The following is a 57,671-nucleotide window of genomic DNA, read 5'->3' as shown; positions in this document are numbered from 1 at the left end:
GTCCTTTTTTATATAATTGGAAGACTAAGTAATAAATCGGTAATAAGCATAAATTGTTAAAGACTACGGCACTTTCTGAAATATCTGAGTTAGGCAACCATTGATATTTAAAAACAAAGTAGTGAATCACTAACCAAAGAAGATTGATCACCATTACTAACAGTGTCGAATGAGTCGATAATTGATGTTGCGGATGTAATTTTTTTAATGATTCGGACTTTAACCAACCTTTTTCAGCCATCGCTTGAGGTAAACGAATATTAGCTAGAAACATACCATTGGCCACTCCTAAAACTGAAATAATCACAATGATAATTAACACATTCCCCAAAGCTCTACCAAAGATCATATTAAACGCAAAATTAACTGAATGGTTGCCCGTCGATAAAATAAACGTTTCGCCTAAAATATTATTTAAACCGACAAAATAACTGATATATAAGACTAAAATAAAAATAGGTCCTAGTATATAGGCCAATGGTAAATTACGTTTGGCATTTTTTAATTCTGGTGCAATATTCGTGACCACATTCCACCCATCAAAGGTGAATGCTAAAGGAACTAATGCTGCTAACCAACCAAAGCCTACATCTCTTGGTTCAACGATTGGTAAATTAGAAGGAATTGCTGGTATCGGCTCTTGCCAAATTAACCCCATTATCATAATAATAATTAACGGAACGACTTTGATAAAGGTTGAAAGGCTTTGAAAGAATCCGGCTAATTGTTTCGAATAATAGTTCATGATTGCAATAATAAATAAGTAAACAATCGTTAATATAATTTCAGCTTCAAAACTCGCATTGGGCTTCAATAAACTTAATGTATAGGACGCAGCGACCCAAGTGACCACCGTTGTGATGACGGGAATATAGATAAAGGACTGGAACAAGCCTATGACAGTGGCAAAGGTCTGATTATAGTATATTTCAGCATACCCGGCCAGTCCGCCACTGGTAGTGGTTCTTAATGCTAGCTGTGCCAATGTTAAACTTCCAAAAACAATGTTAACAGCACCTAATAAAATAACTAGGACTCCTAAGGTAACATTGCCGCCGGTAAATGACAAAATATCATCTGCTTTAAAGTAAATTCCCGATCCCACTACGGTTCCGACAATCATCGCAATAGCCGTTAATAATCCAAAAGTTTTATTTTTCTCTTCCAATCCTTCACCTTCTACATCCATATTTAGCTGATAAAAATTCAATTGACCGCTTCTAAAAACACCTAAATAAAAAAGTGATTGCCTTTATTTTACAATCATTTTCAAATAATTCCTGTTAGTCTTTACCAAATAAAAACTCGATTAACAATCGAGTTTGAATAACCAGCCTGCTACTCATTAAGGAGTTTCCTTAACCGTTCAGCTCCTAAAATAAAACCATTTCAGTGTTATTCTACTTTCTTTTATTAATCGAGTTACCAATCTATTTTTGTTCTAACCAAATTTTTCTCATGGCAAAGTTGATACACATCACTACAACAGCGGCCATTATATTAGCATAATTGGCATTAATCCCTAATATTTCAACTGTAAACCATAATAAAGCTAAAGTAATCAACATGCCGATGACACTTAATAATACAAACAATTGAAATTCACGGCCTTTTTCTGCTTCTGAATATTTACTAACAAAAACATATTTCATACTTAAATAATAATTAAAGATGGTGGCAATGACAAAAGCGATAAATTTCGCTAAGATGTACCATACACCAAAAGCATTAAATAAAGTATAAAAAATGATCCAGTCAATAACCGTCGCAATGACGCCCACAATACCGAATTTAATAATTTGTTCGAATAAATTTCTCATCGATTGACCACAGGCTTTCTTTTATTTTTCTCTAGTAAACTATACACTATCAAGCCTAAAATTGAAAGACCTGTTATCATCCACCCAATACTCCAACCGTCTGGTGTAAACTTCATTTCAATTTCGTGAGTTCCTTTAGTAATTGGGAATGAAATAAAGGCACCCCAGGTCTCTTTGATTGGCACTTCTTGGCCATCAACGGTCACGGTCCAACCTTGATTATAGGGAATCGAAGTCATCATATAACGACTATCATCGGTAATGTTAACCGTCCCTTTCATAAAGGTATTCCCCCACTCGGTCACTTTCATCCCTTGTTGTTTACGATGAGCGATGATTTGTTCACTAATGCTTTGATCAGCTGTAATCACGTACATATCTGTTAAATCAAGTTCCTTCGTCGTTCCTAACGTTAAGACCATTTCTTGTGTTTGGCCTTTTTGTTTATTAGCAATATTCCATAATTGCTGACCATCAAATGAATGTTGATAATCATACCAACGACCATTCAACTTAATTTCAGTCTTTCCACCTTTTTGGCGTTTTAAAGCTAAAGGAGCATTAATATAATAAGTTGCATCTGTTTGTGGTGTAAAGGTAAATTTAATTTCACCCTTTTGGCTTTCATCTATTTTCTTATAGATAACTTTACCAGAAGCTGTTTCTTCTTTTTTAACATTAGTTAATTCAATGTTCTCAAATAGGTAGGATTTAAAGACTTGTAATTCCTGTCCACTGATGGCCGATAGAATTTGATTATGCGTATGGGCAACTTGGTTGGGATGAATTTCTAAATTCACGGTCTGTTCATTGACACCAAAAGCTATTGGCAATACATTCTGATTTTCATATATTTTAAAGCGTTCATCTTCCCAATATAATTGATAATAATCGAGTAAATCACTACGGGTAGAATTACGATGGAAGAATCGACGATTTGGATATTGTTGGACATCCTCATTCGTATAATCTTGATAATCCACAACATAACGAATACCATAAAAAGCATCCATAAAGGCGGTTCCGTTACCATAGAAGCTCGAAGCATTACTGCCTGAATCCCCTACTGCTGTCATGAAATTTAAGGTAGAACGTTCCATATTTGAACTAAAATGTGTCATCCCTGGATAATCAAACATGAAAGGATCATTTTTACTTCGTTCAAACATTTTATTAATACGGTAAAATTCTCCCTCTTTACTTGGTCGGATTAAATCGATTACCGGTAAAACGGATAATTGTGCATCTCTAAATTTTGAAGCATCGTCATAATTCATTCGACTTTGAACGATATAAGCATTAACTCCTAATTCAAAAATAGTGAGTAAACTAATCACTAAATAACTCGATTTTTTAAAGCCAAAAGCTAAAATGAATAAGAAAAAAATCCAAATCGCGAGAGATAAGGTTTGTAATTTAACTAAATAATCAAAATGATTTAATAATGAAACGGCAATAAAGATTAGGACCGAACCGCCTATCATGGCGATTAATCGTTGTCGTCCAATATGACGGTATTTGTACAATGAGAATATAAATAATACGATTAACACTCGTAAAATTAATGCTAAATAATTTTCCAATAATGGTACTACTTCACTCGTTGCATCAAAATTGAAAAATGAAAATTCATTTGAATAGGTCCATTCAGCGGCTAAATAGATAAAGGCCGAAGAAACCATAACTAATGGCCAACTGACACTGCGCCAATTATGAAGGCCACGATAAGTTAATAAGACCATGAAGAATGAAATAATCCATGAGAATCGATAAAAGAAACCAGCCGGTGTTTGGCCCATATGCCAAATTTTATTGAAAAATAAATTAACAATCGAAATGAAAAAGACCGCAAAGACAAACACAGCCGCTATTTTTTGTTTTTTAGAGATAGATCGATTCGCAAAGAATACGCCAGTACCAAACAATCCTAAACTGCCGACAAAGATATTGGGTAAATTAGGGCCTGCTGGCCACGATTGACTGTCAAAAGCACCAATCATTAATTTTGCCAGAGCATCTAGAGGATTGATTTGCATCTTCCATTCGAAGGTTAATTGGCTGCCGTAAGCACCTTTAGAAATTAATAAATCCATGAATACGGGATATAATAACCACATCACCATCCCTGCCCCTAAGATAGCGTAGATTGCTGCTCTTAAAATGCGTAATAAGGAGGTTTTACTAAATAATTGGCGACTTGACATATAAAATATCGTATATAAGATAACGAATAAACAAATCATGTAGCCCATATAATATTGTAAGAATAAGGTTAAAGCAATGATTAACGCAAATTTATACCCTTTGCCACCGTCTAATACTTCTTCTAGGGCTAAAATGACCAATGGTAACATGATCATCCCGTCGTAAAAAATGATATTCATTTGATAAGCTACTAAAAAACCTGCTAAGGCATAAACAGTTGACAACAATGGCACTAAGAAACGACGATCATTTAAATGACCATTGTAACGTTTTATGAGTAAATGGGCGAATGATAAGGCAATAAAGCCATAACGTAAACCAATAATGATAGTCGTTGCTAAGCGAAATTCACCCGCTGGCAATAACGCGTAGATTAAATAAAATGGACTCATTAAATAGTAAGCCCAGTTACTGATCATTGTGCCACCAATTGATTTAGAAAATGAATAAAATAAATTACTTAAATCCCCTGTCCAAAGTGTTCGTTTATACAAACGAAAGAAATCGATATATTGCTGTCCAAAATCGACTGACATTAGGGTTTCGTCTCCAAATGGGTAAACTCCCATAAAGGCCCATACGACCAACATAATCGCAATTGGTAAAATAAAACTTAGGATATAGAGTCCTTTTTTCGTTTGATATAATTGATTAAATTTTTTTGTTATTTGTTCCACTATCTCAGTTCCTTGTCTTTTACTTGAATATTAGTTTCTTCTACAATAAAGTGCGGGCGTCTTTTGACCTCATAGTAAATTTTTCCTATATATTCACCTAAAATTCCAATCGAGATTAATTGCACCCCACCAAATAATACAATCGCAAATAAAGTGGTGAAATAGCCGCTAATTAAACGACTCGGATCAATTAACCAAATAATAAAATGCCATAATAAATATAATACGCCTAAAGAGACACAAATTAATCCTAAATTGACACAAATTCGTAAAGGTCTATCATTGAATGATAAAAAAGCATCAATCGCATAATTCAATTTATTCTTCAAGCCAAATTTAGTTGAACCGCCCTCACGGACTTGATTTTCATACTCGATAATCTTTTCTTTATACCCTACCCAAGACACTAGGCCTTTGGTAAAACGATTATACTCAGGTAAGCTTAAAATAGAATCGACAACATTACGACTCAGGAGTCGAAAATCAGAGACCCCTTCAGAAATATGGACATCCATTAAACTATTGAATACTTTATAAAAGTGTTGTGAAAAGAAGGAATCAATCTTGCCTTCTCCTTCTCGTGATCGACGAGCAGATACGATATCATACCCTTCGAAATAGCCTGTCAGCATTTCTTCCACTACTTGAGGGGGATGTTGGAGATCGCCGTCCATTAAAACGACCGCATCGCCAGTTGCATATTGAAATCCGGCTAATATCCCTGACTCTTTACCGAAATTGCGACTAAAACTAATATATTTTACACGACTATCGGAATTAGCCAGCTCTTTTAATAGTGGTAATGTTTTATCTTTACTACCGTCATTGATATAGACAAACTCTAATTCAACTTCTTTATTTTGTTCTGCTTTAAATTTTTGACTTATTTCTGTTAACACTTTACTGACTGTTTCATGAGTCAATAAAATCATTTCTTCTTCATTATACATCGGTATAACTACAGATAATTTCATTGTAATTACCCCTTTCGAAAAAAATTCCCATAATTAAACTTTACCATATTTTACCCTAGAAAAAAAAGAATATAAAATTTAATGGATAAAAACCTTTCAAGTCCCCTGAGCTCCTCATCATTATTTGACTGAAACTAATTTTGGCTAACGTCAATGTATCACTTGTCCGGTTCTATTCTTGATTAACAGGTTGAGCGGCTTTTTCTAAAATTAAGATAAAATCACTTGATAACTCACTACTGACATATCCTTGTTCCATATATTGATTGACAATTTTAGCTTCCTTACTGCTATCATTTAATAAGTTATATTCAAATACAATATAATCCAGCTCATGATCAACCTCTCCATTTTTATGGTAAAAAAGATCATATACTTCATGGCGGTCAGCTAGAGCTGTTGTGTAATTAGAGAGGGAAGCGACTTTAGCTGTTGCTGGTATGTTAGCTAAAGTAGTTTTTATGCCCTCATAGTGAACTTGATTTTCTTGATAGGTTTGCCATTTATCCATTTTAGGCAAAATTAAGCGTATTTGTAAGCCTGAAGATACAATAAGAGCAAACACTAGCAATCTTTTAGCTGTTAAAGATAGTCGCTTCCGTGGATCTTTTAACATTTCATAAATAGCAATCATGAATAATAAAAACAAGAATGTGCTAGAACCATAATGATATTGCTTAAACAAATCAACCTGGTACGGCCAGTCACTCAATAAATTAATCACTAATAATGGCAATAATAATACATAATTAATCAAATGTTTTTGAAATAATGGTAATAAGCCCAATGAAAATAATAAAGTCGCTATATAAATTGTTTTTCGATAGGTAAACACACTGGCAATCGTATAGACCGGATTTTTCAATGCGTTCATCACAGCAAATTTTAATCCTTCTTGATCACCAATCATAAAATTAGCAAAACGTGACGTCATCGCCCCGGTACCAACCGTTTCTAAATAATGAATGACACTGACAAAATAAATGGAAGGCAATAATAAACAAACGATCGCAATCGTCCATTTCGTTGATTTTGTAAAGTTAAACGATTGTTGAAATAGAAAATAAATCCCTAAACTCAAAATATAAATCGTAGCATCTTCCTTAATAATTAAAGTTAAAATAGTAAATAAAACAATTAAAACTTTATTCTCAATTAAAACAGCGTAAAATAACCATAACAGCATCGGTGCTAGAAAACAGTTTTCGTGATAGTCATACAAATGTCCTGTCGTCAAACTAGGGAATAATAAATAGACTAATAGTAAAAGATAGGTAAAGGTCTGACTAAAAGACAAACGTTTAGCAATTAAATAAACCGGAACAACACCAGACGCAACCAATAATATTTGACTAACTTCTAACGTTTCTGCATAAGGTAATATTGAATAAATTGGCAATAATAAATAATGGATGGGTGAAAAATGCACTGAAAAATGAGATAAAAGACGATCACGTTCAAGTGTCGTGACTGGCCCCGCCCCATTTTTCATATTAGCAAACATTTGCGTAAAAATTCCCATATCAAAAGTCGGTGTCTCAAATATTTTTACTTTTGCGATCATGATGGTAGAAAGTAGTAGAATTTGCGACACGAATATCATTCCTACCACTATGGGCAGGTGTTTTTTGGATTTTTCTAACCATCGTAGTTTGTTTTTGAAAAATAATAACGCTCCTAATAAAACACTTGATGACAGGATGACCATCAAACTATTTTTTTCATTTTTAGTTAGCTTGACTAGAAACTTTTCTGCTATCGCAACCTCTGACGGATTAAACATAAAATAAATCGCCATTAGCATCAGCAAGATGATACCCAATAAATAGATATCGCTATATCTTTTTTGATTGAGGCGTCTATATAAATAAGCAACAAATAGCACTAACAGTGACCCTAAAGTAACCATCATACTTTTACTCAGCAAAGCAAAAATATTAAAAAAGAGCATGAACAACATGATAAACAAACGTTCACGCCATTCTTCTAATTTAAATAGTTTTTCAAATAAGAAAAGTCCTCCCGTGATCACTGAACAACTAATGATGACCATCAAAAAAGAAATATCATTATCTAAATTTCCATATAAACCATATTGTTGTTGTGTAAATATTGAGATTATCGCATAAATTAAATACCCATTTAAAAATGGTAAATAAACATCTGTTTGTTTTATCTTAATCATAAGTTATTTATTCATCCTTAGTATAATAATTTGATTAGCATTTCAATCTTATCTTTAACATCAAAGCTAGTCAAGATTTGAGCTATAAAATTAATATTAATGCAATCTTATTATTATTTCTTTAATAGTTAGTGATTGATGTATATCGCGTTGTGTCTTTAAGTGCTAGTAAGACAAACTTCACTGCTGACTTTTCCACTATTTTAAAGCTAGCTGTTTTTCAAAGGTGATTACTAGCAACCCTTTCATCATAAAAAAGGCATAAAACAAACGTCTTTCTTAACGTGTTTTATGCCTCTTATTATGATACTAATCTTCAGTTTTCCTAGCTCGTCAATGAAGCTGGCCATAATCTTGAAAAATTCAGTCAAGTGATTGCTCGATAATTAAAAGCCCAGTGGTTGAGTGGCCTCAAACAGCGTCTTAATGAGGTTAAAGATAAATTTGGTAAACTCAATCAAGTTATTGTTATTAAATTAAAAGCGCAGTGGTTGAGTGGCATCAAACTGCGTCTTAATGACTTGTTTGATACCTACCCAACTGTGCGGGGGTGGACAGACAAAGCGAAAATCATTTGATTTTCTACTTCTGGTCCACTCCCAACTGTGCGGGGGTGAACAGACGAAGCGAAAATTATTCAATTTTCTACTTCTGGTCCACTCCCAACTGTGCGGGGGGCAGACGAAGCGAAAATTATTTAATTTTCTACTTCTTGCCCACTCTCTATCTAGCGCATCAAATCACTCATGGTATATAGCCCCGCTGGTTGTTGTAATAAAAATTCAGAACAAGCTATTGCACCTTGGACAAATAACTCTTTATTGTTTGCCTGATGTTTTATTTCAATGACTTCATGATGATTGGCAAATAAGACAATATGTTCCCCTACAATATCACCACCACGAATCGCATGGATCGCTATTTCTGAATGTGGGCGACCTTCTCCAATTCCACTGCGACCATAAATAACTTCTGTTGTCTCTTCAATTGCAAGTTGTGCCGCTTCTAGTAACATTAGTGCAGTTCCACTAGGAGCGTCTTTTTTATAGCGGTGATGTTTTTCAATAATTTCAATATCATAACCTAATGGATATAATGTTTTGGTTAATTGATAAATCGTTTTTTGAACGACAGCCACACCAATACTTGTATTATTAGTGTCAAAAATAGGTACATATTGACTAGTATCTTTCACTAACGAAAGTTGCTCGTCTGAAAGACCGGTAGTTGCCAGTAAAAGTGGTAATTGTTGCTCCTTCACAAATTGTAACAACTCGTTAGTTAATGAGGGTGAAGAAAAATCAATGACTATATCAGGTTTAATGGATTGTCCTGCTACATATTCTTCTAACTCTTTAAAATTATAAAAAACTGGAAATAATTCATCTTTTTCCGGACTCTTTTGTAATCCGGCATAAATTTCAATATCTTGTGTACTTTCGGCATATCGGATGATTGCTTGTCCCATTGCACCACTCGATCCAATGATTATTATTTTCATCTTCATTCTCCCTTTTGATAATGCTTAACTACTGGTAACAAACTTTCGAGTTCTTTTTTAACTTGTTCACTCGGTTCCCATAATGGTAAACGATAGGCATTTTGATTATACCCCATTAAATGCATCAAATATTTAACTGGAATGGGATTCACTTCTACGAATAAACTATCAATTAATCTCGCATAATCATTTTGTAATTTATGTGAGGTCTCGGTATCACCTTCAAAATAACTTTGACATATTTGATGCGTTTCTTGTGGTAAAACATTCGCTAAAACCGAAATGACGCCTTTGCCTCCTAAAGCCAAGATATCATAAATCAGGTCATCATTGCCAGAATAGATGGCAAATTGATTTAAATCGACTTGTTCAGCTAAAGCTTTGGTATAGGCTAAATCGCCCGTTGCGTCCTTAATGGCTACAATATTTGGATGTTGCGCTAATTCAACAACTTGTTCAACCGATAAGACTGCTCCAGTTCTTCCAGGTACATGATATAAAATAGTTGGAATCGAAACAGCATCAGCAATTTTAGTAAAATGCAATAACATTCCCTGATGATTCGCTTTATTATAGTAAGGCGTCACTAATAATAAGGCATCGGCTCCCGCTACTTGTGCTTTAGTACTTAATTCAATGGTATGTCTTGTGTCATTAATCCCTGTTCCAGCAATAATCGGTATTTTTCCTTCTACCACTTCAACCGCACGTTTAATAAGATTTATTTGTTCTTCGTCTGTCAATGTAGAGACCTCACCAGTCGTTCCGGTAATAACTAATGCATCGGTTTGATTTTCTAAATGAAAGGTTAACAATGTATCAAAAGCTGGCCAGTCAATGGCACCTTTTTCATCAAACGGTGTAATCAATGCTACTGCGGATCCTGTAAATATTTCCATTATTATTTCCTCCTATATTTTTTGTCAGTAATGTTGCGTTTTTAGCGTTTTAATGTTTTAATTTTTTAGTGCTTTTGGAGTATTTAGCGTCTTTTTAGCGCTATTAGACTTTTCAACGTTTTAGCGTTATTTTCTTTTTCAACGCCTTATTCAAAAGGCAATGGTTTTCAACTTTTAATTAGATTGTCCAATTGCTTTGGCCATCACCTTTTATATTTTGCGCATATTTTTATTATTTTGGCTTTCTATCATGATGCTGTTCAAGCAACTTTTATGCCTGTTAACGTATCGACGTTGTCAATAAACACGTATTTTAATCCAATTCATTTTTCATCATATCTTCAAACGTTTCACGTTTTACGGTTAAACGATGATGCGCGCCATCAATATGAATCATGGCTGGGCGAGTGAGTCGATTGTAATTGCTAGCCATCGTATAATTATATGCTCCGGTTCCATTAACCAATAATAAATCACCTGTTGCTGCTTGTGGCAGTGTTATGTTTTCAATTAATTTATCGCCACTTTCACAAGCTTTACCTGCGACAGTGTAATCAATAGTTGCTGATTCGGTAATTTTATTGGTAATGGCTGCTTCATATTGCGCCTGATACAAAGCTGGTCGAATATTATCACTCATTCCGCCATCAACAAATAGGTAATGTTTGCCACTAACAGTATCTTTTAAATCACCAATTCGATATAAAGTACTACCAGAAGCATTCACTAAAGAGCGACCAGGTTCGATACAAATTTTATTTAATTGTAAACCTAGTCTGTCACTTTCTTTTTCAATATATTTTACAAATTCAGGTAAAAATTCAGCCATCTCGAAGGGCTGGTCTTCTTCCGTGTAATAAACTCCAAAACCTCCACCAAAATTAATTTCAGTAATCGGATAAGTCGTTTTTTCTTGTGATGTTTGAGCAAATTCCATCATAGCCAATGAAGCTTTAAAAAAAGACTCACGTTCAAAGACTTGACTGCCGATATGACTATGAAAACCAACAAAATTCAAAAATCGACTTTCATGTAATTGGGTAATGAGTTCAAAAATTTGGTCATCGAAAATACTTTCACCGAATTTGGAGTCTAAACTAGCTGTTTGTATATATTGATGCGTATGAGCTTCCACACCAGGATTTATTCTCAATAGTACTTTCGGTCGTTTATTCATTTTTTCAGCAATTTGCTCTAAACGACTGGCTTCCATGCGATTATCCAATACAATCGTCCCTACTTCATTTTGTAAGGCGTATACTAATTCTTCATCCGATTTGTTATTGCCATGAAAATACATTTTATTAGGATTCACTCCCGCCGCTAAACCAACAAAGATTTCACCCGCGCTGACAACGTCCTGTCCTAATGGCGATATTGCGATTATTTTGGCTATGGCTTTCGTCAATAAGGATTTAGAAGCAAATAGCACTTGTGTTTCAAATAAGTCTGAATGAAAATTTTCTGTATAAGACTCTATTCTTCTGCGAAAACTAGCTTCATCAAAAATATATAAAGGTGTTCCATATTGATTCGCTAACTCCTGATAAGAATGACCAGAGTGAACTAATTCGTTATTGGCAATGGTTTGGTAACTTTCAAGTTTCATGTTTTTCCTCCATATAAACAAAACGACCACAAACATCTAGGTTCGCGGTCGTCAAATAAAAATAGTCTGATTTTCCCTGTCCTAGTTAATGATTGCACTTTCTAATAAACTGGACGGTTCATTAGAACAGTGACAAACTTATTCAGCTTGCCCCCAACAACAATAGCGTTGTTTCGGCGAAATCCCCTTTCCCTTTTAGGTACTCTTGTCATCCGCGCCTCGCACAAAAACTTATTCAATTGAGTTTACTATAACAATCTTCACGATATAAGTCAAACAATATTAAAGAATAATGAAAAACACGAACGGTTATACTCGAATATAGATGTTTTTAATTATTTTCTAATATTTACTTGACTTATTTTCTATTTATAGTATTTTAAATATTATCGGTATGCTATAAAGCATAGAGGAGGAATCATCATGACAAAAAAATATAATGTTGCGATATGTGGCGCAACGGGTGTTGTTGGACGCAAAATGATTCAAGTCTTGGAAGAAAGAAATTTTCCAGTGAATCAACTCTATTTATTTGCTTCAAAACGTTCCGCAGGTAAAACACTAACTTATAATGGTGAGCCCGTCACCATTCAAGAATTAACAGAGGACTCTTTGAAGGCTCCTATTGACATCGCCTTATTTTCAGCTGGTGGCGAAACATCATTAAAATATGCGCCGATTGCGGCCAAAAATGGTGTCTTCGTCATTGACAATAGTTCAGCATGGCGCATGGATGACACGGTTCCTTTAGTAGTACCTGAAGTGAATCCGCAAGCATTAAAAGCTGATAGCAAAATTATTGCTAATCCTAATTGTTCAACAATCCAATCGGTAGTGCCTTTAATTGCTTTAAAACCTTATGGCATCAAACGGATTGTTTATACAACTTATCAAGCCGTTTCAGGTGCTGGTAAAGAAGGGATTAGTGATTTAGAAAATCATGAGACCAATAAGTTTCCTTATTCAATCAATGATAATGTCTTACCACATATCGATACCTTCTTAGAAAATGGTTATACTAAAGAAGAAATCAAAATGATCAAAGAAACGCAAAAAATTCTAGAACAACCAGACTTAAAAATAACAGCTACTTGTGTGCGTGTACCCATTCACACTTCACATGCAGTGTCAATTAATATTGAGTTAGAACAATCATTCAATTTAGATGATATTCGTCAAGCCTTCAATGATTTAGACGGTGTCATCGTGCAAGATGACCCACAACATAATCTTTATCCCCTACAATCAAAAGCAACGGATCATGATGGGGTGTTTGTTGGTCGTATTCGCCGAGATGAATCAGTTGCTAATGGACTTAATCTTTGGGTCGTCGCTGATAATTTAAGAAAAGGAGCTGCGACTAATACCATTCAAATTGCAGAATCTTTAATTGAACAAAAACTTATTTAAGCATTAAAATAGCTAGTGTGGAGATGCTAATCAAAGCATCTCCACACTAGCTATTATTTTATATCATTATTTTCTTCTTGAACTATATTTAACGGCCGCTAGTAATGGCGGTGTCACAATTCCTGAGAATAAAAATTCTGGCACCCCATTTGAGATAACAATCCCCCATAAGACTTTCCATAAATGGGCTGATGTGTCCGCACCTAAAGCTTGCATGCCCCCATTGACTCTAAATAAACCAATAAAGCCTAACACAATGGCTGTATTAAGTAATGAACCTAATGCACCTAATAAGATATGGACCATCTTCGAATTTTGTAGATTTTTGCTCAAATTATAGTATATAGCACCAATAATTAAAGGCATTAAAAATCGTGGCAAAACTGAAATAATCGGTGAATTAAATACCATTGCCGCCATTAAAGAATTCGGCATAATTAAGGCTCTTAACCAACTATTAATCCCCCAAAATGTTCCAACTAGAACGCCTTCTTTAATCCCTAACCAAAGCGTTGCGACAATCACGGTCACATGAACAATCGTGACTGATAATAAAGGTGTATTAATATTGCCTAAAAAAGGGACCCAAGTTTGAATAAAGACTAATGCAAAAAATAATCCTAATTTAACAATATTACTCGTTTTCGAATTTGAATATGTTTTTTCCATTTTACCTCATCCTACTATTTATATTTTTTTATAAACATATTTTGGCTCTTGCAATTTTTCATCAAAATCGACCATTAAATCATAGCCTTCAAAATACCATTGATCATTTTCTTCAATAAAGAAAAGCACTTCGTTGTCTGTTACTGTAGAAACAATCGGATTTAAAGGTTGATCGGGTTCAATTCCAATTGTAAAACCATCATTGATTGGACTTGTGCCATAGATTCTCGTTTTAAATCGGATACCAAATCCTTCATTTAATCCTACTTCCTCTTTAAACCATTGGGCAGCTTTTGGATTAACCATAATTTGCATTGATTATAACTCCCTTTAACATTTTATTTACTATTTTCCATTATACTCTTTTTAAAGCGCTTTTTGTAGCGAAAAACATTAATTTGCAAAAAATAATATATAAAATATTATTATAAAAATGAAATACCTGCTTATGGTTCGATTAAATTATGTTTAAAAGCATAAATGGTTGCTTGGGTCCGGTCTTCTACTTCTAATTTTGATAAGATATTGCTAACATGGGTTTTAACTGTTTTTAGGGTAATAAACAATTCATCGGCGATTTCTTGATTGGAATACCCTTCACCAATTAATAATAAGACTTCATATTCACGACTGGTAAGTTGATCATGCGGTTTAGGTAGACTATCATAATGTTGTTTATCTAATATTTTATCTGAAACTTCTTTTTCGATCACAGTATCCCCTTGGTATGTAGCACGAATCGCATCTGCTATTTCATTCGCAGAGGAGGTTTTGAGTAAATAACCACTGGCTCCACTTTCCATAGCTGGAAATACTTTTTCATCATCCAGAAAAGAGGTCACAATAATAATTTTCGCCTCCGGCCATTCAGCCACAATTTTTTTAGTAGCTTCAATGCCGTCCATGACATCCATCACTAAATCCATTAAAATAATATCGGGTTTCAATTCTAGCGCTTTTTGGTATCCTTGTAGACCATTTTCTGCTTCGGCTACTACTTCTATATCGGGTTGAACCATTAAATAAGATGTCACTCCTAAGCGCACCATTTCATGATCATCTACTACTAAAACTCGTATCATACATTTCCCTACTTTCTGTTAATTGGTATTTTAATATCAATGACAGTCCCCTGATTTGGTAGACTGTTAATTTGAATGATGCCCCCAAGACTTGCGATTCTCTCACGCATATTGGTCAAACCATAGCTGCCAACTTTTTGATTGGCTTTAGTATCAAATCCTTTACCGTCATCGATGATTTTTAATTGCACATTGTCATCTATTTCATGTAAATAAACCTCGAATTTGGTTGCTCGTGCATGTCTTAAGGTATTGGATATCGCTTCTTGAACAATTCGAAATAAATGATCTTCAATGCCACTTTCTAAGCGAATCTCATCTAATTCCCAGTAAACAACTTGAGGGATTTTAGGTTTTAACTCTTTTAATAACTGAGTAATTCCTTCTTTTAGTGATTTATCGGATAGTTCAATCGGTCTTAAATGAAGTAATAATGCTCGCATTTCAGTTTGGGCATTATTAATAATTTCCTCAACTTTGGCTAATTGTTTTTGCGTGGGTTGTGGCATTTCTTTAGCACTCGTTTCGTTAATGGCTGATAACATCATCATTGAGGCAAATAACTGTTGACTTACTGAATCATGTAATTCACGCGCTATTCGCTGACGTTCCTGTTCGATAATTTCTTCTTTAGTTTCGGTACCAACAAAGGTAGGCGCCGCTGAAAATTCTTGTAAATCTGTTGAAATTTGGACTATTTTATCTCTTAACGTTCGAATATCTTCATCAACTACTTTATAAGGTTCATACCAATTAGGTGTTTTTTTCTCAGTTGAAAATGCTGGGTGTTGATATTTGCCTAATATTAACCAATTGATTTTCGCGTGGATATTTTCATAGGGTTCACTCAAACCAATCGAATACACAAATGAGCAAAACATTGAAACAATAAATATAAAGCTAAAAATAACTCCCCATAAATTAAAGTTCCAAAAAATATTATAGGTTAATACCGACCACTCTATGACTTGCATACCTTCAATTAAAATTAACAATAACAAGATCACTGTTGTCATCAAAATCAAAAAATGAGAGATAAATAATTTAAACCATAAACGTAATGTCATAAGCGAATGACCTCCACGTCTCCAAAAACTGAAGAAATCATAATTTTAAGTTTACGATTATTTTTTTGGTAATCTGGACTTTCCCATAAAAAACTATCGTTTAACAAAGAAAATTCATCTTGTTCGTAAATAACTCGTCCGTTGATTAAACTGATATTCATTTTCAACGCTATTTCGTGAGGCACAATGACTCGTGTCCGTCCGAATAATTTACGAATAACCACCACATTTTCTCCTTCAGGTAAGATGGTTCGTCCCAAATCAATAATCGAATCTCCTCCAAGCGCCACAATATTAATATCATCCCACTCAAATATTTCTTTTTCTTCATATTGTTTAACAATTGATTTTTTATAGACTAAACTACGTTGTTCAATCTGAGGTCTGACAACTTTAACACCGACATAAGCTTTATTGTTTTTAAAAGGATAAATGTATGATTCACGAAACCAAATTATTTCATTTCCTTCTTTCGTTTGAAAAATGGCTAATAATAATAAAACGATTAGCATAAAGCCTAAAAAAGCATATGAATCAATTAAAACATTACTTAAAATAAATAATCCTAAAAAGAATAATATATTTCGTTTAATACCTACTGAAATAAAAAAAGAGCCAACCATTAACGCAATCGCACCTATAAAAAATAGAAAATTGCGAATATTACTAAATAAATCAAAAGCAACTAGCGCTAATGAGATGGCCACAAATATCCAAATATATTTTTTCAACCATTTACGCATAGTGCACCTCCATTATATTATACAAGTTTATTATCCATTAATTTGGTAAAAGACTCAATAGACTTTAGTCGGAAAATAAAAAAAGTGAAGCATACTATTCGATAAAAACAGTATTCTTCACTTCTTAAATAACTACTATTTTTTTGAAACTTTTACTACTTTTACGTCAAATGAGCCACCAGGTGTTTCCACTGTTACCGTATCATTCACTTTGGTTCCTAATAAAGCAACTGCAATAGGTGATTCATTGGAAATTTTAGCTTCTAATGGATCTGCTTCGGCACTCCCCACGATAGTATAAGTTTCTTCTTCTCCGTCTGGTAATTCAATAAATGTAACGGCACGTCCTAAAGTCACAACATCATCAGCTACATCTTTATCATCAATAATTTCTGCAAAACGAATCATATTTTCTAAAGTTGAAATACGTCCTTCGACGAATGCTTGTTCATCTTTAGCAGACTCATATTCTGAGTTTTCAGATAAATCACCAAAACTTCTAGCGATTTTAATACGTTCGATAATTTCTTTTCTTTTTACTACTTTTAACTCTTCCAGTTCAGCTTCTAATTTAGCTTTCCCTTCATGTGTCATTGGAAATACTTTTTCTTCCAATCTGTCTCCTCCTAATACAACTTAATGTCAAAATTTAGTGTTATCATAACACGTTCCTATATGTTTGTAAATTTAATTTTCTAAAATAGATCTAACCTTGGTGGCTAATAAATCGATGGCCACTTGGTTATAACCGCCTTCTGGAATAATGATATCGGCATAACGTTTAGTGGGCTCAACAAATTGATGGAACATGGGTTTAACCACTTCAACATATTGATTAATCACTGAATCAACGGTTCTGCCACGCTCATTAATATCGCGTAAAATTCGACGAGCTAAGCAAATATCACTATCAGTATCAACATAAATTTTAATATCTAATAAATCTCTTACTCTTTTATCATCCAAGATCAAGATGCCTTCAACAATAATTACATCTCTTGGCTCTTGATGAATTGTTTCCGTACTTCTGGTGTGGTTTGCAAAATCATAAACCGGTTTATCGATTGTTTCACCCTTCATTAGTTTTTCTAGATGTTCGATAAACAGATCGTTATCAAATGCTAATGGGTGATCGTAATTAGTCTTTAATCTTTCCTCGGATGGTAAATGTGTTTGATCTTTATAATAAAAATCTTGTTGCAAAACGAGTATCGACATTTCTGAAAATATTTCTAAAATGCGTTTACTAACACTGGACTTCCCACTACCTGACGCACCCGCTACACCAATGACAATTGGTCTCTTGGACATTATTGAATTACCCCCAATTAAAATATAAAGGAAGGTTGGCGAGATTTCTCGACCAACCTTCAAGTTAAAATATAACTAAATTTTAACCGTATTTGCTTATAACACTAACATTAAACCATTATTCTGATGATTCGTCAACTACTTCTGGCATAGTTTCTTCATTTTCAGGTGATAATGTAGTAGTTTCTGGTGATTCTGATTCATTTTCATTCTCACTTTGAGCCCGTTCTATCGATTCTTGACGCTTATTCACATATTCTTCAACCAAGGCATCATGCTCTTCAATAGTGGCAGAATAATAAATATCACCAGTATCTAAATCCGCCACAAAGTAATAATAATCATTCCATGTTGGATTGAGCACTGCTTGTATCGCTGACATACTTGGTGAATTAATAGGCCCTGGGGTCAATCCATTATACATGTAAAGATTATAAGGTGAATCTACCTGCGTATCCTCAATCGTTACAAATTCTTTATGCGTATCTAAGGCATAGAGTACGGTAATATCACTTTGAATCGGCATCCCTGCTTCCAAACGGTTAAAGAATACCCCGGCAATCATCGCCCGATCTTCATCCGTTACGCCTTCACGTTCAACAATCGAAGCTAGCGTTAAAATTTGATGATAGGTCATCCAATGAACGTCCACTTGTTCACGTACTTCTTGAAAACGTAAATTCGCCGTTTCAACCATTTTAGTAATTAATTCATCGGCACTCATACCGGCTATATAATCATACGTAGCTGGATATAAATACCCTTCTAAAATAAAGCGCACCCCTTCATGGTCCTTAATCCCTTCCATCAATGAAGGGAATTTGGTGATTAAACTATCGATAAAGGTTTCATCATTGACTGTTTTTAGAAAATCTTCTTCCGTGATGGAAGTATTTTCAGATACTAATTTTGCGATGTCTTTAACTTGCATACCTTCTATGATCGTAATCTTTTTGTCCGCATCCACAAAAATTGGTTTACCACCCGCTTTTATTTGCTCGATGATTTGATCAGCATCCATTGTTTGACTAAATTCATAAGTTCCAGCTTGTAAGTCAGATAGGTTTTTTGATCTCACATAAAATCTAAAAATCTCAGCATTTTTAATTAAGTTATTTTCTTTTAATATATTAGCAATATCTGAACTTGAACTGCCGATAGGGACTGTCACTTCTACCTTTTCACTATTATCAGGGTTTACTGGTTTTAATGATTGAGAATAATACCAATAAAAACCCCCCATCGTTAAGAGTAAGGCGATTGTAATCCCTAATATGATGAATTTTACAATTCGATTTGTCCATTTTTCTTCTTTTAAACTAAGAGTTTCACGTTTTTTAGCTTCTTCTCTCAATTTTTTCCAATCTATCTTACCCACTTAGTACCTCCTACAAGGCTTTTTTAAAATTATATCAAATTTTGAAAATGATAGCTATTAATAAATAGTTACAAATTGATGTTATATATTGATATAAATGCTAAAAAGAGCAGAGAACCCAATTTTAGTGATAAAAATTGGATTAGACTCTACTCCATCATAGTTGATTAAAAATAACTTTGATTAACTATTTATAAATTCAATGATTGCACTAAAGTTATTAAGAATTATTACTCATCTTCTTCGGCTAAGAATGTATTTAAGACTTCCTCAACCATATCCCATTCAGCATCCGTTTCAATTGGACCTAATGCACCAGAAGTGCCATCTTCTTGCTCAACATATGAAAATGCTTGTAATTCAATATCTTCATCGTCTGATGCCCCTGCAGGATAAACTAATACATAACTTTTACCGTAGTCATCAGAATCAAAAGTAAATAAAATCTCGTATAAAGATTCATTTCCCTCTTCATCAATGATCGTAATATACTCATTTTCATCGTGTTCATGATGATCGTGTGTATGTGGCATAAATAATTGCTCCTTTATAATTTACTCTTTTTATCTAAATAATTTTGCAAAATAATCACTGCCGCCAACTTATCAATGACTTGTTTACGTTTCTTTCTTGAAACATTCCCCTCATCGATTAACATTCTTTCAGCTTGGCTAGTAGTTAAACGTTCATCTTGAAACTCAATCTTGATTTCTGGCATTAAATCTTTCAATCTGTCGCCATAGGTACGACTCGCTTCCACCCGTGGTCCTTCAGTATTGTTCATATTTTTGGGTAATCCAATCACAACGGTGTCGACATCATATTCTCTAATCAGACTCATTATTCTTGAATAACCAAAATCGCCACTGGTTTCATCGATTCTAATAGTTTCTAAACCTTGAGCAGTCCATCCCAATAAATCACTAACCGCAATTCCTACAGTATGACTGCCAACATCTAGTCCCATAGTTCGTTTATATTTTGCCATTATAATTCTTTATCTTGATGGGTAATGTAATAAGTCAATACTTTCTCTAAAATCTCATCACGTTCATGACGTCGAATTAAATTTCGAGCATCATTATGACGCGGAATATAGGCTGGGTCTCCAGATAGTAAGAATCCAACGATTTGATTAATCGGGTCATACCCTTTTTCTTCTAAAGCAGCATATACTTGCTCAAGTGTCTCACGAACAGTCTTTTTATTTAAATCATCTAATTTAAACATAATTGTTTCGTCTAAAGTTTGCATAATTTCACCATCCCTTTCATTGTTAATATTATACACCATTTTTTTAATTTTTGACAATTATAATTAAATTGTACAAGAATTATCGTAAAAAGAGTGAAATTTTTGGGCTTTTTCTCTAAAAAACAGCAATTCTCTCCCACTCTGTGTGTTATTACAATGCTATCTTATCATAAATTCAATCTTAATTGCTAACTATTTGATTTTATGTTTCAATCAATTTAAAAGTCTGCACAAAAAATGATTAATTCATTCAAGTGATTGTGCATTAATACTCATTGCAGTGCTTGGATGATAGTACCCTATGTTTTAAAGACTAATTTTAATACAATAGAACTGTTCGGTGTGCTAGACAGACGTAACGAAAATCAAGCGATTATCTCATTTTGGCCATTGACTAAAAAAAGAGTAGCAAGCACAATCCTCGATTATCCTTCACTACTCTTTTAATCATGGTATTAATCCATTAAGTTTCTATTTACAGTCTCTTATGGAGCATAAACTATTTCATTGAGCTGGCATTTGCCTCTTACGATTCAATCACTTCGGCTAATAGTGTTGGGATTTGTTCCATTAAGTTTGGAATTTGGTCGGGTTGTTTACCTCCCGCTTGAGCCATTTGAGGACGTCCGCCACCGCCACCGCCAACAATTTTAGCTAATGGTTTAATTAAATTACCTGCTTTAAGACCACTTTGAACCGCTTCGTCAGACACAAAGACCATCATATTGACTTTATCTTCAGCCACTTTGGATACTAAGACTAAGACATCTGAAACTGCTTTTTGACGCCAAACATCCCCTAATTGTCTTAAAGCGTCCATGTCTTGGCCATCTAGATTAGCTTTAATTACTTGATATTCACCAATGGTCGACACATCGTTAAAGATGTCATCCGCGCCTTGCTGTAATAATTTGCTATTAAGTGACTCTATTTTACTGTGAGCATCTTTTAATTCTTGTTGAATTTGTTCGATGCGGTTAAGTAATTGACTCGCTTGCGATACTTTTAATACCTCTTGAACATCATTTAATAACTGTTCTTGATCTTGGTAATAACGAATCGCTGCACCTGCTGTGATCGCTTCGATACGACGAATACCAGCCCCAATCCCTGATTCAGATAATAATTTAAATGTCCCAATTTCTTGAGTATTTGATACATGAGTACCACCACATAATTCAATAGAAGAATTACCAATATTGACGACGCGTACAATATTACCATATTTTTCACCAAATAATGCCATAGCACCTAAAGCTTTAGCCTCATCGATTGGCATCTCACTAATGTCCACATCGATAGCCGCTTGAATGTTTTGGTTAACATGTTGCTCAATGAGAACCAATTCCTCTTCCGTCACTTTACCAAAATGAGAGAAGTCAAAACGTAGACGATCTGGTCCAACATAAGAACCAGCTTGATTAGCATGACTGCCTAACACATCTTTAATTGCTTTATGTAATAAATGCGTTGCGGTATGATTCTTATTAGTATTGATACGATGTTGACGATCTACAGCTAAAGTATAAGATTGCTCCTCATTCAAAGGTAGAGCTTTCGTTTGAATTAAATGCATAAACTGACCATTAGGAGCTTTTTTAACATTTAAGACTTCACCTAAAATTTCTTCACCATCAAAAATATAACCTTTATCCGCAATTTGGCCACCCATCTCAGCGTAAAACGGACTACGATTGAAGATAACCCATCCTTGACTTTCTTTTGGTAATTGATCAATGCGTTCATTATCTTGTACGATGGCTTTAATCGTAGCGTTGCTAGATAATTGTGTGTAGCCAACGAATTCAAATTCAGATTCGATATTACGGAAGACATCTGTTTGTACACTCATACTTTCCTCATTTGAACGAGCTGCACGGGCACGTTCACGTTGAGCTTCCATTTCCACTGCAAAACCTACAGTATCCACTGTAAATTGATTATCAGCTGCTAATTCTTCTGTTAATTCTAATGGGAAACCAAATGTATCATATAATTGGAATGCTTGTGGTCCTGAAATTTCTGTTTCGTTGTTTTGTCGAGCTGTTTCGATGATATCTAATAAGTGTTTTTCACCTTCTTCAATCGTTTCATGGAAACGTTCTTCTTCATTTAAGATTACTTTTTGAACAAATTCCATATTTTGATTTAGCTCTTGATAATAATCACCCATTATTTCCACGATAATTGGGACTAATTTTGATAAGAATTTAGTCGTGATTCCTAATTTTCGCCCATGCATCACGCTACGACGGATTAAACGACGTAAAATATAACCGCGACCTTCGTTGGATGGTAAAGCCCCATCACTAATAGCAAACGTTACTGCACGAATATGATCCGCAATCACTTTAAAACTTACTTGCTTATCGCCAGCACTTTCATATTTAATGCCATCCGTTAACTTCGCTATCGCATCAATAATTGGTATGAATAAGTCGGTTTCAAAGTTTGTTGGAACATCTTGAATAACCGAAGCCATCCGTTCTAATCCCATACCCGTATCGACGTTTTTATTTGGTAATGGTTGGTAAGTATCATCTGGTAAATGGTTAAACTCAGAGAATACTAAATTCCAAATTTCTAGCCAGCGTTCATTTTCTCCACCTGGATAATTTTCAGGGTCATCAGCCGCTAGATTATTGTATGCTTCACCACGGTCATAAAAAATTTCTGTATCAGGACCACAAGGACCCGCTCCAATATCCCAAAAATTTTCTTCAACCGGTACTAGATGATCCGCAATAAAACCTGGTTGTTGCTTCCAAATCTCAGGGGTTTCTTTATCTTCTGGATAATATGTCATGTATAATTTTTCTGGTTCAAAATTTAACCATTTTTCCGAAGTTAAAAATTCCCATGCCATCGCAATGGCCTCTTCTTTAAAATAATCTCCAATTGACCAATTACCTAACATTTCAAATAAAGTATGGTGACGTGCAGTATAACCCACATTTTCAATATCATTGGTACGGATACATTTTTGTGAGTTGGCAATCCGTGGATTGGAAGGAACTTCGGTTCCATCAAAATATTTTTTTAGTGTCGCTACACCTGAGTTAATCCATAATAAGGTGGGATCATTGACAGGGATTAATGAAACACTCGGACGAATTTCATGTCCTTTTTCAGCAAAGAAATCTAAATACATTTGACGAATTTGATTGCTTGTTAATTTTTTCATGCTGTTCTCTCCTTAAAAATATAAAAAGAACCGTTATATACAAGGGCGTTTTATCGCGGTACCACCTTGCTTATAACGATTCATCATTATCTCTTTCTTATTCTTTAACGCAGAATTTACGCTAATTTTTCAATTAGTAAAAACATGAGGTAGCATTAATTTGAATGATATCTTTCACCTGACGATATCTCTCTTTAAGCACAAATTAATATGTCCTTTGTCTTCTACATTATAGTTGACTAAAGCCTGCTATGTCAAGCCTTATTCAAACAAACAAAAAGAGTCTTTTTGTTGGATTGTTTCTATTTTGACTGTTAAAAATAATTTCATTAAGGTTTCCCAATAGATTGATTTAAGCTAGTTAATATTAAGGGAAATATTTATCAATAATCGGAATTAAGCCGTCTTCATCATTAGATAAAGTAATTTCATCAGCTAATGACTTCAAATAGTCGGTAGCATTGCCCATCGCAACCCCTACTCCTGCTATTTCAATCATCGCTGCATCATTATTACCATCACCACAAGCTAAAACATTTTCAGTTGTATAGCCTAAGTGCTCTACTAATGTTTCAATCGCGGTTCCTTTATTAACTTCTTTATGCATAAACTCAATAAAAAATGGTAATGAAGTAGTAGCATAAGTATGTTGCCCAAATTTACCTTGTAATTCTTGGTCACAACGCGCCACATCTTCTGGTTTACCTACACCGATAAATTTTAATTGTGGTGTGTCAATATTAGCAATATATTCCGCATCATAACGCATTGGTAACTTTGTTAAATAAGCTTCAACATCCGAATTTTCACGTTCTTTATCAACAACAATCGAATCTTTATCGTAAGCGATGACCGATAAATTGTTTTTCTGTAAATACTCAATGATGTCTTTTTGTTCTGAAACTTCTAGACGCTTATTATAAAGTTCCTTTTCATCACTCATACGCGTAATAACGGCACCATTAAATGAAATAATATACGATTCGTTCGCATCTAAATGTAAATCTTTGGCCGTTTTTAACATTGAAGCTGTAGGACGACCACTAGCTAAAACTAAAATATAGCCTTTCTTTTGTAATAACATTAATTTATCACGAGTCGCTTCAGTTAGTTGATTGGTACTGGTTAATAAAGTGCCGTCGATGTCTAAAATTAAAAATCTGTAATCCATAATACGCTCCTTTAGTACAATTTGCCACTTTATTATACCCAATTATGCCAAAAAGGTAAACAAAAGCAAAACCTTACCCATTTTTGTAAAAATAAGCCTCCATGATGAAGATTTATTTTTCTGCAAACAGCCAAGGCTTATCTTAGTGCTAAGAAAATAATGTCGTTTAAGTCTGATGTTCCTTGCAAGACTAAAGTGTGATATAAATTACAACATATCACGATAACCGGAATTACAAGTTTTAGATATGACAAAATTACAACCTATCACGATGACGCAAAATTGACTTTTACGCGATCAAAACATATCACGATGACGCCCACTACAAGTTTTGACTTTTATGCAGCTCACAACGCCATAATTTTACGCAAAAACGTGCTCTCATTAATTGTGGTATTCACATTGGCTCACTATTGAACCTATATAGAGAAAAAGATTGGGAGTGGGCAGGAAGTAGAAAAATAGGATGATTTTCACTTCATCTGCCCACCCCCGTATATTGAATAAGTGTCAAACTAGTTATTAAGATGCCGTTTGAGATAACCTCAACTACTGCGCAAAAAATAATCACATGGAACCAAACGGCATTTTTAACGTTTTTCAGCTTATTCTTTTAAATTAATCATATAAACGTTATACAACGCCTTGATTAACCTGCAAAACTAGCGATTACCTTTTTCAAATGCTAACGTATAATCATGCGTTTTGATACTGCTAGGATTTAATTTATTAATTGCATATTTATCAGTCAATTCTCCCGTACTATTGGTTGTATCTGCTAAACCAGCCCAAGGTTCGATACAGACAAAACCACCTTTTTTAGGATAAGAAGACCAAATGCCCACTAAATTTAGTTGATTAGGATTCATGGTGATTTTGACTTCGTTATTTGGATCATTCAAAACAACTTTAGTATCTTTAGCTAATAAAAAGATTTGGGCATCGCGCTTAAATGTTTTATGTAAAATGGGATTGTTATTAACATTAATATATTTTGCCTTATCTAAATCAGCTGAACCATTAACTAATGGTATATTTAAATAGCTACCAGCCGGTTCGAATGTATAACTGACGTCGATAAACTCGGGTTGACCCGTTTTTGGACGGTGATGGCTAACATTAAATGCCGGATGCCCTCCTACACTATAATATAGCACTTGGTCAGTAGCTGGATTGAGGACTTCATAGCTAACCGATACTTTGTCTTCAAATAAAATATAAGTAATTTGAAAACTAAATTCAAACGGATAAACTTTTAATGTTTCGTCATTACTTTTTAAATAGAATGTTGCTGAATTATCTGTAACAGCTTGCGTTTGAAAGGTCATTCTACGAGCAAAACCATGACGAGATAATTCGTAAGTCTTGCCTTGATATTGATATTGATTGTTTTTTAATTCACCTACAATCGGAAATAAAACCGGTGCGGTCCCATTCCAATAACGCTTGTCGCCTTGCCACATAAATTCATAGTTTGACTCATTATCAATGACCGAACGCAATTCAGCACCTAATTCACTAATTTTTACAGTTAAACGGTCATTCTTTAAAATAATCATCTTCTCACACTCCATTTGTTCTACTATAAAATATAATGGCTTAAATCGCGATTTTCAACTATTTTTTCTAATTTTTGAGTAACATATTTTTCATTAATTAATATTTCACCCATTTGCATATCAGCCGATTCGAATAATAATTCCTCTAATACTGTTTCTAAAATAGTATGTAGACGTCTTGCACCAATATTATCGGTATTTTGATTTAATAAGACGGCATATTCTGCCATTTTATTAATTGCTCCTTCATCGAAAGAAATATTTACTCCTTCAGTAGCAATTAAAGCTTCATATTGTTTAATTAGAGCATTTTTAGGTTCACTTAAAATTCTGATAAAGTCTTCTTTAGTTAAATCATGTAAATTAACACGAATTGGGAAACGACCTTGTAGTTCTGGAATTAAATCAGATGGTTTTGATACATGAAAAGCCCCACTTCCAACAAATAAAATATGGTCGGTATTAATGATGCCATATTTGGTTTGAACTTGACTCCCTTCAACGATTGGCAAAATATCCCTTTGAACTCCTTGTCGGCTGACTTCACCGGAATTTTGATTTTTGGTGGCAATTTTATCCATCTCATCAATAAAAATAATCCCGTTTTCTTCTGCTAATTTTAATGCTTTTTGTTGAATATCATCCAAGTTAACTAAGCGATCTGCTTCTTCCTCCGTTAATAAGGCTACCGCTTCTTTTACTGTAACAGTGCGTTCAATTTTCTTTTTAGGTTTTAAGGCATTTAAACTTTCTTGCATATCCATCATTTGTTCCATGGCAGGATTTAAGCTTGTTAATTGCATTTTCTTTTCTTCAAGTTTGATGGTGACTTCATGATTATCTAATAAACCATCACGGATTTGTTGTCTAATTTGACGACGTGAACTGGCTACTTCATCACTTACAATTTCTTCCGGTTCTTCATCCGTTTGGGGGGGTTGCATTGCTTTAAACATCTCCCCAAACATGCCTAAATTTGGTGTCGTATTATTGGCCTTTTTTTCTACTTTTTGACCTGGTCTTAATGCTTTCGCAATTCTTTCAATCGCTTTGGCTTCGGCTTTGTCGTGAACCGCTTCGTGTTCCTGTGCTTTTACAAGGCGAATACTATTTTCTACTAAATCACGCACCATTGATTCAACATCGCGTCCGACATAACCTACTTCAGTATATTTAGTCGCTTCCACTTTAATAAATGGCGCTTGAGTAATGGTTGCTAATCGACGAGCAATTTCTGTTTTACCCACACCGGTTGGGCCGATCATTAATAAATTTTTAGGTTTTACTTCATGTTTCATCTCATCATCTAATTTTAAACGACGTACACGATTTCGTAGCGCGACTGCTACCGCTCTTTTAGCTTCATCTTGTCCGATAATATATTTATCTAATTCATTTACTACTTCTTTTGGAGTTAAATCTTTCATATAGCCACCTCTTCTATGCTTCTTCTACAATAATTTGATCATTAGTAAAGATATCAATTTCCCCAGCAATTTTTAATGCTTCATAAGCAATTTCTTTCGCTGATAAATCATTGTCGTGTCTTACTAAGGCTCGCGCTGCAGCTAATGCAAAATTACCACCTGAACCAATCGTTAACACGCCATCATCCGGTTCGATAACTTCTCCAGTTCCACTGACCAATAGCATGGTTTCTTTATTCATAACAATGAGTAATGCTTCTAACTTTTGTAAACCACGATCTGTTCGCCATTGTTTAGCGACTTCTACTGCTGCTCTAGTCAATTGTCCTTGATGTGCTTCTAGTTTTTCTTCAAACATTTCAGACAGAGTAATCGCATCCGCAACGCCTCCGGCGAACCCAATTACCACCTCATTATGATAGATACGGCGTAATTTACGAGCCGATGATTTCATAATGACTTTTTCACCCATCGTAACTTGGCCATCACCAGCCATTGCTAATTGATTATTCTTTTTAACTGCACAAATTGTTGTCATTTATTCATTCTCCTTTGTCTTTCTTCTGGCTCTTGGATGAGCGTTTAAATAGGCTTGTCTCATCTTATCCGTACTTAAATGAGTATATATTTGGGTTGTTCTTAAATTTTCATGGCCTAACATTTCCTGAACACTTCTTAAATCTGCTCCATTATTCAATAAATGTGTAGCAAAAGTATGTCTAATTTTATGAGGATATATCGCCGCATTTAAACCAGCGGCTTGATTAATCTCACTTAAAATCTTCCTAATGTGATCTGGCTTTAATGGTTGACCTTTTTCATTAATAAATAATTGATGAACGCTCGGATCATGATGATGTTCTTGGCGCCAGGTTGCTTGGTATTCTTTAATCGCCTTTAACGCCTTATCACCTAAGGGGACTATTCGTTCTTTATTCCCTTTTCCGATGACCCGAACTAACTGTACAGCGACATTAACTTGAGATACTTTTAAATCGCATAACTCACTTACCCGTAATCCTGAACTATAGAGTAATTCAATAATGGCAGCATCTCTTATCCGCGTATCAGTTTCCATTTGATAAGCAGTCTCAATCAATTTATTCATTTCTTCTTCATAAAAAAATTCCGGTAAACGCTGTTCTTTAGCTCTATAATGTATCAAATCGAGCGGATGACTTTCTAATACATCTTCTAATACCAAATAATTAAAAAAAGAACGTGCACTTGATAATTTTCTAGAAATAGTAGCAGGACGATATTGCTGTTCATTTAGAAAAGCTAAATAATAACGCATATCTTGATAACTGACTTCAGAAACTTCGGTTGAACCGCTACTATCGAGAAATTGATACAGTTCATTTAAGTCTTTTTGATAAGAAATAATTGTATTCTCAGAATAACGGCGCTCGTTTAGTAAATAAGCTAAAAAATTTTCAATATAAGTTTGCACGTTACCCCTCCTAACACTCTTTTTATTATACATCAAATATAGTCAAATTTCCATGATACCAAAGTCCGATTAAATTTTTTATCACGTCATGATGATAGCAAAACTTTATTATTTTACTAAGCTGAAAAAAGATAGGTTTGTTTAAATTTTTACCCATTTCTTAATCTGAATCAGTTTTTTTGAACGCTAGTTAAGAAATGTTGTAATCAACCGATAGTACGCCACTATAAAATGCATCAGCATAACTGCTCTTACAACCGCAATATGATGACATCCTACGGCTTCTTTATACCAATACTTTCTACTATCATACTAAAATTTTGTCCATAATAAAAAGAGAAACTATCATCATCAACGATTTTCGTTAAATAGTTTCTCTTAATTTATTTATCGATTAAATTATTTTCCTCTGACAGTAGTACCGATGTTTTCACCTAATACTACACGACGGATATTACCTGGTTCATTTAAATTAAAGACCACCAATGGAATGTCATTATCCATACTTAAAGAGCTTGCTGTCGAGTCCATCACTTTTAATCCTTTAGAAATCACTTCTAAATGCGTTAAATTATCATATTTAGTTGCTGTAGCATCTTCACGTGGATCAGCATTATAAACACCGTCTACATTGTTTTTCGCCATTAAAATAACATCCGCTTCAATTTCAGCTGCACGTAAAGCAGCCGTTGTATCAGTAGTGAAATAAGGATTCCCAGTTCCACCAGCAAAGATAACGACACGTTTTTTCTCTAAATGACGCATTGCACGACGACGAATATAAGGTTCAGCAATTTGGCGCATTTCAATTGAGGTTTGTACACGTGTTGGTACGTCATTATTTTCTAAAACATCTTGTAATGCTAATGCGTTCATCACAGTGGCTAACATCCCCATATAATCTGCTTGTGCGCGATCCATGCCCATTTCCGAACCAATGTTTCCACGCCAAATATTACCGCCACCGACTACGATAGCAATTTCAACACCTAATTCATAAACGTCTTTTATTTCAGCGACCATTTCTTTAATTACTAAGGGATTGATGCCAAACCCTTTTTCTCCAGCGATTGCTTCGCCCGATAATTTTAATACAACACGTTTATATTTTGGCTCCTGTGTCATGTTAATATTCTCCTTCCATCGATACCTAAAAAAAGAATGGTTTATAAACTGAACATTGTCCCTTTCAATCTTAAGTACACTCCGCATAAATAGCAAAGGTTGAATCCGTTAACATCGAAATTCCATTCATTGAATCAACCGATAAGTATCTTATTTAAACAATGAGGCTTGGCAAGAAAGTGTACACTTTTTACCAGGCCCCAACTGTTATATTAATTATTTTTTCATTTGTGCTGCTACTTCGTCAGCAAAGTTTTCTTGGCGTTTTTCCATACCTTCACCCACTAAGAAACGAGTGAATTTAACTACTTTACCGCCTTTTGCTGAAGCGTATTGACCAACAGTTTGATCGCCATCTTTAACAAATGGTTGCTCAGTTAAACTAATTTCAGCTAAGTATTTGTTCATACGACCTTTAATCATTTTTTCAACGATTTCAGCTGGTTTACCTTCGTTTAAAGCAATTTCAGTTTGAATTTTTTCTTCGTGAGCATAATCTTCATCAGATACATCCTCACGGCTTACATATTTAGGATTCATAGCAGCAATATGCATTGCAATATCTTTTGCTACTGCTTCATCTGTTGTACCTTCGATTAATGTTAAGACACCGATACTACCATCAGTATGGACATAAGTACCAAATGCATCGTTATCAGTTTTTGTGTAAATTTCAAAACGACGTAATGAAATTTTTTCACCAATTGTGTTAATTGCATTGATAATTAAGTTTTCAACAGTTTCACCGTTTACGTCTAAAGCTAAAGCAGCTTCTAAGTCTGCTGGTTGTGCTTTAGCAATTGTTTCAGCTAAAGTTGCAACTAATTCTTTGAATTGATCGTTACGTGTTACGAAGTCTGTTTCAGCGTTTACTTCGATTAAAGCAGCTGTATTACCATCTTCATAGAATGCTGTAGTTCCTTCTGCAGCAATACGGTCAGCTTTTTTACCTGCTGAAGCTAATCCTTTTTCACGTAAAAAGTCAACAGCTTTATCCATATCTCCTTCAACTGCAACTAATGCTTTTTTAGCATCCATCATTCCGACACCGGTCATGTCACGTAATTCTTTAACTAATTTAGCTGTAATTTCTGCCATTTAATATATCCTCCTAATGATATTTATAAATAAACCATCTTAACACAGGTCCCAGCTCACTAAGCCTATGGTTTATGCCTGAATTAAGATGGATAAAAACATTATTTCAAAAAGTGATTATTCAGCACTTTCTTCTTCAACAGACTCTTCTTTGTTATCAAATAAATTATCAAAGAATTCTGTATCATTTGTTTCGTCTGTCGCTTCGTTTGCAATTTCACCTTGGTTTGATTCAATAATTGCATCTGCCATAGCGTTAGTAATTAATTTAATTGCACGAATTGCATCATCGTTTGATGGGATAACAACATCGATTTCATCTGGATCACAGTTTGTATCGACCATCGCCACGATTGGAATATTTAATTTATGAGCTTCTTGAACAGCAATACGTTCTTTACGAGGATCCACGATGAAGATTACATCTGGAATTCTTGGCATATCTTTAATACCACCTAAGAATTTTTCAAGACGTTCTTGTTCTTTTAAGATTTCCCCAACTTCTTTTTTAGGTAAAACTTCAAAAGTTCCATCTTCAGCCATTTTTTCGATTTCTTTTAAGCGACGAATACGGCCTTGAATCGTATCCCAGTTAGTTAATAATCCACCTAACCAACGGTGATTAATATAGTATTGACCTGATTTAACGGCTGCTTCTTCAACCGCTTGTTGAGCTTGTTTTTTAGTACCCACAAATAAAACTACATTTCCATCAGCACTAGCTTCGCGCATATAGTTATATGCTTCGTCTACTAATTTTACTGTTTTTTGTAAGTCAATGATATAAATACCATTACGCTCAGTAAAGATGTAGCGTTTCATTTTAGGGTTCCAACGACGTGTTTGGTGACCAAAGTGTACACCAGCTTCTAACAATTGTTTCATAGAAATAACTGCCATAATAAAATTCCTCCATTTGGTTTTTGATATCCTCCGAATCTGTCATCTAATGAACCAACTTATCCCTAAGCACCTGGTTCATCATCCAGAATTCGTGTGAATTGGTTTAACACCGTTTCTCATTTTACATGATTCCTATTAAGAATGCAAGCTAAAATTGCGTTTTATCGATAATTACGATAAAATTATGCTAGCTGATTCAAAGGAGGTCTCCTATGTCAACTTTATTTCATTATATCGATCAAGTGAAAGAAATCGCACTCACACCTGACAATTTAAATGAAGTGGATATTTTAATCATTAATGAGTTAACTTATCTACCTTTTGATTTGTATTTATCACCGCAAAATAATTATCAAAACCCTAAAATGCTCAATGATTTATTTAAAGAATATCAATTAAATTCTAAATTACATCATATTGAAAATGCCATTTTAGCGACTGAAAAACGCTATAAATTATTTGAGAAAGTTGCCGAGGCACCGCGGTACCAAGACATATCAGCTTTTAATTTTGTTAATCATTTCAGTGAGAAAAATAATAAGCAATTTTGTGCTTTAACGTATCGTTTACCTGGTAATGAATTATTAGTTTCCTATCGAGGTACCGATGATACTTTAGTAGGTTGGAAAGAAGATTTTAAATTAGCCTATGAAGAAGATATTCCTTCTCAATTCGAAGCGAAAAAATACATCTCATCGATCATCCATGAGGTAGCCGATGATTCATTAATAATCAGTGGTCACTCTAAGGGTGGGAATCTTGCACTAATAGCGGGTCTATCATTACCTCAGCAAGTCATCGAAACAAGATTGCTGCATTTATACTTATTTGACAGTCCAGGTCTAACCGCTAATCAAATTCACCTTCCCGAATACCAAGCGTTAAAGCCTTATATTTATCGCTATATTCCGGAAGATTCGGTTGTAGGTAAGATGATGTTTCATAACATCAAACCTATTATTGTAAAAAGTAATCATATTAGTGTTTTTCAACATGATATTATGCATTGGCGTATCCAAGATACTCAAATTGAAAGAACGACGCAAACGACTGATGCGAGTAATATTATTGACCGGACCTTAAAGCAGTGGTGCGATCAGTACAGTGCGACCGAATTAGCGACATTCTTTGATTTTGGTTTTCAATTACTGGAATTAGCTGGTGCAAAAACATTAAATGATATTTCCAAAGACCTTTTAGACTTCATCAAAAAAGTTAACCTTGTAAAAGCTGAAATCGATAACGAGAAAAAAGAACAATTCATGACCATCGGCAATCAATTATTAGCGATATTGAAGGAAAATTATCATCAATATCAAAAAGAAAAAATTTATTCTATTCGTACTGATGTTTCTTATTTTTTTGAAAATCTATCAGATAAAACGCGTGACACTTTCAATCTCGATCAAATAAGTGAAAAATTACCGCAATCTTTAAAATTAACTCATTTGGAACAATTGAGCGATAAACTTCCGTCTAAATTGTCTCTTAATCCAGTCGATGGTATTAGCCATCGGATATCTTCAAAACTAAATATTGATGCCTTTGCCGATTGGCTAGAAAATTTCAATCAAAATAAAAATTAACATTCTAGCCAAATGATCGTTTATGCTTATACAAATAGGGTTATATTTTGAATAAGTATAAAAATCGATACGAATAATGGATTGATTACTTCATTTACAATGGTAAATTTATTTCACTAAATTATAAAAATAACCGGACGGATATTTTATCTAAGTCCGGCACGGCACAATAAGACTTCTGATGTAACTAGTTTGAAGAACTAAGGCTCTATACTTTTTGGTGTAGGTGAACAGAGTCATTTCTATTTATCCATACCATTTGACAAAGAGCCAGAACTAATACGATTATTAAACAAACAATTCCTTCTACCCAATTCACATAAAAAGCTGAATGCTTATTCATCACGGTATCTTACACTTACATCTAAGATACTTTGAAAAAGCATTCAGCTTATTTTATTCATTACTTAACAACCACTTGGCCTGATGCATCTAATTGATAATGATCGAGTTTTTTTATTTGATTAAAAGGAAAATAAACAATCGACGTTTCACCTTGAATAGACTCAATCGGGACTAAACCAAATTGGCGACTGTCACCAGAAGCCGGTCGATTATCTCCCAATACAAAATAATATCCTTCAGGTATTACTTCTTCTCCTATGGTATCCCATAAGCTAAAATCTTGCGTAAAAATTCCTTCCGTTTGCGATTTTAATGGCTCTAAGTATGGTTCCGCAGTGGGCTGATTATTTATATACAAAACATCATCTTTTACATAAAGACTGTCCCCGGGTAAGCCAATTAAGCGTTTGACATACGATTGTCCTGAACCCATTGGATCGGGAAACACCACAATATCAAAACGGTCAATTTTAGTTTGCTTTAATAAAAGCATTTGACTTCCATCTTTTAAGGTTAAATCCATTGAATGACCTTCAACTTGAAAAGGCTGAACGAGATAACTTTTAATAATCAAAAACAAGACTACTGCGATGGTAATGGAAAATAAGAGGTTAATGAATTCATTAAAAAGTGAATGCACTACTCGCATTATTCCGTTACCTGTATCAGTGTTTCCAATGCTTTATCATATTGAACATCATGATTATTTAAATATTCTCTCGCTTCATTATTCAGTAAATTAGCCGTATCACCAGTAATAATGCCGTCTGCTTCCAAATTATTTTTCTCTTGGAATGCTTTAACCGCTTGGGTCACTGATTCATCAAAGAGATAATCGGAATTAATTTCATAACCTAATGCTTTTAAAATTAAAATAGCTGTTTTGGTATAATCGGAGGCATCGCCTTCTTTCACTTCTTCTTTACTATTTAGTGAAATAGAATTAGCTAATGGCTCGTTTTCCACTTCAACTTTAGGGGTAATACCTGTCTTGTGAATCCACATACCAGATGGCGTTAACCATTTAGCAACCGTTAATTTTAATTCGCCAAAATCAGACTGATTGGTTATATTTTGAGCCGTTCCTTTACCAAAGGTTGTCATACCTACTAAAGGATTATCGGTATTTTCAGAAATGGCAGCCGATAAAATCTCACTTGCGGATGCACTTCCTTCATTAATTAATACCACATACGGTTCGTCAATTTGGAATTTACCATATGCTTTATCATTAGCTGCATAAGCAATCGGCTCTTTATCTTGTTCTTGCATTTGAACAATGATATCACCATCTTTAAGAAACATATTGGAAATAATAATCGCCTGATCTAATAATCCTCCAGGATTATTACGTAAGTCGAAAATAAAGCGTTTCGCTCCATCTTTGCGCAATTGACTCACGGCTTCTTCGATTTCATCGGCAGTGGTGCTGGCAAATTGAGTAATTTGAACATAACCAATTGTCGGTTCATTCTCATCAAGTTTACTTTCTACTGAAATTAAAGGGATTTCTGCACGTTCTACTTCTACTTCAAAAGTACTGGATCCTCTTTGAATTTTAAGATTAACTTTGGTACCAATTTCACCTCGAATATGTTTAACCACTTCATTCGAATTCATATCGGTTAACGAAACACCATCGGCTTCCAAAATAATATCATTGGCTCTTAAGCCAGCTTTATCTGCTGGAGTATCCGCAATTGGACTAATAATGGTTACTAAGCCATTTTGAGTCATAATTTGAACCCCAATTCCTGTAAAGGAACCTTCAATTGTTTCGTCAAATTGTGCCGATTCATCACTGTCCAAGTACTCTGAATAAGGATCACCTAATGAACGGACCATTCCATCCAAAGCGCCTTGTAAGAGCACTTCTTTATTCACATCTTCAATATAATTATCTAAGATACTATTGTAGACATCTTCTATGAGCTTAAAATCCTCATCTTCTAATGGCGACTCATCTACTTCAACAGTTGTTTCTGCTACTGTTGTTTCCTCTTCTGTCTTCGTCTCAGCGATGACCATTGTCGTCGGATTCATTGTAGCTAACAATAATAAGGTAGCTGTTGAATGTAGTGTTAGTTTTTTTAACAATGACATCATTATGCCTCCAATTTTACAGCTGTTTCTAAAGCTATCTCCATCATTTGAGTAAAGGTTGTTTGTCTTTCTTCAGCGGTTGTTTCTTCGCCAGTTAAAATATGATCGGAAATCGTACACATCGTTAAGGCTTTTTTATTGTGTTTAGCGGCTACTGCATAGATACCGGCTGCTTCCATTTCAACGGCCAACACACCATAACGGGCTAATTTTTTCTTATCCATTTCTTCATTATAAAAACGATCACTCGATAAAATATTTCCAACATGAATGCCTTGGACATCTGATTTTTCGGCAATATGATAGGCAATGTCCAAAACTTCAAAAGAAGCAATCGCTGAGTAATGAACTTGACCTTCAAAAATATTGCTTAAAGCACTAGAATCAGTGGTTGCCCCCATTCCAAAAACAATATCACGCACTTTAACTTCTTCTTTCATTCCACCAGCTGTTCCGATACGAATGATCGTTTCAACACCATATTCTTGATATAATTCTTCAGCATAAATCATTGCTGAAGGAATTCCCATACCTGAACCTTGTACCGAAACCTTTACCCCTTTATAAGTTCCGGTATAACCAAACATATTACGAACGGTATTATATTGATCCACATCTTCTAAAAATGTTTCCGCAATAAATTTTGCTCTTAACGGATCTCCTGGGAATAAAACAGTTTTAGCAATAGCCCCTTTTTCTGCAGCAATATGTGTACTCATTTTTTCACACTCCTAGTTTAATTAATAATTTTAAAATTGATATTGATTCCAAGCATCATCAAATATGCTCAATAATTTTGAATAATGACTATTTTCTTCCATATATTTCGAAATAACTTCAAAATCAGTTTCATGTTTTGGAAAAGAAATATCCTGATGTATCGCATTTGCTAAACGACTCATTGGATCATTCGCATCAAAATCAGTATATTTTCGTATAAATTGATAAAATGTTTGTTCCAAAGGACACCTCACTATCTTATTTGATATCATATAATTCATATTATAACATGATTTAAAATATACAAGCGAATATTTTTATTTTTATCAAAAAAAAGCACTTAAGATAACAATAGGCCATCTTAAGTGCTTGATCATAAGTCTACTCTAAAAAGTCTTTCAATTGATTAGAACGACTTGGGTGACGTAATTTTCTTAAAGCTTTGGCTTCAATTTGACGAATACGTTCACGAGTAACGCCAAATACTTTACCCACTTGCTCTAAAGTGCGAATATTCCCATCATCTAAACCAAAACGTAAACGTAATACATTCTCTTCACGGTCAGTTAATGTATCTAAAACATCTTCTAATTGCTCACGCAATAAGGCAGAAGAAGTAAAAGTTTCTGGGCTCATTGCTGCTTCGTCTTCAATAAAGTCTCCTAAATGGGAATCATCTTCTTCACCAATTGGCGTCTCTAAAGAAACGGGTTCTTGAGCAATCTTCAAGATTTCACGAACTTTTTCTGTTGAAAGGTCCATTTCCGCCCCAATTTCTTCTGGTGTCGGTTCACGTCCTAAATCTTGTAATAATTGACGTTGAACACGTACTAATTTATTAATTGTTTCCACCATATGTACTGGGATACGGATTGTTCTGGCTTGGTCAGCAATTGCACGGGTAATTGCTTGACGAATCCACCATGTTGCGTATGTTGAGAATTTAAAACCTTTAGTATGGTCAAACTTCTCTACTGCTTTCATTAGTCCCATGTTACCTTCTTGAATAAGGTCTAAGAATTGCATCCCACGGCCAACATAACGTTTTGCAATTGAAACTACCAAACGTAAGTTTGCTTCGGCTAATTCTTGTTTTGCCAGTTCATCACCTTGACTAATACGAATCGCTAATTCAACTTCTTCTTCACCACTTAATAATGGAACGCGACCGATTTCTTTTAAGTACATACGAACGGGGTCACTTACTTTTAATTTAGTTGCAGCGGCTTTTTCAACTGCAGTTGGTTCAGGTTCATCAACATTAATATCTCCTTCGTTGATCATTTGTTGTTTGGTTGGTCCACCATCTTCACCAACAACCGCAATTCCATTATCTTCTACTTTTTGAATTAATTTATTCATATCATCAGCATCCAAACCATACTTACTTGCGATTTGGTCTGATAAATCATCGTATTTAATTTGGCCAATTAATTTACGTTCAGCGATTAATCGCTTTACCGCTTCTTCATAGGAGACGCTAACTTCATTAGTTGTTTCTTTAAGATTATCTTTCTCTTCAGCCATACGCCCAACTCCTTAAATCTTTATTTGTCTCGTTAAACGAAGTATTTCTACCATTGCTTCAGATACTTCTGTTTTTCTACCTTCTTTTTGGAAAGTCTTTAATCGCTCTTTCCACTCGAGAATTTCTTGCTCTATAAAGGATCGTTTAATGACTTTAAAACAATCACTCATGACCACATCATCATAAGATAATTGTCTAGCGTCCCATATAATATCCCTATAAAGTTGTTGTAACTCATCTTCTAATTCCTGTTCCAATCCTATCATCGGAAATGACAACCCTTTATCATAGTAATAATATTCTAACTTAAAAAATAATTCTTGGAAATAAGGATGATAAAAAATCGGTTGCTTATAGTGTTGTTCCAAATAAAACCAAGCATCTTGATGATAAATCAAATTCTGGATAATCAATTTTTCTGCTTCATAAGCCGTTTTTGATTGAATTGTTAATTCTTTTCTTTCTACAATTGGACTAAAAGCGCGATCTGTACTATCAAAATTTATTTCATTATCATTAGTTGATGAATAATAAGAATTACCTTGATTTGAATGCTGTTTGGAACGAGCAATCTGTTCTTTGACAATGGCTTCATCAATGCCATATTCTTTCACAATATCTTGAATTCTTAATTGTTGTTCAATAGGTGATTCAATCATGGCAATTAACCCAATCACCTTTTCAATATATTGAGCTAATCCTTGTTCATCTTGTAAATTGAATTGTGTTTTTAAAAACTCTCGTTGAAAACTGAAACGGTTGTTAGCATTTTGGATTAATTGCTTTAATGCTTCCCCACCATTCGCTTGGAGCCATTCATCTGGGTCCATCCGGTTAGGAATGCGCACACTCTTGAATTGTTTATTCTTGAAAGGAAGACTCAATTCAAAGGCGCGATTGGTCGCATTTTGTCCGGCATCATCACCATCAAATACAAAAACAATTTCTTGTGCCATTTTCGTCAGTTGTTCGAGATGGTGTGAAGTTAAACTAGTTCCCATGGTTGCAACACTATTCATGATGCCATTTTGATCCATTCGTATAACGTCCATAAATCCTTCACAAACAATGGCTTGTTTTAAACGTCTAATTTCAGGTCTTGCCAAATCTAAATTAAAAATTAGCTGATTTTTTTGGAAAATATCCGTTTCAGGTGAGTTAATATATTTAGACTCAGATTGAGTTTCTCCAAAAACACGACCAGAAAAACCTACTACCTTTCCTTGTTGATTACGTAGAGGAAAAACTACCCTTCCCCTAAAACGATCGACTAGGACTTGATCATCTTTTTGATAAAAAATACCGCTATTGACTAATTGTTGATTGCTATAACCTTCTTTAAGTAAATATTGATATAGCACTTCTGAGTTTTCAGGCGCCAATCCAATTAAATAACGCTCAATCATTTTTTTATCAATCTGACGATCCGTTAAATATTCTAACCCATCCCGTCCATTATTGGTTTGATTTAGATAATAGGCATAAAACGTGGCTGCTTTTTCATGTATTTCGAATAAATCAGCAAAACGTTCATTTTGTACAGACCCTTGATTAATATAACGGGGATCTAATGGTACACCAGAAAATTCAGCTGCTTTTTGGACTGCTTCAGGAAAACTGATGCCTTCTATTTCTTGCAAAAACGTAAAGACATTACCACCACGTCCACAACTAAAACATTTAAATATTTGTTTGTCACTATGAATCGAAAAAGAAGGATTACGGTCTTCATGAAATGGACAGGAACAAGAATAACTATTGCCTCGCTTGGTTAATTGAACATATTGTCCAATTACATCTACAATATCTGTTTTTTCTCTAATCTCATTAATGGTCTCTGCAGGAATAAAGCTCAATCGCTTCACCTCTTTTATTCTATCACTGATTCAATAATATCCCAAATATCTTGGCAACCTTCTCCTGTTTCTGATGAAACAGGAAATAATGCATCAATTGTAGGTAAATCCAGTGCTTTTTTATACATTGATAGATGTTTATTCCACTGACTCTTTTTAACTTTATCTAATTTAGTTAACACAATCGCATAAGGGATGTCGGATTCTTCAGCAAAATCTTTCATCGCAAGGTCCAATTGTGTAGGCTCGTGACGAAAATCCATTAATAACAATAATACCCGAATATTTTCTCGATTTAATAAATACTCTTCTATCATTTTAGCCCATCGTTGACGGTCTGTTTTAGAGACTTTCGCATAGCCATAACCAGGTACATCGACGAATCTGAATAGGTCATCAATATTATAAAAATTCAATGTTTGAGTTTTCCCTGGTTGACTTGATGTGCGCGCTAATCCTTTACGATTAATCATCTTATTAATAAAGGATGATTTCCCAACATTAGAACGTCCCGCTAAGGCAATTTCAGGTTGATGATCATCAGGATATTGATTAGGACTAACAGCACTGATCACTAATTCAGCTTTCGTTACATGCACATGATTCACCTCTTAATTTAATTTTTTATTACGTTTACCATAATAATCCGGTTTTTTAATTCCATCAATACTCTCTTTAGTAATGACCACTTTTTTGAGTTCCTCATGCGTTGGTGCTTCAAACATGACATCTAACATCACATGTTCAATGATTGATCTTAAACCACGGGCGCCAGTTTCTCTTTCAATCGCCTTTTTCGCTATCGCTCTTAAAGCATCTTCTTCAAACTCAAGTTTGACATCATCAATGGCTAGCAATTTTTGGTATTGTTTTACAATAGCATTTTTAGGCTCAGTTAAAATGGCTACTAAATCATCTTCAGTTAATTTCTCTAAAGCAGCAACGATTGGTAATCGACCAATAAATTCAGGAATCAAACCAAATTTTATTAAGTCTTCTGGCGTAATTTGTTGCATTAAACTTTTCGTTTCGTCAACTTTTCCGGTATTATTACCGAAACCAATTACTTTGCTACCTAAACGTTCTTTGACAATGGTTTCTACGCCGTCAAAAGCTCCCCCAACAATAAATAAGATTTGACTAGTGTCTAATTTTAAGAAATCTTGGTTAGGATGTTTACGGCCTCCTTTTGGTGGAATATTTGCTTCTGTCCCTTCTAAAATCTTTAAGAGTGATTGTTGAACACCTTCACCACTGACATCGCGTGTAATGGAAACATTTTCGGATTTTCTGGCAATTTTATCAATTTCATCCACGTAGATAATACCTTTGCTCGCTCTATCTAAGTCATAATCTGCCGATTGAACTAATTTTAATAAAATATTTTCAACGTCCTCACCAACGTATCCCGCTTCAGTTAAAGTGGTCGCATCGGCAATTGCAAAAGGCACATTTAATAATCTAGCTAAGCTTTGTGCTAAAAAGGTCTTACCAGAACCAGTAGGTCCAATTAAACAAATATTACTTTTCTGTAATTCGACGCCATCTTCTTCTGTATCATTATGACTAATTCTTTTGTAATGATTGTAGACGGCGACAGCTAAAGATTTTTTAGCTTCATCTTGACCGATTACATATTCATTTAATGAATTTAAAATTTCAATCGGTTTTAAAATATTAATCTGATCGTTTTGTTTCTTATAATTATTTTCTTCATCAATAATAGTCTGACATAACGCTACACACTCATCACAGATATAGACATCAGGACCTGCTATTATTTTATTTACCTCATCTTGAGACTTCCCACAAAATGAGCAATAATAATCATTTGTTCGAGTATTAATTCGACTCAATTGATTTCCTCCTTGCTCAAAATTCTTTCTTATATACTGGCGAAACAGGGATGCAATAAATTGGTCCTATTCTAATAGAAAGACCCATTGCCATCCCTGTTCCTATTGTAGCTCACATAATTAATTATTAGCTAATAAAATGTCTTAATTATTTTTGTACAGCAGTTGAAACAATTAATTCCATTGCTTTTTTCAATTTAATATCTGAAGTTAACATATCGTTAGAAACGAATTGTTTAACTTGATCAGCTGACATTTGGTATTGAGTAGCTAATTCGTTGACTTCATTTTCAATTTCTTCTTCTGTTACAGTTAAATCTTCATTTTCAACAATTGCTTCTAAAACTAAGTTAGTTTTTGTTCTTAATTCAGCTTCTTCACCGAATTGATCATGTAAATCTGCTTCTGAAGAACCTGTAATTTGGAAGTATAAATCTTTGTCAATACCTTGACGTTTTAAGTTATTTAAGAAGTGATCCATTTGACGGTGAATTTCTTCGTGAACCATTTCGTATGGTAATTCAACGATTTCAGCATTTTCAACAGCTTTACGGATAGCTAAATCTTCAACGATTTCTTTAGCAGCTGCTTCTTTAGATTCAGTTAAATCAACACGAATTTTATTTTCTAATTCAGCTAAAGTTTCAACTGAGTCATCTGCATCTTTAGCAAATTCATCATCTAATTCAGGTAATTGTAAAGCTTTTACTTCATGAACTTTAACTTTGAAAGTTGCTTCTTTACCTGCTAAATCTTCTGCATGATATTCTTCTGGGAAAGTTACCACTACATCTTTTTCATCGCCAGGTTTTACGCCAACTAATTGATCTTCAAATCCAGGGATAAATGAATTAGAACCTAATTCTAATGAATGGTTTTCACCTTTTCCACCTTCAAATGCTTCATCACCAACGAAACCTTCAAAGTCAATCACTACTGTATCACCTGATTCAGCTGCGTCTTCTTTAACAACTAATTCAGCTAAACTTTTACGTTTAGATTCGATTTCATTTTTTACGTCTTCGTCAGTAACTGTTGTGTCTTGTTTTTCAACTTCTAAGTTTTTATATTCACCTAATTTTACTTCAGGTTTTAAAGTAACTTTTGCAGTTAATACCCATGGTTGACCCTTTTCCATTGATTTAACATCAATTACCGGTTGAGTTACCACATCTAACTCTGCTTCTTTAACAGCTGATTCATAAGCTTTAGGTAATGTAGAGTTTAACACTTCTTCATATAAAGCTGATTCTCCATAAACATTGTTGAATACTTGACGTGGAACTTTTCCTTTACGGAATCCTGGTACAGTAATATTTTTTTGTACTCGTTTGAAAGCTTTGTCTAATCCCTCTTTAATATCTTCTACAGGAATTTCAAACGTTAAGATTCCTTCATTTACTGATGTTTTTTCAAAATTTGTTGTCATTTTGTATAAACCTCCACATTATCTAATATTTAACATACTCCCTTATTTTACTCTAAAAGTTGCTTCTTGTAAATAATAATACCCCTTTATCACGAGTTTTTTCATAAAAAAGACATATTTTTGTGCTATTGGCAAATTTCAAGTTTAAATTAGCCAGCGTACATCATCTCAAATGGTGATTTGTAGTTGAACATTCTTTTCGGATAATGATTAATCCAGTTTTCAATTTTCTTTACTTCTAATTCCGTTACATCTGTTGTTCCTTTAGGTAAAAACCGCCTTATTAGTCGATTGTGGTTTTCGTTTGTTCCCCGTTCATATGAACAATAGGGATGGGCATAATAAATATGCTCATAAGGAAAGACTTCATGCAGTCTAAAAAATTCAACACCATTATCCGCAGTAATTGATTTAATCGCATATTCATTGAGTATATCTAATAAAGCATTATTGACGGATGCCGCCTGTTTATTCGGAATCAGTCGAATAATTTGATGGCGTGTCCGACGATCGGTTAATACGAGTAAACATTTATTGGTCTTGCGCGTTAGAATCACGGTGTCAATTTCATAATGACCGTACTCACCACGCTGATTAATGACTTCCGGACGCATTTCTATGGATTGACCTTTCACTCTAAATTGCGAGCTAGTATTCTTACGTTTTTTCTTTGATTTACGTGGATAAAGTAAGTCATTCGATGTTAAACCTAAATGTCCGTTATGAATCCAATAGTAAATCGTTGAAACAGGAACGTTGACAAGATTAGAATGAACGATCATTTCTGGTGAATATTTCATTTCGGTCAGAAAATGAACGAGTGTTTCTTTGGTTTCCTTATCAAGTGACACTTTGCGTCCGCACTTGTCGCGCTGTTTTAAATACTGAGAATGAGCATACTCAGCAGAATAAATCTTTTTGAAGCGACCTTTTCTAACTTGTTGAAGAACGAGCCCTCTTTTTATTTCATTATGAATCGTTTGAGGGGCTTTATCTAGAAGACGCGCAATTTCACGATTAGACTTACCACTATGGTGCCAACGCTCAATATTATGACGATCGTCCAAGGTTAAATGTTTATTTCGGGTCTTGCTTTCTGCTGAAAATGAATTATAATGATGATACATCTTAAAACGTCCTTTATTCTGGTTTTGTCACTACAATAATAACGTTTTGAGATGTTTTTTTCTATACTTTTTCTATACCGTAGCACTTGACTGAATCGTCGAATCGGGTGCGGGGTCACTCCCCGACCTTTTTGCACTTCGCTTAAATTTTCGGTCGAGTCATTTAGCTTACCCGATTCTCCCATTAAGTAAAGTGCTACTGTTGTATTGAAAGCCATAAAATAGTTCCCCTCCCATCCGCAACTAGCAGCTTTATTTTCAATCATAAAAATGGGGAGGATACACAATTTAAGTGGCTAATTTAATTTTAGAACTTTCAATTTTTGTGCTATTATAAAAATAAACTTTCTAAATCTATTCTAAATAACGATTATTTAGTATAATGACTGTTAGGAGGTATGAGAATGATTAATTATCCAACTGGTTCCAAACCGAATCACCATCATACAAAAAAGACCGAGCATACTCACAATACTATATACGGTAGTCGTGGAATGTCACTCGAAGATAAAATCAATCAATCCAATGAGTATTATTTAACGCATCATCTGGCTGTTATTCATAAAAAACCAACTCCGGTTCAAGTAGTGAAGGTTGACTATCCGCGCAGAAGTGCTGCCAAAATAGTAGAAGCTTATTATCGTCATGCTTCAACAACGGATTATAATGGTGTTTATCAAGGCTTTTATATTGATTTTGAAGCAAAGGAAACTAAAAATAAAACCAGTTTCCCGCTTGCAAATTTACCAGAGCATCAAAGAACGCATATGCTTCAATGTATTGAACAAGGCGGAATTGCGTTTTTAATCTTATCTTTTGCTGCTCATAATGAAACTTATATCATCCCCTATGAAAAAGTAGATAGGGAAATTAAAAAAAGTAAGAAACAAAGTTTAACTTATGATTTTATAAAACAAGAAGGATTTTTATGCAAAGAAGGTCTATTCCCAATAATTGATTATTTAGCTGCATTAGATCAATATATTGAATCCAGAGAATAATTTGTTTGTTGAAAGGAAGTAGTAATATGGCAACAGGTAGTCGTGTAGAACGAAAAAAATATCAAAATAGAAAAAAACAGAGTCCTCGTAAAAACAAAGGAAAGAATTGGTTGAAACGCATCTTCATTGTTTTAGTGGCTTTATTCTTTTTGGTCATGATTGGTGGTGCTTCTCTTTTTGGTTATTATGCAATGAATGCACCTAAGATTTCTGGAGAGGACCTCCGTGGTCAAGTTTCTTCCAAAATATATGACCAAAATGGTGAACTGATTAAAACCTTGGGTGGACAAAATCGGGAATTAATGGCTGATGGTGAAGTACCTCAACTATTAGAGGATGCTGTCTTAGCGATAGAAGACTCCCGTTTCTACTCTCACCATGGTATTGACCCTATCCGTATCGTTGGCGCTTTACTGTCTAACCTGAGAGCTGGTCAATTACGTGAAGGTGGTAGTACTATCACGCAACAATTAATTAAATTATCAGTGTTCTCCACCGATTTTACTGATCAGACACTTGAAAGAAAAGCACAAGAAGCATGGTTATCTTTACAAATCGAACAAAAGTATTCTAAAGAAGAAATATTAACCTTATATTTGAATAAACTTTTCTACTCTAATAATGTTTATGGTGCTAAAACAGCTGTAAAAAGATTTTTTAATAAAGAACTGGCTGACATCACACTGGCTGAAGCTGCCCTACTTGCTGGTTTACCTCAAGCACCATCTGATTATGATCCTTATTCTTATCCCGAAGCTGCCAAGGAACGTCGTGATTTAGTATTAAGTGTCATGTATGATCGTGGCTTAATTTCACAAAGTGATTATCAATCAGCAGTAGACACTTCAATTGAATCAATGCTAGTACCACTGGATAATAATACCATTGATGATATTGATTATGTCATTGATGCTTATCTAGATGTCGTGGCTAAAGAAGTACAAGAAAAATCAAATATCAATATTTTTACTGATGGTGTCGAAGTCTATACCAATTTAAACTTGGACGCACAGAAAAAATTATATCAAACCGTTAATGATAATGATGCGGTCGTCTTCCCTGATAATAATATGCAAACCGCTGTATCCGTCATCGATGTTAGTACTGGTGCCTTACAAGCCATTGCCGGTGGTCGTAAACAAGATGTTGTCTTAGGACTAAACCGTGCCAATACTTTAAATCGTAGTATAGGCTCAACGATGAAGCCACTATCCGCTTATGGCCCTGCCATCGAATACTTAAATTACTCAACGGGTCAATTAGTTGTAGATGAACCGATGACATATTCTAATGGCGATGAAATATATAACTTTGATTTTGAATATAAAGGAAAAATGACAATCCGTGAAGCCTTAGCTGGTTCACGAAATATTACTGCTCTAAAAATGTTACAAAAAGTTGGATTAGATAATGCCTATGCTTTCTTACAAAAACTTGAGATTAACATTTTAAATAATAATCAAAAAGAATTAGTTGAAGCCAATGCGATTGGTGGTGAAGTGACTCCGATTCAATTATCGGGAGCTTATGCTGCGATTGCCAATTATGGTCAATATAATCGTCCTTATACAGTAAATAAGATTATTACCGCAGCAGGTACAGAAGAAGTATATGAAACTGTTTCTCAACAAGCGATGAAAGATTCAACTGCTTATATGTTAACCGATATTTTAAAAGGTGTCCCTGGCACTTTCGCCACAGCCTCTGGTATTGATAATATTATTCAAGCAGGTAAAACAGGTACCACTAACTATACTAAAGATCAACTCACTCAATTAGGTCTTGATGAGTCTACCTATGCAGCACCTGATGCCTGGTATGTCGGTTTTACACCGCAATATGCCATTGCAACTTGGGTTGGTTATGATAATCCATATGAATCTGGTAATTATTTAACCTTAGAGCAGACGAGAATTCCTCAACTTATCTATAAAGAAATGATGACCTACTTAATGAAGAACGTCCCAATTACTGATTGGCAAAAACCACGTTCAGTAACCGAAGTAGAAATCGAAAAATATACAGATCCTATTATGTTGCCTGGTCCTTATACACCTCAAGAAGCTCGATCAAAAGAATTATTCGTAGCTGATAGCAATATTCCAAAAACAGAATCAATTGCTTATGGACAATATGTCAATGCTCCAACAGCATTTGATGCCAATTATAATCAAGAAGCTCAGCAAATTGAAGCATACTGGCAAGGTCATTTAGATCAAAATGCGGTCTATCAGTTATCCTTAAATGATTCCGTCATTTATACTGGAACGAATACTTCCTTTACTATCTCAGCACCCGCAACATCTGGACAATATGTTCTTAAATTAAGAATTGTCAATGGTAATAGTGTGTCGGATACTTTAGTTATTACCCTAACCTTATCAGAAGCGACCACCGAATCAACTGAAACAACTGAAGAAACTACTACTGGTGGAGAAACAACCGCACCTGAACAGACAGCTCCTGAGACCACTCCAGAAGCAACTGAAGCCGTCACTGAAGAACCTACTCAATAAAATAAAAAAGCTCTATTCGTGTTCTGAACTGCCCCCTGTCAAGTAGACAAGAGGCAGTTCATTCAATCGCGTTAGAGCTTTTTTTATAGCCTATTTTTTAGGCTATGCCTAAACTTTATATATTTAGTTAAATTAGGATTCGTTAATAAGAAGCGCAGGGGTTGAGTGGCCTCAAACGGCGTCTTAATGAGGTTAGGCATAAATTTGATAAATTCAATTCAGTGTTTGCTCTTTATATAAAAGCGCAGGGGTTGAGTGGCCTCAAACTGCGTCTTAATGACTTGTTTGATACCTACTCAACTGTGCGGGGGTGAACAGACGAAGCGAAAATCATTTGATTTTCTACTTCTGGTCCACTCCCAACTGTGCGGGGGTAGGCCAACGAAGCGAAAATTATTCAATTTCCTACTTCTGGTCTACTCCCAACTGGGCGGAGGTAGGCAGACGAAGCGAAAGTCATTCGCTTTTCTACTTCTTGCCCACTCCCCAAAAAATTCTATTTGTTTAAGTCTTTTAGTGCTCTGCTCTTTATTCTGGTTTAAATCGATTCCAGTCAAATTCTGGAACTTTAAAGGGTTCAAATTCTGGGACTTGATTGCCCAAATTAGCTTGACGACTACGCTCTGTTTTGGCTTGATTAAATGATTCAATTTCTCTTTTTGCTTCTTGGACAGTCCGTACATTTTTCTTTTTCCAGTCTAGTAATATTCGATCAATATATTTTAAACTGATGGCTTGATTTAATACGGCTTGTTGCAGTGCCAAAATAATGACCTCATCATTAAATTGATCCATTTGTTTCCAATCGGCTATTTGCATTAATTCCAATTGGGTTAAACTACGACCAAACTCACCTTCAAATAATTGAATTAAAGATTTTTGCTCAGATTCATTTAAACCATCTTGTGATTCAGGTTCATCTTTTTTATAAAAACTTTCTAAAAACAAGTAAAGGGGTTCTAATGAAATAATATCCATTTGTTTTCCGTGATGATCCTTAATCATTTCAAATTGAATGTATTCCTTCGTTAATAATTCAGATAGAAATTCATAGGATTCATTTTCACTCCACCCTAAATTTGTTGATACCCGTTGTAAATAAGCTTCGCTTTGCAATTCAACTTGATGATCGATTAAATATAATAATAAAATAAAAGCCTGAGGACTTAAATCTAATTCTTTATAATGGGTGATAATTCCCTTAGGAATCAGTGACACACCTTCTTTAAAAAATTGTTGCAACATCGACATTTTCTTCACTCCATTTTGATAAAATAAGGAGTGAGCTTAAAGAAGAAACAAAATCATGTTCCTTCTTTGGCCCACTCCCCTAAGCTTGACTTGGGTTTGAAATTTCATTATATAACATTGAGTCTGAAGTAAATAGTCAATTGCTTATTACTTCATCTGCTCTTTAATGACTATCCTTTATTGCAGGTGTTTCGTTAATCTGAAATGCACCCTCATCTTGTAAAAATAAAATTGAAGGAAATTATGGATAAATACGGTTTAATAAGCGTGGGAATGCTGACGTTTCTCTAATATGTTCAATGCCGCTAATCCAAGCAACAGCACGTTCTAAACCAATACCGAATCCAGAATGTGGAACCGAACCATATTTTCTTAAATCTAAATACCAAGCATATGTATCAGAATCTAAACCAAAGTTTTTAATGTTTTCAGCTAAAACATCGTAATCAATCTCACGTTCTGAACCACCAATGATTTCTCCATAACCTTCTGGTGCAATCATATCAGCACATAAAACCGTACGAGGATCCTCAGGATTCACTTTCATGTAAAATGGTTTAATTGATTTTGGATAATTAACAATGAAAATTGGTTGCTCATATTGACTAGCAATAAATGTTTCATGTGGTGAACCAAAATCATCCCCCCAAGTAATATCATCAAAGCCATTTTTATTTAATAATTCAATGGCATCTGTATATGAAATACGAGGATAAGGCGTAATAGTATATTTACGTAATTGCTCAACATCACGGTCCAATGTTTTCAATGCTAATTGACAATTATCAATAACGCTTTGAACTAAATAAGCCACATATTTCTCTTGAACTTCTAAACTTTCTTCATGTTCTACAAAAGCCATTTCTGGTTCCATCATCCAAAACTCAATTAAATGACGGCGTGTTTTTGATTTTTCTGCGCGGAAGGTTGGTCCAAACGAGAATACTTTACCAAAAGCCATCGCTGCCGCTTCCATATATAATTGTCCACTTTGAGATAGAAAGGCATCGTCATCAAAATATTTAGTATGGAAAAGTTCTGTAGTCCCTTCCGGTGCTGAACCTGTTAAAATAGGCGGGTCAACTTTTACAAAACCATTTTCACTCATAAATTGATACGTCGCACGAATAATTTCATTTCTAATCGTTAAGATGGCATGTTGTTTAGATGAACGTAGCCATAAGTGACGATGGTCCATTAAGAAATCTGTACCATGTTCTTTAGGTGTGATTGGATAATCGTGGCTTTCACCTACTAGTTGAATATCTTTTACTAATAATTCATAGCCTAATGCTGAACGAGTATCTTCCTGAACAACTCCAGTTAAAATAATACTTGATTCTTGGCCTAATGATTTAGCTAATTCAAATACTTCTTCGCTCACGTCTGCCTTAACGACGATTCCTTGGAAATATGATGTACCGTCACGCAATTGTAAAAAGGCGATTTTACCACTACTTCTTTTGTTCGTCACCCAAGCGTTAATATGAACTTCTTGACCAACAAACTGAGCTGCTTGTTTCATTGTTATTGTTTCCATATTGCCTCCTGAAATTTAAATATTTTCGATAGTTTGAATCCAAGTACCATCTTTTGCACTAATAATGTAATAAGTGATAGTACCATTATTATTTTTAATCGTTGCTTCCCAAATTGGCTCTTGATTAATTTGTGCTAATCTCATTTGCACAATTTTATCGGGTTGCATATCATACAAAACGATAGAAGTTGCTTCATCTTCTGTTATAATTTCGTCTTTAGTATAATAGTTGGTTTCGCCACCTTCTTGCGTAATAATTGCGTAATGTTGCTGTCCTCTATCGTCATTAAAATCGACTGCAAAATAAGTTTTATCAGTAGTACTCCAATAAAATTTATTAACATTCTCGACTTTAAAATCATATGATATTAATTTGACTGCTTCATCTTCCGCTCGATAAATACTATCTTGTGTACGCATAAAAAGAAGGACTAAACTGACTAAAATCGTTAATAAAACGAAAGTTAAAAATGAAATAAACTTCTTACTCATGCCTCGACCTCCTTTATGGTTTTCAACATTACTATTTTACCAGTTTTTTTAGTTTCTGTCAGTCCATAATTTCAAAATTTATCCAACGTTCAAAATATTCACGAACTTGACTGGAGTAATACTTAGTATAAATGCGTTCATCAAACAAATAAATTTGCGAATCAGGATAAAAATCATTCAATAATGATAAGGTTTGGCTAAAATCACCTAACATCCTAGCAATTAAGTAATAATCAAATAATTGGTTATTACTCCACCCTTTGAACTGTTTTATTTTTTTACTTAAAGGATGATTTTGACTGGTGAAAGGTAAAGTATGAATAAAAATATCAAATATAAAATCATAAGTGGGTAATTGATTTAATTCTATTTTATGACGACTGATGATCATGATAGAAAGATCATTATCGTTAAAATTTCGAATCACTTTCCGACCACTGCCGGTGACGCCTTCAGCTAATAATTGATAAGGCTTGAAGGTGCCATCATAACTTAATAAATTATAAGTATACTCAACAGTTGCCCGATTAGGGCTAATAATCATTATCTTTTGTTGACATTGCTCCAAATTATCTTTTAAAAATGCTACTTGAGCTTTGGCAGCTTTTTCTTGAAAATAACTCATCGCTTCGAAATCATTCATTTCTATTTCATTTTCAGCATCAATCAGGTAACCAAAAGGGATTTTAATCAATTTTTTTTGATAATAAATATCAGGTAAATTAATTTTTTTTAATGATTCGAATAAGTTGTGATTTCCAAATATATTTTGCTTAGTTTCCAAATAATCCTGATCTAAAATTAGGACTTTATTAAAGGCATTTAATATAGTATTAACACCTAAATCAGATTGAAGATCATTATATTCTAACACTAAATGGAAAAAATTATGATTAAACTGAACCGATTTGATTAAAATATCGCCATTATTTAGAGATACCTTTAGCAGTGAATTAATGCCTTTCAAGGTCATCTCAAGATACTGCTTAAAGTCTAAATGAAATTCATTTGATAAAGCACGTAATTGCTCTAATTGTTGTTTAATCGCTGTTAATTGATTGATTAAATACTGATTCATTTCCTGTTCACACACAAGATATCGTTGAACTTGAACTTTTGAAAAACTAGTAAATTCCTTTTTAAATTCATCTAATAAGCTAATTAACAACGCATTGATTTGTTTTAAAGCTGATAGCATTGGTCCAGTTAACGGTTTTAAAGTTTCAGGTTGTTCATCCATTTGCATAATCGAGTCATAATAGTTTTGTAATTCAATAAAATGTTGACTGAGAGGTATTTCTAAACGATTGAACGCGTAAAGTTGATAGACGAATGCTCCCAAATCATCAATGTAAAGTTGGTAATGCCCTGTTTTTAAAATTGCTGAATTCAACAATCCTTTTAATTTGTATATTTGTTGATGGTTCACTAATAGATAAGGGGCCTGGGCCAATATCTTTAAATAGCGCTGGTAATAGGCATCATCATACCACATAAAATGGGATGGCACATGCTTCTCGAAAATCTGGTTAATGGCGATATCCGAATTTAATTCGTCTAATAAACCAGATTGTGTCACAAAACTCCATTGATAAACTCCCAATAACTGCAATAATTCATTTTGGTTAAGGTTCAAATGATGTAAATGATCAATTAACCAATTTAAAGCTGCTCGACTTAAAAATTCATTTTTATTTCTCAACGATAAACAATGAGGTAAATGATGTTGATAATATTCCACATCATTGGTCACAATAACAGTAGGTTCCGTTATTTGATGGACTAAGTGTCGTTTCGTATCAAGTGTTAATGGTGCTCGATTGGCTTTTACAATGACACGTTCATTAAGTTGAAATTGATTTAAAATCCATTTGGCTAATGGGTCTTCCTGCTTCGTCTCGATTTGACTCGCTTGTGAAACACGTAGAGTGTTATCTATTAGAATAAACTCACCTGGATTTTCAAAAAAGTACTGTTCATTATGTTTTAAAAAAGGACTTAAATCCACTAATTTTGCACTAGCATCACCCGGTAGTTGATAGAAAGCTTGAGCTAAATCACTTAATATTCTAGCTGTAACCAATGCGTCCATTTTCGCATCATGAGCATTAGGAAATTCAATCCCTAAATTCTGGGCCAATTCTGTCAAATTAAAACCAGTCGCACTAGGTAACATAATACGCGCAATCCATTCGCTATCTAATGCGTACTTACAATCAAAGGTTAAATGACTCGCTTCAAAAGATTTTTCAATAAAAGGCAAATCAAAGGCTAAATTATGTGCCACAAAAAGACAATCTTGTAATCTATTTAGCCATAAATTGGCCACCTTGGCAAATGTAGGTGCTTTATCTACCTCTTCTTGTTTAATACCCGTTAAGTTTTGTATATGAGTTGGTATCTCTCGTTCGGGATTAATTAGCATGGAATGTTCGCCAATAATTTGGCCATTTTCAATAATAATGGCCGCAATTTGAATCATGCGATCCCCTTCAGAAAAACTAGGACCAGTGGTCTCAATATCCACATAGGCAATTTTTTTGATTGTTTCCATGCTCTTCATCCTTACTCTATTTCATAATTTAAAGCAAAAGCTTTTAATGCTGCTTCTTCATTAGGTAGTTGTCTCATTACCACTTGATATTCCATTTCTCTTAATAAATCTCCTAATTGGGCATTTCCTTTTTCTAAACCTAACCAGCCCATGACGGTCTTTCCATTAGCTACTAAATCGGATTTTTGATGAATTACTAATTGACTTTTCAGCTCTTTAACAACAGGTTGATAATCAGGATTTAAGTGCTGTTGTCTGGCTTCGATGGGATTAATTAATGCCATTTTATAATGATAAACTTCCCAAAGGGTTAATGGACTTTTTTGTATTATTTTATCCAGTTCATATAAATCTTTGACATCTTGAATTAAATGATTGCTATGTGTCCATTTTCTTAAAAACTTATTAGCTTGTGTGACGGTTAACCCTAAGCCTTTGGCGAATAAAAACCAAGCAAAATTTTCTTCAATCATTAGCGACGATGGTATCTGTTCATTCATGTACTGCAAAGCCTTTTGACAATCTAAACCATCTAATAATGGTAAATGCTGACTAATCTGGGTATCAAATAATAGTAGTGCGTTATCTTTGAAATGACTTCCTTGAAAATATTTACTCAATTCAATTCTAACTCTTTCAACTGCTATTTTAGGTAATAAGTGGGCATATTGTTGAATGGCTTCAAAAGTTAAAGGTTCAATGGCAAAACCTAATTGGCTAGCAAAACGAATAGCGCGGATAATTCTGAGTGCATCTTCTTGAAATCGTTCCGCTGGCACTCCGACCGCCCGAATCAATTGCGCTTGAAGATCTTCTACACCATGATGATAATCAAATAATTGCCCTTCTGCATCAAAAGCTAAAGCGTTGATAGTAAAATCCCGCCTTAAAGTATCTTCTCTTAAATCTCGGACAAAATTTACGGTATCAGGATGTCTAAAATCAGAATAATATCCTTCAGTTCGAAAAGTAGTAATTTCATAAGGAATATGTTTTTCTACTACAATAATCGTGCCGTGTTCTTTTCCCACATCAATTGTATTGTAAAAAATCCCTTCAATTTCATGTGGTAAAGCACTACTAGCAATATCAATATCATGAATCGTTTTACCCAATAATGTATCGCGGACACATCCACCAACAAAATAAGCCTCATAACCATGAGACTCAATTCGCTTTAATATCGGTTGAGCTTCCAGAAACAAAGGATCTGTTAATTCTATTTTCATTTACTCACCCTTTGCTTTCTCGATTAATTGTAAATAATATTCAACCTGCTCGTAATTATGCTTACTTAATCCTTCATCAATTTTTTGGCGCCAAATCTTCATTTGAACATCCAGAGTTAATTGTTCTAAAAATACATCCGTATTCTCTTCAATTTTTTCATCTTTAGGTAGATACGGATTTTCTTCGAAGATATCAAACTCATATAACACTGCATAAACATTCGGGATATCAATTTCAAGATAAAATTGATCACGATTAACTTGATAATTTAAGCGAAAATCATGAAAAGCTTGTTCACATAAAGTATATTTTCGAAAATCTTTATAATAAACAAAGGGTTGATTGCTTTTAGTATGATATGAAATATAAATACCTCTTGGAGTATAATGACTCTGCTCAGTAAACGTAATGTACTGAATACAATTGGGTTCGGTCATTAAAAAATATAAAAATTGATTAACCACCGGATTTTGGTGCTTAAAATGTTTAATGAGCCAGTCTAAAAATTGCCTCTTTCTTTGATTGCGGTTAACCATCATTTTATCCCTCCTACTCAATTGTTAATTGTCTTAATTCCGGTATATCATAAAGCGTGTTTTGGTATTGTGTCTTTAAGGGGGCTGCTAATTCTTTTTCATTGAACTTAAGATACAGTTGGGCTAATTCATAAACCAACGTCGGTATATTTAAAGCTAATTCAATGGCATCTAAATAATACGCTTCAGCCTCAACAAAATTATTGGATAATTCAAAATATTTAGCATAAGCATAACTTAAAGATGCAGGTTCTTCAATCTCTTCAGCCATCATATCAGCAAATGCTTCTAGTGGTTCTGCTTGATTCATTTTAACATAATAATGGGTAATCAGTTGAATATATTGGAATTGTTCACTATTATCTTCTAATAATAAAGTATAATCAATCAACTTTTCGATTAATGAATCGCTTAATAAATCCATTTGTGCTGCTAACAGGCTCATTTCACCAATTAATTCATGTCCGATAGGAATATTGCGTTCTAGCCATTCTAAAAGCTTCTTAGCAGCTGTTGCGTCTTGTTGGATGACAGCAATTTGTAATTGAAGAAAAATACTATCTAAATTGTCCTTATCCAGTTCAAATGATTGCTTAGCAAATGCAAGTGCTTGTTCATAATCCTCAACAACAAAGGAAGCTTTGGCAATTTGCAACCATTCTGTAGCAGTTTCAAATTCGGGTAATTGCTTGTTTGCTATCAAATTGGATAATTGCTCAGGATCAATGAATTCACTGTCTATCATCGTATTAATTAACAATGAACGTGCAGAATTAGCCCATTGACTTTTCGGAAAGTAATCCAAAATAACATTCAAAAATTCTTTAGCTTTTATAAAATCATTTTCTTTTAAGTAAAACTGAGCTTGGTAATAATACAATGTCGCAGATTGGGGATTTTCCTTTAATAATTGATCGAGCAACATTTTTTGCTGACGTGTATCCCCTCGTTTGCCCGCAATATGAGCTTGTAAAAGGCGCATTTTTTCTGTCATCGTAAAATGGGATAGTTTGTCTATCCACTCAGCCGCTTGCTCAATTTGATCTAAATCATAAGCTTGTTGTGCTAATAAAAAGCCAATTTCAACATCCGGTTTTATATTCCACAATTCATTTAATAAAGCGATTTTCAAGTCAAGATAACCACTACGTCCAAATAACTGAGCTAATTCAGTCAATTCTAAGTAAGTGTCATTTTCTTCAACTGTTAATTGCAAATAATATTCTAATTCTTGAATTAAGCTATAACCATTCGCAACTGTTTGATATTCTTTAAATAATTCCTGGGCAAGAGACAT

The 57,671-nt window shown here is 34.3% G+C and carries 50 protein-coding genes and 1 riboswitch (1 of these 51 running past the window's edge); of the genes, 4 read left to right on the top strand and 46 right to left on the bottom strand.

Going from position 1 to position 57,671, the window contains the following annotated elements; all coding sequences use genetic code 11:
* The 8 genes from CYJ72_RS00250 to lysA form a co-directional block, all read right to left on the bottom strand.
* On the bottom strand, nt 1–1,210 hold the 5' portion of the coding sequence (locus CYJ72_RS00250) for an APC family permease (protein WP_284630019.1). It extends 182 nt beyond the left edge of the window; only the first 1,210 of its 1,392 coding nucleotides appear in the window; the start codon lies at nt 1,208–1,210; its stop codon lies beyond the left edge, outside the window.
* 220 nt (nt 1,211–1,430) lie between these two features.
* Nucleotides 1,431–1,820: a GtrA family protein gene (locus CYJ72_RS00245; RefSeq protein ID WP_284630017.1), complete on the bottom strand. Its 390-nt coding sequence runs from the start codon at nt 1,818–1,820 to the stop codon at nt 1,431–1,433.
* Nucleotides 1,817–4,702, bottom strand: coding sequence for a YfhO family protein (locus CYJ72_RS00240; RefSeq protein WP_284630015.1), 2,886 nt, complete (start codon nt 4,700–4,702; stop codon nt 1,817–1,819). The genes CYJ72_RS00245 and CYJ72_RS00240 overlap by 4 nt, the downstream gene beginning before the upstream one ends.
* Nucleotides 4,702–5,676, bottom strand: a complete 975-nt coding sequence (gene pgfS / locus CYJ72_RS00235) for a glycosyltransferase PgfS (protein ID WP_284630013.1) — start codon at nt 5,674–5,676, stop codon at nt 4,702–4,704. The genes CYJ72_RS00240 and pgfS overlap by 1 nt, the downstream gene beginning before the upstream one ends.
* A gap of 172 nt (nt 5,677–5,848) precedes the next feature.
* Nucleotides 5,849–7,861: a DUF2079 domain-containing protein gene (locus CYJ72_RS00230; protein WP_284630012.1), complete on the bottom strand. Its 2,013-nt coding sequence runs from the start codon at nt 7,859–7,861 to the stop codon at nt 5,849–5,851.
* A 727-nt stretch (nt 7,862–8,588) separates the two neighbouring features.
* Nucleotides 8,589–9,362: a 4-hydroxy-tetrahydrodipicolinate reductase gene (dapB, locus tag CYJ72_RS00225; RefSeq protein ID WP_284630011.1), complete on the bottom strand. Its 774-nt coding sequence runs from the start codon at nt 9,360–9,362 to the stop codon at nt 8,589–8,591.
* A gap of 2 nt (nt 9,363–9,364) precedes the next feature.
* Nucleotides 9,365–10,261: a 4-hydroxy-tetrahydrodipicolinate synthase gene (gene dapA, locus CYJ72_RS00220; RefSeq protein WP_284630009.1), complete on the bottom strand. Its 897-nt coding sequence runs from the start codon at nt 10,259–10,261 to the stop codon at nt 9,365–9,367.
* Nucleotides 10,262–10,574: 313 nt separating this feature from the next.
* Nucleotides 10,575–11,870, bottom strand: coding sequence for a diaminopimelate decarboxylase (lysA, locus tag CYJ72_RS00215; RefSeq protein ID WP_284630007.1), 1,296 nt, complete (start codon nt 11,868–11,870; stop codon nt 10,575–10,577).
* Nucleotides 11,871–11,954: 84 nt separating this feature from the next.
* Nucleotides 11,955–12,101: riboswitch (Lysine riboswitch) on the bottom strand.
* Nucleotides 12,102–12,293: 192 nt separating this feature from the next.
* Here lysA and CYJ72_RS00210 point away from each other — a divergent pair.
* A complete protein-coding gene (locus CYJ72_RS00210; protein WP_284630006.1) occupies nt 12,294–13,280 on the top strand; it encodes an aspartate-semialdehyde dehydrogenase in 987 nt (328 codons plus the stop codon).
* Nucleotides 13,281–13,346: 66 nt separating this feature from the next.
* Here CYJ72_RS00210 and CYJ72_RS00205 read toward each other — a convergent pair whose 3' ends face one another.
* The 20 genes from CYJ72_RS00205 to rpsB all read right to left on the bottom strand — a co-directional run bounded on the left by CYJ72_RS00205 (nt 13,347) and on the right by rpsB (nt 32,701).
* A complete protein-coding gene (locus tag CYJ72_RS00205) occupies nt 13,347–13,949 on the bottom strand; it encodes an ECF transporter S component (protein ID WP_284630004.1) in 603 nt (200 codons plus the stop codon).
* Nucleotides 13,950–13,967: 18 nt separating this feature from the next.
* Nucleotides 13,968–14,264: a HesB/YadR/YfhF family protein gene (locus CYJ72_RS00200; protein WP_284630003.1), complete on the bottom strand. Its 297-nt coding sequence runs from the start codon at nt 14,262–14,264 to the stop codon at nt 13,968–13,970.
* 131 nt (nt 14,265–14,395) lie between these two features.
* Nucleotides 14,396–15,031 (bottom strand): response regulator transcription factor, encoded by a 636-nt coding sequence (locus CYJ72_RS00195; RefSeq protein ID WP_066123941.1) that lies wholly within the window; start codon nt 15,029–15,031, stop codon nt 14,396–14,398.
* 8 nt (nt 15,032–15,039) lie between these two features.
* Nucleotides 15,040–16,098, bottom strand: coding sequence for a sensor histidine kinase (locus CYJ72_RS00190; protein WP_066123944.1), 1,059 nt, complete (start codon nt 16,096–16,098; stop codon nt 15,040–15,042).
* A complete protein-coding gene (gene liaF, locus CYJ72_RS00185) occupies nt 16,095–16,841 on the bottom strand; it encodes a cell wall-active antibiotics response protein LiaF (protein WP_066123947.1) in 747 nt (248 codons plus the stop codon). Before liaF ends, CYJ72_RS00190 begins: the two co-directional genes overlap by 4 nt.
* Nucleotides 16,842–16,976: 135 nt before the next feature.
* Complete coding sequence (greA, locus tag CYJ72_RS00180; protein WP_066123950.1) at nt 16,977–17,456, bottom strand: transcription elongation factor GreA; 480 nt, start codon at nt 17,454–17,456, stop codon at nt 16,977–16,979.
* A gap of 72 nt (nt 17,457–17,528) precedes the next feature.
* A complete protein-coding gene (gene udk / locus CYJ72_RS00175; RefSeq protein ID WP_431606498.1) occupies nt 17,529–18,152 on the bottom strand; it encodes a uridine kinase in 624 nt (207 codons plus the stop codon).
* 118 nt (nt 18,153–18,270) lie between these two features.
* Nucleotides 18,271–19,530 carry an endolytic transglycosylase MltG gene (gene mltG, locus CYJ72_RS00170; RefSeq protein ID WP_284629995.1) on the bottom strand — a complete coding sequence of 420 codons (1,260 nt, stop codon included), beginning with the start codon at nt 19,528–19,530 and terminating at the stop codon, nt 18,271–18,273.
* A 230-nt stretch (nt 19,531–19,760) separates the two neighbouring features.
* A complete protein-coding gene (locus CYJ72_RS00165; protein ID WP_066123959.1) occupies nt 19,761–20,063 on the bottom strand; it encodes a DUF1292 domain-containing protein in 303 nt (100 codons plus the stop codon).
* 14 nt (nt 20,064–20,077) lie between these two features.
* Entirely contained in the window at nt 20,078–20,518 is a 441-nt protein-coding gene (gene ruvX, locus CYJ72_RS00160) for a Holliday junction resolvase RuvX (protein ID WP_066123961.1), read from the bottom strand.
* On the bottom strand, nt 20,518–20,784 hold the full coding sequence (locus CYJ72_RS00155; protein ID WP_066123963.1) for an IreB family regulatory phosphoprotein: 267 nt from the start codon (nt 20,782–20,784) through the stop codon (nt 20,518–20,520). The genes ruvX and CYJ72_RS00155 overlap by 1 nt, the downstream gene beginning before the upstream one ends.
* Before the next feature lie 526 nt (nt 20,785–21,310).
* Nucleotides 21,311–23,968: an alanine--tRNA ligase gene (gene alaS, locus CYJ72_RS00150; RefSeq protein ID WP_284629990.1), complete on the bottom strand. Its 2,658-nt coding sequence runs from the start codon at nt 23,966–23,968 to the stop codon at nt 21,311–21,313.
* Nucleotides 23,969–24,335: 367 nt separating this feature from the next.
* Nucleotides 24,336–25,139 carry a Cof-type HAD-IIB family hydrolase gene (locus tag CYJ72_RS00145; protein WP_284629988.1) on the bottom strand — a complete coding sequence of 268 codons (804 nt, stop codon included), beginning with the start codon at nt 25,137–25,139 and terminating at the stop codon, nt 24,336–24,338.
* A gap of 662 nt (nt 25,140–25,801) precedes the next feature.
* Complete coding sequence (locus CYJ72_RS00140; RefSeq protein ID WP_284629987.1) at nt 25,802–26,698, bottom strand: aldose 1-epimerase family protein; 897 nt, start codon at nt 26,696–26,698, stop codon at nt 25,802–25,804.
* A gap of 23 nt (nt 26,699–26,721) precedes the next feature.
* Nucleotides 26,722–28,125: an ATP-dependent protease ATPase subunit HslU gene (gene hslU / locus CYJ72_RS00135; protein WP_284629986.1), complete on the bottom strand. Its 1,404-nt coding sequence runs from the start codon at nt 28,123–28,125 to the stop codon at nt 26,722–26,724.
* A 13-nt stretch (nt 28,126–28,138) separates the two neighbouring features.
* Complete coding sequence (hslV, locus tag CYJ72_RS00130) at nt 28,139–28,663, bottom strand: HslVU peptidase proteolytic subunit (protein ID WP_066123976.1); 525 nt, start codon at nt 28,661–28,663, stop codon at nt 28,139–28,141.
* Entirely contained in the window at nt 28,664–29,578 is a 915-nt protein-coding gene (xerC, locus tag CYJ72_RS00125; protein WP_101813375.1) for a tyrosine recombinase XerC, read from the bottom strand.
* Nucleotides 29,579–29,977: 399 nt separating this feature from the next.
* Entirely contained in the window at nt 29,978–30,703 is a 726-nt protein-coding gene (gene pyrH, locus CYJ72_RS00120) for a UMP kinase (protein WP_066123982.1), read from the bottom strand.
* 216 nt (nt 30,704–30,919) lie between these two features.
* Complete coding sequence (gene tsf, locus CYJ72_RS00115; RefSeq protein ID WP_101813376.1) at nt 30,920–31,801, bottom strand: translation elongation factor Ts; 882 nt, start codon at nt 31,799–31,801, stop codon at nt 30,920–30,922.
* 117 nt (nt 31,802–31,918) lie between these two features.
* Nucleotides 31,919–32,701: a 30S ribosomal protein S2 gene (gene rpsB, locus CYJ72_RS00110; RefSeq protein WP_284629981.1), complete on the bottom strand. Its 783-nt coding sequence runs from the start codon at nt 32,699–32,701 to the stop codon at nt 31,919–31,921.
* Nucleotides 32,702–32,916: 215 nt separating this feature from the next.
* Between rpsB and CYJ72_RS00105 the strand changes: the two genes are divergently transcribed.
* Nucleotides 32,917–34,290: an Mbeg1-like protein gene (locus CYJ72_RS00105; RefSeq protein ID WP_284629979.1), complete on the top strand. Its 1,374-nt coding sequence runs from the start codon at nt 32,917–32,919 to the stop codon at nt 34,288–34,290.
* Between the two features lie 403 nt (nt 34,291–34,693).
* Here the strand turns inward: CYJ72_RS00105 and lepB are convergent, their stop codons facing one another.
* From lepB to CYJ72_RS00050, 11 genes are all read right to left on the bottom strand, one after another.
* Nucleotides 34,694–35,284 carry a signal peptidase I gene (gene lepB, locus CYJ72_RS00100; RefSeq protein ID WP_284629977.1) on the bottom strand — a complete coding sequence of 197 codons (591 nt, stop codon included), beginning with the start codon at nt 35,282–35,284 and terminating at the stop codon, nt 34,694–34,696.
* Nucleotides 35,284–36,738, bottom strand: a complete 1,455-nt coding sequence (locus tag CYJ72_RS00095; RefSeq protein WP_284629976.1) for a S41 family peptidase — start codon at nt 36,736–36,738, stop codon at nt 35,284–35,286. Before CYJ72_RS00095 ends, lepB begins: the two co-directional genes overlap by 1 nt.
* 2 nt (nt 36,739–36,740) lie before the next feature.
* Complete coding sequence (gene deoD / locus CYJ72_RS00090) at nt 36,741–37,457, bottom strand: purine-nucleoside phosphorylase (protein WP_284629975.1); 717 nt, start codon at nt 37,455–37,457, stop codon at nt 36,741–36,743.
* Between the two features lie 30 nt (nt 37,458–37,487).
* Nucleotides 37,488–37,700, bottom strand: a complete 213-nt coding sequence (locus CYJ72_RS00085) for a YozE family protein (protein ID WP_245631239.1) — start codon at nt 37,698–37,700, stop codon at nt 37,488–37,490.
* A 139-nt stretch (nt 37,701–37,839) separates the two neighbouring features.
* Entirely contained in the window at nt 37,840–38,985 is a 1,146-nt protein-coding gene (gene rpoD / locus CYJ72_RS00080; protein ID WP_284629972.1) for an RNA polymerase sigma factor RpoD, read from the bottom strand.
* A gap of 12 nt (nt 38,986–38,997) precedes the next feature.
* Nucleotides 38,998–40,842 (bottom strand): DNA primase, encoded by a 1,845-nt coding sequence (dnaG, locus tag CYJ72_RS00075; RefSeq protein ID WP_284629970.1) that lies wholly within the window; start codon nt 40,840–40,842, stop codon nt 38,998–39,000.
* Between the two features lie 14 nt (nt 40,843–40,856).
* Nucleotides 40,857–41,441, bottom strand: coding sequence for a ribosome biogenesis GTP-binding protein YihA/YsxC (gene yihA, locus CYJ72_RS00070; RefSeq protein ID WP_066124012.1), 585 nt, complete (start codon nt 41,439–41,441; stop codon nt 40,857–40,859).
* Nucleotides 41,442–41,453: 12 nt separating this feature from the next.
* Complete coding sequence (gene clpX, locus CYJ72_RS00065) at nt 41,454–42,698, bottom strand: ATP-dependent Clp protease ATP-binding subunit ClpX (RefSeq protein WP_284629964.1); 1,245 nt, start codon at nt 42,696–42,698, stop codon at nt 41,454–41,456.
* Nucleotides 42,699–42,846: 148 nt separating this feature from the next.
* Nucleotides 42,847–44,127, bottom strand: a complete 1,281-nt coding sequence (tig, locus tag CYJ72_RS00060; protein WP_066124018.1) for a trigger factor — start codon at nt 44,125–44,127, stop codon at nt 42,847–42,849.
* A 149-nt stretch (nt 44,128–44,276) separates the two neighbouring features.
* A complete protein-coding gene (locus CYJ72_RS00055; RefSeq protein WP_101813433.1) occupies nt 44,277–45,254 on the bottom strand; it encodes an IS30 family transposase in 978 nt (325 codons plus the stop codon).
* On the bottom strand, nt 45,197–45,472 hold the full coding sequence (locus CYJ72_RS00050; protein WP_284629961.1) for a hypothetical protein: 276 nt from the start codon (nt 45,470–45,472) through the stop codon (nt 45,197–45,199). The genes CYJ72_RS00055 and CYJ72_RS00050 overlap by 58 nt, the downstream gene beginning before the upstream one ends.
* A gap of 186 nt (nt 45,473–45,658) precedes the next feature.
* Between CYJ72_RS00050 and recU the strand changes: the two genes are divergently transcribed.
* Together recU and CYJ72_RS00040 are read left to right on the top strand one after the other, a co-directional pair.
* Nucleotides 45,659–46,255 carry a Holliday junction resolvase RecU gene (gene recU / locus CYJ72_RS00045; protein ID WP_066124020.1) on the top strand — a complete coding sequence of 199 codons (597 nt, stop codon included), beginning with the start codon at nt 45,659–45,661 and terminating at the stop codon, nt 46,253–46,255.
* Nucleotides 46,256–46,281: 26 nt separating this feature from the next.
* Nucleotides 46,282–48,771: a transglycosylase domain-containing protein gene (locus tag CYJ72_RS00040; protein WP_101813695.1), complete on the top strand. Its 2,490-nt coding sequence runs from the start codon at nt 46,282–46,284 to the stop codon at nt 48,769–48,771.
* Between the two features lie 528 nt (nt 48,772–49,299).
* Here CYJ72_RS00040 and CYJ72_RS00035 read toward each other — a convergent pair.
* The 7 genes from CYJ72_RS00035 to CYJ72_RS00005 all read right to left on the bottom strand — a co-directional run bounded on the left by CYJ72_RS00035 (nt 49,300) and on the right by CYJ72_RS00005 (nt 57,671).
* Complete coding sequence (locus CYJ72_RS00035; RefSeq protein WP_066126402.1) at nt 49,300–50,022, bottom strand: DnaD domain-containing protein; 723 nt, start codon at nt 50,020–50,022, stop codon at nt 49,300–49,302.
* A 241-nt stretch (nt 50,023–50,263) separates the two neighbouring features.
* Nucleotides 50,264–51,562, bottom strand: coding sequence for an asparagine--tRNA ligase (gene asnS, locus CYJ72_RS00030; RefSeq protein ID WP_284629958.1), 1,299 nt, complete (start codon nt 51,560–51,562; stop codon nt 50,264–50,266).
* Between the two features lie 15 nt (nt 51,563–51,577).
* A complete protein-coding gene (locus CYJ72_RS00025) occupies nt 51,578–52,054 on the bottom strand; it encodes a hypothetical protein (protein WP_066126405.1) in 477 nt (158 codons plus the stop codon).
* Between the two features lie 58 nt (nt 52,055–52,112).
* Nucleotides 52,113–54,608: an exonuclease domain-containing protein gene (locus CYJ72_RS00020; RefSeq protein WP_284629956.1), complete on the bottom strand. Its 2,496-nt coding sequence runs from the start codon at nt 54,606–54,608 to the stop codon at nt 52,113–52,115.
* Nucleotides 54,609–54,619: 11 nt separating this feature from the next.
* Entirely contained in the window at nt 54,620–55,837 is a 1,218-nt protein-coding gene (locus CYJ72_RS00015) for a CCA tRNA nucleotidyltransferase (RefSeq protein WP_284629954.1), read from the bottom strand.
* Nucleotides 55,838–56,377: a YpiB family protein gene (locus tag CYJ72_RS00010; RefSeq protein WP_066126411.1), complete on the bottom strand. Its 540-nt coding sequence runs from the start codon at nt 56,375–56,377 to the stop codon at nt 55,838–55,840. It abuts the gene before it with no gap.
* 10 nt (nt 56,378–56,387) lie between these two features.
* Nucleotides 56,388–57,671 (bottom strand): tetratricopeptide repeat protein, encoded by a 1,284-nt coding sequence (locus CYJ72_RS00005; protein WP_284629948.1) that lies wholly within the window; start codon nt 57,669–57,671, stop codon nt 56,388–56,390.

It is taken from the genome of Globicatella sanguinis (assembly GCF_002847845.2).
In the GTDB taxonomy this organism is placed as follows: Bacteria; Bacillota; Bacilli; order Lactobacillales; family Aerococcaceae; genus Globicatella; species Globicatella sanguinis.
Note: the sequence above shows the minus strand (reverse complement) of the source record. Positions and strands in the feature narration are given on the sequence as shown.

What these genes read in the sequence shown, in the direction of transcription:
- hslU (WP_284629986.1), bottom strand. Translation starts at nt 28,125, where the DNA reads ATGAAAGATTTAACTCCAAAAGAAGTAGTAAATGAATTAGATAAATAT.
- liaF (WP_066123947.1), bottom strand. Translation starts at nt 16,841, where the DNA reads ATGCGTAAATGGTTGAAAAAATATATTTGGATATTTGTGGCCATCTCA.
- alaS (WP_284629990.1), bottom strand. Translation starts at nt 23,968, where the DNA reads ATGAAAAAATTAACAAGCAATCAAATTCGTCAAATGTATTTAGATTTC.
- deoD (WP_284629975.1), bottom strand. Translation starts at nt 37,457, where the DNA reads ATGAGTACACATATTGCTGCAGAAAAAGGGGCTATTGCTAAAACTGTT.
- ruvX (WP_066123961.1), bottom strand. Translation starts at nt 20,518, where the DNA reads ATGGCAAAATATAAACGAACTATGGGACTAGATGTTGGCAGTCATACT.
- CYJ72_RS00005 (WP_284629948.1), bottom strand. Translation starts at nt 57,671, where the DNA reads ATGTCTCTTGCCCAGGAATTATTTAAAGAATATCAAACAGTTGCGAAT.
- recU (WP_066124020.1), top strand. Translation starts at nt 45,659, where the DNA reads ATGATTAATTATCCAACTGGTTCCAAACCGAATCACCATCATACAAAA.
- CYJ72_RS00055 (WP_101813433.1), bottom strand. Translation starts at nt 45,254, where the DNA reads ATGTATCATCATTATAATTCATTTTCAGCAGAAAGCAAGACCCGAAAT.
- lepB (WP_284629977.1), bottom strand. Translation starts at nt 35,284, where the DNA reads ATGCGAGTAGTGCATTCACTTTTTAATGAATTCATTAACCTCTTATTT.
- CYJ72_RS00020 (WP_284629956.1), bottom strand. Translation starts at nt 54,608, where the DNA reads ATGGAAACAATCAAAAAAATTGCCTATGTGGATATTGAGACCACTGGT.
- CYJ72_RS00230 (WP_284630012.1), bottom strand. Translation starts at nt 7,861, where the DNA reads ATGATTAAGATAAAACAAACAGATGTTTATTTACCATTTTTAAATGGG.
- CYJ72_RS00025 (WP_066126405.1), bottom strand. Translation starts at nt 52,054, where the DNA reads ATGAGTAAGAAGTTTATTTCATTTTTAACTTTCGTTTTATTAACGATT.
- CYJ72_RS00010 (WP_066126411.1), bottom strand. Translation starts at nt 56,377, where the DNA reads ATGATGGTTAACCGCAATCAAAGAAAGAGGCAATTTTTAGACTGGCTC.
- CYJ72_RS00140 (WP_284629987.1), bottom strand. Translation starts at nt 26,698, where the DNA reads ATGATTATTTTAAAGAATGACCGTTTAACTGTAAAAATTAGTGAATTA.
- pgfS (WP_284630013.1), bottom strand. Translation starts at nt 5,676, where the DNA reads ATGAAATTATCTGTAGTTATACCGATGTATAATGAAGAAGAAATGATT.
- CYJ72_RS00195 (WP_066123941.1), bottom strand. Translation starts at nt 15,031, where the DNA reads ATGATACGAGTTTTAGTAGTAGATGATCATGAAATGGTGCGCTTAGGA.
- CYJ72_RS00190 (WP_066123944.1), bottom strand. Translation starts at nt 16,098, where the DNA reads ATGACATTACGTTTATGGTTTAAATTATTTATCTCTCATTTTTTGATT.
- CYJ72_RS00105 (WP_284629979.1), top strand. Translation starts at nt 32,917, where the DNA reads ATGTCAACTTTATTTCATTATATCGATCAAGTGAAAGAAATCGCACTC.
- CYJ72_RS00145 (WP_284629988.1), bottom strand. Translation starts at nt 25,139, where the DNA reads ATGGATTACAGATTTTTAATTTTAGACATCGACGGCACTTTATTAACC.
- hslV (WP_066123976.1), bottom strand. Translation starts at nt 28,663, where the DNA reads ATGACAACAATTTGTGCAGTTAAAAAGAATAATCAATTAGCAATGGCT.
- CYJ72_RS00040 (WP_101813695.1), top strand. Translation starts at nt 46,282, where the DNA reads ATGGCAACAGGTAGTCGTGTAGAACGAAAAAAATATCAAAATAGAAAA.
- rpsB (WP_284629981.1), bottom strand. Translation starts at nt 32,701, where the DNA reads ATGGCAGTTATTTCTATGAAACAATTGTTAGAAGCTGGTGTACACTTT.
- dapA (WP_284630009.1), bottom strand. Translation starts at nt 10,261, where the DNA reads ATGGAAATATTTACAGGATCCGCAGTAGCATTGATTACACCGTTTGAT.
- tsf (WP_101813376.1), bottom strand. Translation starts at nt 31,801, where the DNA reads ATGGCAGAAATTACAGCTAAATTAGTTAAAGAATTACGTGACATGACC.
- CYJ72_RS00095 (WP_284629976.1), bottom strand. Translation starts at nt 36,738, where the DNA reads ATGTCATTGTTAAAAAAACTAACACTACATTCAACAGCTACCTTATTA.
- rpoD (WP_284629972.1), bottom strand. Translation starts at nt 38,985, where the DNA reads ATGGCTGAAGAGAAAGATAATCTTAAAGAAACAACTAATGAAGTTAGC.
- CYJ72_RS00035 (WP_066126402.1), bottom strand. Translation starts at nt 50,022, where the DNA reads ATGTCGATGTTGCAACAATTTTTTAAAGAAGGTGTGTCACTGATTCCT.
- asnS (WP_284629958.1), bottom strand. Translation starts at nt 51,562, where the DNA reads ATGGAAACAATAACAATGAAACAAGCAGCTCAGTTTGTTGGTCAAGAA.
- pyrH (WP_066123982.1), bottom strand. Translation starts at nt 30,703, where the DNA reads ATGACACAGGAGCCAAAATATAAACGTGTTGTATTAAAATTATCGGGC.
- CYJ72_RS00050 (WP_284629961.1), bottom strand. Translation starts at nt 45,472, where the DNA reads ATGGCTTTCAATACAACAGTAGCACTTTACTTAATGGGAGAATCGGGT.
- CYJ72_RS00155 (WP_066123963.1), bottom strand. Translation starts at nt 20,784, where the DNA reads ATGCAAACTTTAGACGAAACAATTATGTTTAAATTAGATGATTTAAAT.
- CYJ72_RS00200 (WP_284630003.1), bottom strand. Translation starts at nt 14,264, where the DNA reads ATGCAAATTATGGTTAATCCAAAAGCTGCCCAATGGTTTAAAGAGGAA.
- CYJ72_RS00015 (WP_284629954.1), bottom strand. Translation starts at nt 55,837, where the DNA reads ATGAAAATAGAATTAACAGATCCTTTGTTTCTGGAAGCTCAACCGATA.
- CYJ72_RS00205 (WP_284630004.1), bottom strand. Translation starts at nt 13,949, where the DNA reads ATGGAAAAAACATATTCAAATTCGAAAACGAGTAATATTGTTAAATTA.
- CYJ72_RS00210 (WP_284630006.1), top strand. Translation starts at nt 12,294, where the DNA reads ATGACAAAAAAATATAATGTTGCGATATGTGGCGCAACGGGTGTTGTT.
- CYJ72_RS00165 (WP_066123959.1), bottom strand. Translation starts at nt 20,063, where the DNA reads ATGCCACATACACACGATCATCATGAACACGATGAAAATGAGTATATT.
- lysA (WP_284630007.1), bottom strand. Translation starts at nt 11,870, where the DNA reads ATGAAACTTGAAAGTTACCAAACCATTGCCAATAACGAATTAGTTCAC.
- tig (WP_066124018.1), bottom strand. Translation starts at nt 44,127, where the DNA reads ATGACAACAAATTTTGAAAAAACATCAGTAAATGAAGGAATCTTAACG.
- udk (WP_431606498.1), bottom strand. Translation starts at nt 18,152, where the DNA reads ATGTCCAAGAGACCAATTGTCATTGGTGTAGCGGGTGCGTCAGGTAGT.
- dapB (WP_284630011.1), bottom strand. Translation starts at nt 9,362, where the DNA reads ATGAAAATAATAATCATTGGATCGAGTGGTGCAATGGGACAAGCAATC.
- CYJ72_RS00245 (WP_284630017.1), bottom strand. Translation starts at nt 1,820, where the DNA reads ATGAGAAATTTATTCGAACAAATTATTAAATTCGGTATTGTGGGCGTC.